The sequence below is a fragment of the Devosia sp. Soil_C_22 genome (assembly GCF_057657195.1).
Genome location: NZ_JBDGIY010000001.1, coordinates 2,501,303 through 2,554,902, shown reverse-complemented (window position 1 = coordinate 2,554,902; position 53,600 = coordinate 2,501,303). Strand labels below are relative to the sequence as shown.

Genomic DNA, 53,600 nt, shown 5'->3' with positions numbered 1-53,600 from the left:
CGACTTCGGCGTTCCAGATCACCTCGACCTTGGGGTTCTTGAACAGGCGCTCCTGCAGGATGCGCTCGGCCCGGAACTCGCCACGACGGTGAACCACCGTGACCTTACTGGCGAAGTTGGTGAGGAACAGCGCTTCCTCGACGGCGGTATTGCCGCCCCCGACCACGACCACTTCCTTGCCACGGTAGAAGAAGCCGTCGCACGTGGCGCAGGCGGAAACGCCGAAGCCCTGGAACTTTTCCTCACTATCGAGCCCAAGCCACTTGGCCTGGGCGCCGGTGGCGATGATGACGCTGTCGGCGGTGTAGCGGGTGCCACTGTCGCCGACCAGTACAAAGGGGCGCTTGTCGAAATCGACCTCGACGATGATATCGTTGATCATCCTGGTGCCGACATGCTCGGCCTGCGCCTTCATCTGCTCCATGAGCCAGGGGCCCTGGATGACGTCGGCGAAGCCAGGATAATTCTCGACATCGGTGGTGATGGTGAGTTGGCCGCCCGGCTGCAGGCCGGCGATCATCACCGGCTCGAGCATGGCGCGAGCTGCGTAAATGGCGGCCGTATAGCCGGCCGGACCGGATCCGATGATGACGACCTTAGCGTGCATCTTGCGCTCCAATGCGCTGAAACTACAGCATTCTGACCCGGCGCACGATGCCCTCACGCGCGCTTCCTAAAATAGGAGGTTCGGCACGCGCGTTTCAAGGTCGCGCCATCGTTGATCGACGATGGAGCAGGCCGGTGCGGCGAGAAGTCCACAGCTAACGCGCCGGACACCCCCCGGGCGCGCCCGGTCAGACGAACTTCACTTCGAGAATTTCGTACGTCTTGGCCCCGCCCGGGGCGGTGACCTCGACCGAATCGCCCGGCTCCTTGCCGATCATGGCGCGGGCGATGGGCGAGGAGATCGAGATGCGGCCCTGGCTCAGATCGGCCTCGGCGTCGCCGACGATCTGGTAGGATTTTTCGGCTTCTGTATCCTCGTCGACGAGCTTCACGGTGGCGCCGAACTTGATGGTCGAGCCGGTGAGCTTGGTGACGTCGATGATCTCGGCGAGGGCGAGCAGCGCCTCGAGTTCCTTGATGCGGCCTTCGTTGAGGCTCTGCTGTTCCTTGGCCGCATGATACTCGGCATTTTCCGACAGGTCGCCATGGGCGCGCGCCTCGGAAATGTCGGCGATGATCTTCGGCCGGTCCTCGGCCGTGCGGCGGCGGTATTCCTCCGACAGGGTCTTGTGCCCCTCAGGTGTCATCGGAATCTTGTCCATGGCCGTCTCCAAGTCACAGAATGGCTCCACCCTGCCAAAGTCTCTCGGCGTCGTTCATGCCTGACTTGAGGGGGGAAGCGTAGGGGTAAACTGCCTTCGACGAAGGCTTCGGTCAAGCGCGGCTAAAGAGCGCTCGCGCGGTAGTGGATATTGTAGGGATCGGCCGATTGGTCAAGGGCTGGGTGGAGGGCGCCGGCGAGTCCAATGCCGATGACAGCGGTGCGCAGATGACGAAGGCGCGGCCGGTGGCCGCGCCTCCGCATCATCACGATGAAAGATGGTCAGGAAGCCGGGGTCAGGTTGTCGGCCGCGTTCTTGCCGGTCCGCTTGTCCTTGACGATCTCGTAGCTGACCTTCTGCCCCTCATCGAGGCCGGACAACCCGGACCGCTGAACCGCGGAGATATGCACGAACACATCAGCCCCACCCTCGTCGGGCTGAATGAAGCCGTAGCCTTTCTGGCCGTTGAACCATTTCACAGTGCCGGTAGCCATTAGTAGTCCCTTTCGCAGTCTGCCGTGGCGGTTCCCACCCCAATAGGAACCTCAGCCAATCGAATTCTTGGAATGAACCTCAGCAGGCGCGTAACGCCAGGCACGAAGTGTAGGCCGCAGTATTCGACTATTAACTTCTAGCCGGAAATTTTCCGCCTATCAATACGGAGACGCGCAAGCGAATACGCCCGGCGTGCTGCTGCACGTCGGGGGGACAGTCGATCCGGCGAAGTAATCCTCGCGCACCGGGAGTGGGGCACGCCGAGGCAGCGGAATCAGGCGGTTTGACGCCCTAGAGTGATGGTCACGTACGGCCACCACACTTAGCGCAGTCTATGCTTCTCCAATGTGACAGCAAAGTGGTCTTTGTGCCGCGTACCCCCCTTTTCGCAGTCGAGCCGATGCTGTAGATGCCGCGCCGTTCCAGTCCTGGTGCAGCTTGCTTCAAATCCAGTATTCGTCCGGCAATCTGGTTGCCGACCGCCGCGCGTCCTACGCGGCGGCGCTAGCCGATGAACGCGCTCATGCCGATGCAGCCGAGCTGATGCAACAGGCGCTTGAGCTGGTGCCGGAATGGGCCGCCGGCTGGAGCCTGCTGGGCGATTACCGGCAGAAGGCCGGCGACACCGGCGGCGCGATCGCGGCGTGGCGCGAGCTGCTCACCCGGGACCTGAGCGGGATCTTCGGAGCCCGGCTGAAGCTGGCGGCGCACGGGGTGATCCCCGACCTGAGGCCGGCGCCGGAATATGTCGAGGCGCTGTTCGACGACTATGCGCCGCGCTTCGAAACGGCGCTGGTCAAGAAGCTCGGCTATCGCACGCCCGGGCGCATCGCCGCCGCGATCAGTACGGTGATGGCGGCGCGCGGCATCGAGCGCTTCGTGCGGACGATCGACCTCGGGTGCGGCACCGGGTTGATGGGCGAGGAAATCCGGGGCCGGACGGACCGGCTGGACGGGATCGACCTGTCGGGGCGGATGCTGGCCGAGGCGCGGCGCAAGAAGGTCTATGACCGGCTCATCCGGGCCGACCTGATCGCCTTCCTCGGCGCCGAGCAGGAGAGCGCCGACCTCGTCGTCGCGGCCGACGTATTCAACTATGTCGGCGATCTCGAGCCGCCGCTGTCGGGGGCGCGTAAGGTGCTCGGACCCGGCGGACTGGTGGCGTTCTCGCTGGAGACGCATGGCGGGCACGACGCGGTGAAGCTCGCCCAATCGCTGCGCTTCCAGCATTCCGGGCAGCGGGCGCTGGAACTGTGCGCGGCGATGGGGCTGGCCGTGCTGCATGCCGAGGAGATGGTGATCCGGCAGGATCGCGGGCAGGACGTGGCGGGGCTGATCGTGGTGGCGTCGGCCTAGGACGCGGCGATCTCGGCGAGGCGGGCGGCGACCAGCCGCGGGATCAGCTCGAGAGGCAGCGGCTGGTTGTGGAGAAATTTCAGCGTGCCCCTGGCCTCGCGGAAGGGCTCGACCGCCTTGGCGAGCGCGGCGTCTCCGGTCGGGACCGGGTAGATCGAGACATGCTTCTTCCAGCCGGCGAAATAGAGCAGGTAGGTGCCCGACTGGCGGAACGTCGGGATGTTGTAGCTGATCGTCTCCTCGGCCTCGGTCGCGGCGAGGTGGATGGCAGTGCGAAGCTGCTGCAGCCGTTCCTGCACGCCGGGCGGGAAGGTCTCGATATAGGCGTCGATCGAGGTGAAGTGCTGGGTCACGGCTAGCCTGCGGTCCGGGCGCGGCGGCGTTCCGCGCCCTTGAGGGCAATGGCGACGCCGCCGAGGATGCCGACGGAAGCGATGACGAGGCGGGGCGTGAGCGCCTCGCCGATCAGCAGCACGCCGCCGAGCGCGGCGATAGCAGGGACGCTGAGCTGGACGATGGCGGCGGTGGTGCGCTGCAGGCTCGGCAGCGCCGCATACCAGATAGCATAGCCGAGGCCGGAGGCGATGGCGCCAGAGAGCATCGCATAGCCGGCGGCGAGCGGATCGATCCTCGTGGTGGCGAGCGCGGCGATCAGCAGCACGGCGCTGACCGGCAGCAGGCGGACGAAATTGCCCGCCGTATCGACGAGCGGGGCGTGCGAGCCGCGGCCGAGCAGGGTGTAGGCGGCCCAGCACAGGCCGGCGACGACCATCAGCAGCGTGCCGACGGGATGCGGCGCGACGAGCCCGGGCGAGACGAGGAAGGCGAAGGCGACGAGCGCCACGAGCAGGCCGGTCCACTCGAAGGCATCGGGCCGGTCGCCCTTGAAGATGGCCCAGCCGATCATGCCGATCTGCACCGAGGCGAACAGGATCAGCGCGCCAGTGCCGGCGCCGAGGAGGATGTAGGCCACCGAGAAGGCAAAGGCGTAGCCGAACAGGGCGCCAGCCGCGCGCCAGCTGCCGCCGACCGGACTGGTCCGGCCGGTGCGCGCGAGGCCGATGGCGGCGAGGGCGAGGGCGCCGGAGGCGAGCCGGATGCCGGTATAGGACAGGGGCTCCGCGGTGGCGGTGGCAAAGGCCAGGCGGGCGAGGACCGAGTTCGCCGCAAACGCGAACATCGCCAAGGCGGTGATTATGGCGATCCGCACGTCAGTCCCCCCTCCGGTGCTTCGCGGCCAGATTGGACCCAAAGGGGGCGGCGGTCGAGGGGCTCAGTATTGCCCGAGGCGGCGGGGCGCGCGGGGGTCGACGAGGTTGAAGTTGGAGGGGGCGAGGGCGTCGGCTTCGAGCTGGGTGGCAAGGTCGAGGACGGCGGTGGCGTAGGTTTTTTCGGCGTCGGTGCCCTGGCGGAGGACGATGGCGGCGTGCTCGCGGGCCTGCGTGGTATCGCCGGCGCGCGCGAAGTATTCGCCGAGCAGGGCGTGTGCTTCGAGCTTGCCGGCGGTGGCGGCGCGCTGGAGCCAGGCCACGGCCTCGGTAGTGTCGTCGAGGTCGGTCGGCTCGACCAGCAGCTGGCGGCCGAGGAGAAACATGGCGTCGGGGTTGAACTGGGCCGCGGCCTTGCCCAGCCACTCGCGGGCGAGCGGCTTGTTCTCGGCGATGCCGCCGCGGCCGGAGGCGTAGAAGAGGCCGAGCTGGGTCTGGGCCACGGCGTTGCCGGCTTCGGCGGCCTCGCGGTACCAGCGGAAGGCGACGACCGGGTCGGCGGGAACGCCGAGGCCGAGCTCGTAGGCGCGGCCGACATTGGCGATGGCGGCGACGTTGCCGGTGGCCGCGGCCTTTTCGTACCACTCGAGCGCCGCGACGGCATCGGCGCCACTGGAGCCGCGCCGCTCGTAGGCGACGGCGAGGCCGAACATGGCGGGCTTGTAGCCGGCATCGACGGCGGCGCTGTAGAGCGCGATGGCGCGGGCAAGATCGGGTTTGGCGCCGAGGCCGACCAGCAGCATGGTGGCGAGGTTGTTCTGGCCGATCGGATGGCCACCGGCCGCGGCTTTTTCGAGCCAGTAGAGGGCGGTGGGATAATCGGGATCGACGCCCTCGGCCTTCACATAGGCGGTGCCGTAGGCGGTCTCGGCAGGCGGGTAGCCGGCGGCGACGGCCTCGAACATGAGCGGCAGGGCCTCGTCATAGAGCTGATCCTGCATCAGGGTGCGGGCGAGGCGGAATTTTACCTCCGGCGCTTCGGGGGTGGCGGCGAGGGCGGCGCGGCAGGCTGCGATGGCGGGGGCGATGGCGACTTTTCCCCATTCGACGCCGGCGCCGTTGTGGCCCGGCTCCCAGGGGTGGCCGGCATAGTTGTTGCAGAGCTCAGCCGGGCTCGACTGGGCCTGCGCGCCGGACAGCAATGTCAGGGCCAGCAATGGCGCGAAGAACAGCCTAAGCATCGGCAAGCAACCCGGGTCGAGAGGCTGCAAATATCGCAGGCTGAAGTTTCGGTGGCGTTTAAGCCCGCCGGTGGCATTTTACCGTATGGCCGCGGCGGACCGGGCGATCCGCCGCGGCTGCGGTTCAGCCGAGATTGCGCCAGTAGGCGTGGAGGGCGTCGATGTCGGCGCTGCAGAGCAGCGGCATGGCCGCCTTCAGTACGTCGTCGGTCCAGTCCCACCAGGCCACTTCGAGCAGTTGTTCGATCTGAGTGTCGGTGTAGCGCTGGCGGATCGGCTTGGCCGGATTGCCGCCGACGATTGTGTAGGGCTCGACATTCTTCGTCACGAGGGCGCGGGTGCCGATGATGGCGCCGTGGCCGATGGTGACGCCGGGCATGATGATGGCTTCCGAGCCGATCCAGACGTCGTTGCCGATCACCGTGTCGCCGGCCGGGGCATACCCATTGATGGCGCCGGCTTCCGCGTAGTCGGGCGAGAACAGCGCGAACGGAAAGGTGCTGATCCAATCGTGCCGATGACCCTGGTTGCCGGCCATGATGAAGGCGGCGCCCGAGCCGATGGAGCAGAAGCTGCCGACGATCAGGCGATCGACGTCGGTGCGGTTCGGCATCAGGTAGCGGGCGCAGTCATCGAAGCTGTGGCCGTGATAATAGCCGGAATAGTAGCTGTTCCGGCCGACCTGGATGTTGGGATTGGTGACCTGCTGGTCGAGCGGAATGCCCCGGAAAGGGGAGGCGAAATAGTTGGTCATGAAAGCTCTCGCATAGGCGTGCGGCGCCATCTGGGGCGCGAGGCACGGCGATTTCAGGAATGCGCGACTGCGCGCGGCGACCGCTGGGGCGCCGGGTTGAACGTCCTCGCGTCAGGCGCGGGACGGGATGCAGGTGGTTCGGTCTGCCAGCTTCATGATGGCCGCCGTTTAGGTGGCCGGAGCGTCGCTGTCAAACTGTTGCGGGACGGAGCGTGGGGCTCCCCCTCCACCAGCCCTTGGCTGGTCCCCCTCCCCCGCAAGCGGGAGAGGAGAGGTGGTGCGCCATCGCGATGTCAGGCGAAGTAGGCCTGCAACGGTTTCACCTGCAGGGCGCCTTCGCGGTAGGCGATGATGCCGGCGACCGCGGCGCTCGCGCCCGGGATGGTGGTGTAGTAGGGGATCTTGCCCATCAGCGCGGTGCGGCGGATGTCGCGGCTGTCGGAAATCGACTTGGCGCCGTCGGTGGTGTTGATCACCAGCTGCACGCCGCCATTCTTCATCGAATCCACGATATGCGGGCGGCCCTCGAGCACCTTGTTGACCTTGGTGGCAGGAATGCCGTTCTCGGTCAGGTACTTATGGGTGCCGGAAGTGGCGACGATCTTGAAGCCGGCTTCCGCGAGGTGGCGGGAGAAATCGAGGATCAGCGGCTTGTCGTCGTCGCGCACCGAAATGAAGGCCGTGCCCTCGCGCGGGACCTTGCTGCCGGCGCCGAGCTGGGACTTGGCGAAGGCGGTGGCGAAGTTGTGGTTGAGGCCCATGACCTCGCCGGTCGACTTCATCTCGGGGCCGAGGACGGTGTCGACGCCGGGGAAGCGGTTGAACGGGAAAACGGCTTCCTTGACGGCGATGTGGCCGAGTTTCTTCTCGGTGAGGTTGAAGCTCGCGAGGCTCTCGCCGGCCATGATGCGGCTGGCGATCTTGGCGATAGGCTGGCCGATGACCTTGGCGACGAAGGGGACCGTGCGCGAGGCGCGGGGGTTCACTTCGAGGATGTAGATGGTGCCGTCCTTGAGCGCGTATTGCACGTTCATCAGGCCGCCGACCTTCAAAGACAGCGCGATCTCCGTCGTTTGCCTGCGAAGTTCTGCCAGGACATCGTCGGACAGGTGCACCGGCGGGAGCGAGCAGGCGCTGTCGCCAGAGTGAATGCCGGCTTCCTCGATGTGCTCCATGATGCCGCAGACGAACACGTCCTTGCCGTCCGAGAGGCAATCGACGTCGATCTCGATGGCGCGCTGCAGATAGCCGTCGAACAGCAGCGGGTTGTCGGAGAGGACCGAGTTGATCTGGCCGGTCTTGTCGTTGGGGTAGCGGATCAGGATGTCGGGCGGGACGAGGCCGGTGAGGGTGTCCTGGACATAGCGCTCGAAATCGTTGGGCGAGTGGACGATGGCCATGGCGCGGCCGCCCAGCACGTAGGACGGGCGGATGACCAGCGGGTAGCCGAGACGCTCGGCGACGAGACGGGCCTGCTCGAGCGAGTAGGCGATGCCGTTCTTGGGCTGGGTCAGCTCGAGGCGGCCGATGAGCTTTGAGAACAGGTCGCGGTCTTCGGCGAGGTCGATCGACTCGGGCTGGGTGCCGAGGATGCGGACGCCGGCCTTTTCGACGGCATCGGCGAGGTTCAGCGGGGTCTGGCCGCCGAACTGGACGATGACGCCGTGCAGGGTGCCCTTGGACTTCTCGGTCTCCAGGATCTCGATGACGTCCTCCTCGGTGAGCGGCTCGAAATAGAGGCGATCGGAGGTGTCGTAGTCGGTCGAGACGGTCTCGGGATTGCAGTTGACCATGATAGTCTCATAGCCGGCATCGCGCAGGGCGAAGCTGGCATGGCAGCAGCAATAGTCGAACTCGATGCCCTGGCCGATGCGGTTGGGGCCGCCGCCGAGGATCACGACCTTCTTGCGGTCGGAGGGGCGGGCCTCGTCCTCCGGCTCGCCGGAATAGGGAGCCTCGTAGGTCGAATACATGTAGGCGGTGGGCGAGGCGAACTCGGCGGCGCTGGTGTCGATGCGCTTATAGACCGGGCGGATGCCGAGCGACTTGCGCAGGGCGCGGACATCCTTGGCCTGCTTGCCGGTCAACTCGGCGAGGCGGCGGTCGGAAAAGCCCATGGCCTTGAGGTTGCGCAGGGTGCGTGCGTCCTCTGGCAGGCCGAACTCGCGAACCTGCTTTTCGGTGTCGATGATGCCCTTGATCTGCTCGAGGAACCACGGGTCGATCTTGCTCGCGTCGTGGATGTCCTCGAGCGAGTAGCCCAGCCGCATGGCTTCGGCGACGTGCAGCAGGCGCTGGTCGGTGGGGGTGGAGATAGCGGCAAAGACGGCGTTCTCGTTGTCGTCCTCGGGGGCGCCGGTGACGAAGTCGGGGATGCCGATCTCGTTCAAACCGGTGAGGCCGGTTTCGAGCGAGCGGAGCGCCTTCTGCAGCGATTCCTGGAAGGTGCGGCCGATGGCCATGGCCTCGCCCACCGACTTCATCGAGGTGGTGAGGCGCTTGTCGGAACCCGGGAATTTCTCGAAGGCGAAGCGCGGGATCTTGGTGACGACGTAGTCGATGGTCGGCTCGAACGAGGCCGGGGTGGCGCCGCCGGTGATGTCGTTCTCGAGCTCGTCGAGGGTGTAGCCGACGGCGAGGCGGGCGGCGACCTTGGCGATGGGGAAGCCGGTGGCCTTGGAGGCAAGGGCGGACGAGCGCGAGACGCGCGGGTTCATCTCGATGACGATCATGCGGCCATCGGCCGGGTTGATGGCGAACTGGACGTTCGAACCGCCGGTCTCGACGCCGATCTCGCGGAGCACCGCGATCGAGGCGTCGCGCATGATCTGGTATTCCTTGTCGGTCAGCGTCAGCGCCGGGGCGACGGTGATCGAGTCGCCGGTGTGGACGCCCATCGGATCGACGTTCTCGATCGAGCAGACGATGATGCAGTTGTCGTTGCGATCGCGCACGACCTCCATCTCGTACTCTTTCCAGCCGAGCACGGATTCCTCGATCAGCACCTCGTCGGTGGGCGAGGCGTCGATGCCGCTCTCGACGATGGTGAGGTATTCTTCCTTGTTGTAGGCGATGCCGCCGCCGGTGCCGCCGAGCGTGAACGAGGGGCGGATGATGCAGGGGAGGCCGATGACCTCGAGGGCCTGGAGCGCCTCGATGGTGTTGTGGGCGAGCATGGAGCGCGGGGTTTCGAGCCCGATCTTCTTCATGGCGTCGCGGAACAGCTCGCGATCCTCGGCCTTGTCGATGGCCTCGCTGTCGGCGCCGATCATCTCGACGCCGAACTGATCGAGCACGCCCATCTTCTTGAGGCTGAGGGCACAGTTGAGCGCGGTCTGGCCGCCCATGGTGGGCAGCAGCGCGTCCGGGCGCTCCTTCTCGATGATCTTGGCGACGATGTCGGGAGTGATCGGCTCGATATAGGTGGCGTCGGCGAGATCGGGATCGGTCATGATCGTCGCCGGGTTCGAGTTGACGAGGATGATCCGGTAACCCTCGTCCTTGAGCGCCTTGCACGCCTGGGTGCCGGAGTAATCGAATTCGCAGGCCTGTCCGATGATGATCGGCCCCGCACCGATGATGAGGATCGACTTGATATCGGTGCGTTTGGGCATCGCTGGCTCGTGCGGTTAGTGGACGCGCGCGGAAAGACCCGCGGTTGCGGGCTAGTGGCGTCGGATTCTATGGGCTAGGCGCGTCCTGTAACCGAAGCGGGATGGGAAGGGAACCCCCTGCACGGCGATGCGCATAGGTTGTGACGATCAGATTTGCGCGCGATACCGAACAACCCGCGATGTGGGGCGGCGGGCCGGCCTGATCAACCGGCCCGCGCCGGATCAGCGGGCATCGATGGCGTCGCGGACGGCTTCCACGGTGATGCCGAGGTCGTCGAGACGGTGGGGCTCGAGATCCATCAGGCTGAGCATCGCGATACGGCGGGCGCGCTGGGCGCGCCACGCGGCAAAGCCGCGGGCGAGGGCGCGGACCGAGACCGCGACCGGGTTCGGGCGGCGGAGTTGGGCTTCGTGATCGGCGAACAGCAGGGTCATTTCTTCCTCCATTGCGAAGCGCCGTCATGGGGCTTCGACATCGCGACGAGCGAGGGAGGGATGGATCGACACGCGATCGCAAAATTCTTTGCGGCGGTTGAAGACAGCGCTCGCGGGTGCCAAGTTTCGGGCAACGGAAGGAGCCCGCCATGTGCCGCAACATCAAGCCGCTGTTCAACTTCGAGCCGCCGGCCTCCAAGAATGAGATGCGGGATGCCGCGCTGCAGTTCGTGCGCAAGATTTCGGGCTATACGCACCCGTCCAAGGCCAACGAGACCGCGTTCTATGCGGCGGTGGACGACATCGAGAAGGTGGTGAAGCGGCTGCTCAAGGAACTCGAAACGGACGCGCCGAAGCGCGACCGCGAGGTGTTCATCGCCCGCGCCAGGGAGCGGGCGAAGCTGAGATATGCGAAGGCAGAGGCGTAGCCGAGGCTACTTGCGCTTCTGCAGGGTGATGGACGAGGCGGTGGTCTCGCCGTCGTCGACGAGCTTGAACGCCATCTTGATCGCGTTGCCGCCCAGCGTGAGTGTCGAGGACACCGTGCCGTAGCGGGTTTCCATGCCTTCGGAGGCAAACACGATCGAGTTTCCCGAGCGGCGGCCGACGCTGGTCATCGAGGCGCCCTGGGCGGACGAGGCGGCTTCGAAGCGTTTGGCGGCATCGTTGTAGGCGACGGCGCCGCGGAAGCTCGCAGCGCCCTGACCGCTGTAGGAGCAGCGGCCCGAATAGGTGAGGCGGCCGGACTCGGTGGCGCGGAAGGTGATGCGGCAGACGACCGTGCCCGGATCGGGGCCGGTGACCTGGCCGCTGCCACGCCATTCTCCGGCATACCTGGCCAGCAGTTCATTCTCGGCAGGGCCAGCCGTTGCCGCGGCGGTCGCGGGCAGGACGAGCAGGGCGGCGAAGGCGAGGGCCTTTAGGTTGAGCATGTTTTTCTCCAGCTGGCGGACGCAACGGTAGCGCGGCGCGTGGGGTTCCGGGGAGGGGCTCGCGCAGATTTGCCAACGAAAAACTGAAGCCAGGCTGAACGGCCAGATGCGAGGCGCTTCAAGCGGTTGCCAGGAACCGCCGGTGCGTGAGCGCCGTTAGGACAGCGAAACAGCCGGAGAGCTGCATATGCTGAACCTGCTCATCATCCTCATCGTCATCGCGCTGATCGCCGGCGCGCTCGGGTTTACCGGGATCGCGGCGGGCGCCGCGACGCTGGCCAAGATCGTGTTCGCCATCATGCTGGTGGGCATCGTGCTGATGCTGATCTTCCTCGCGATGGGCATATCGTTCATCGCGTAGCCGGGCAGTTACTCTTCCGGCTCGGTGGTGAACATCAGCGGGTAGCCTTCATTGCGGGCCATCTCGGTGGCTCGCGTCGCCTTCGTTTCGGCGACCTCCCTGGTGAAGACAGCCACCACGCAGGCGCCCTTGGTGTGGGCGGTGATCATGATGTGGTGGGCCTGGTCGTCCGTGGTGCGAAACTCGGCCTTGAGCACGCGCACGACGAAATCGCGCGGCGTGAAATCGTCGTTGAGCAGGATGACCTTGTGCAGCGGCGGCCGGGCCACTTTGGGCCTGGTGCGCGTGCGGGGCTTGGTAACACTGTCCGCCATAGCTGCAGTATAGCGCTTCGCCGACGACGATGCCACGACGAGCGCGCAAGCATGGCGACTTCGGGCAGACGATCGTGTTGCTGTCGACGCCCGGGGGCTAGGTATTGGGCAAACCGAGCCGCGCGACCAGCGCCTCGAAGCGCGGGTCGCCGCGCAGACTGCGGAACTCGGGTTCGATGAGAAAGCCGAGGGTCTCCTGGCGCTCGATCGAGGTTGCGATGTAGGTGAGCGCGAGGTCTGTCTGGCCGAGGAGATTGGCCGTCGCGGCGACCTTGTAGGCAAGCTCCGCACCGGCCTCGAACTGGCGCAGCTGCTCGGCCAGCATAGCCTCGAGCATGGCGCGGCTGCCTTGGGGCAGGGCCTCGCGGGCGGCGCGGGCGACGGCGAGACGGCCGGCGCGGCCCTCGATGCGGGCGGCGGTCTCGTAGCTACGGATGAAATCGGCGTAGCGGTGCTGGTCGAGATACATGGTGGCGAGATAGGCCGGCACGGCGAGATAGTCGGGGTTCGCCTGGCGCATCTGCTCGAGCGCTGAAATGGCCTGCTCGGTATCGCCGGCATAGTAGTGGATGAGCGCGGCATTGGCCCGCACCGAGCGCGCTTCGGGATTGAGGGCGAGGGCGCGATCGATCAGCTCGCGTGGGCGCTCGAGCTTGCCGGTCTGCATGGAGGTGAGGGCGTACCAGTGCAGGGCCTGCGGGCGGTCCGGCGCCAGCGACAGGGATTTCTCGAACAGGTCGAAGGCGCGCTGGAACTCGCGGCTGCCGTAGAAGGCGTTGAAGGCGAGGGCGGCGTAGGCTTCCGCCGAGTTGGGATCGAGCGCGATGGCGCGCTCGGCTTCGCGCTTGCCGTTGGCGTAAGCCTCGGCGGGGGGCGTCGGCGTGTACTGGCTGACGAGATTGTAGACATTGGCGAGGCCGGCATGGGCCGGCGCGAAATCGGGGGCAATGGCAATGACCGCCTCGAACTTCTCGATGGCGTTCCGGAAGCCCTCGGCGGTACGGTCCGACCAGGCGATCACCGCCTGATCGTAGAGCGCCTGGGCCTCGGCCGGAATCGATACAGCCGAGGCGGGCGCAGGGAAACGGCCGCTCACATAACCCAAGGCAGCGGCGCCGATGGCGGCCGCGACAACGGCCGCGGCAAGAAAGCGCCAACTGGATCGCGCTGCCGGAGCAGGCGGCGTTGCGGGATCGATGGCGTTGGCGACCGGTTGGCGCGGGGCGCTCAGCCAGGCATCGAGCTCGCCGGCATAGGCAAAGACGGATGTGCGGGTGCCGCCGGGAACGCGACGCACGGGCAGGCCGCGCGCGACTTCCCAGCGCTTTACGGTGCGCTCGTCCTTGCCGAAATAGGCGGCGATCTCTTTCCAGCTATTGAGGCGATGCCCCATGCCGTCGGTCGGCTGGCTCAGCATTGCGGTGCGGCCCCCAAGTCCGGCGCATACTGCATTCCACTTACATAAATTTCGATTGATGGTGGGGGCGTGTCAACCGGTCGTTCGATGATCGTGGGCGTGCGACGGATAGCCGATGTATCGTCTATTGACGATGCAGCCTCGGGTCTGCACGATAGCGCCGTACCTCCCCTTCGCGGCGCGTCGAGGCGCCGCACGAACCTCACACTTCCGCCGGCCTCCGCATCACGCCGATGCCGGCGCTCTGCTTTTCTTGCAAGGAGTCAGCACATGGCGACGGTCCCAACGATCAAACTGCGCGACGGCAATTCCATCCCGCAGCTCGGGCTCGGGGTGTGGCAGGTCGATCCCGCGATCACCGCGCGCGTCGTGTCGGATGCGATATCGGTCGGTTACCGATCGATCGATACGGCCGAGGGCTATCGCAACGAGGAAGGCGTCGGCGAGGCGATCAAGCAGGCCGAGGTGCCGCGCAGCGAGCTGTTCATCACGTCCAAGCTGCGCAATGGCGGGCATGCGCGCGACCTGGCGCTTTCGAGCTTCGATGCGACGATGAAGGCGCTGGGGCTCGAGCAGCTCGACCTGTTCCTGATCCACTGGCCGATCCCCAGCCAGGACAAGTATGTCGAGGCGTGGAAGACGCTGGTGGAACTGAAGACGCAGGGGCGGATCCGCTCGATCGGCGTGTCGAACTTCAACCAGGATCACCTCGAGCGCATCATCGGGGAGACCGGCGAGACGCCGGTGGTGAACCAGATCGAACTGCATCCGCGCATGCAGCAGCGCGACAAGCGCGACTTTCACCGCCAGCACGGCATCGTCATCGAAAGCTGGAGCCCGCTCGGCTCAGGCCGCATGCTCGACGACAAGGTGGTGGGCGAGATCGCCAAGAAGCACGGCAAATCGATCGCTCAGGTGATCATCCGCTGGCACCTGCAGGAGGGGCTGATCGTGATCCCCAAGACCACGCACAAGGAGCGCATGGCCGAGAACTTTGCCGTGTTCGACTTCGAACTGGACGCCGAGGACCGCGACCGGATCCTGCGGCTGGACCAGGGGGCCGGCGGCCGCGTCGGGGCCGATCCGGCGACGGCGGCGTTCCTGTTCTAGGCAATGGCGGCCATCACCCTCACGATCGAGGGCGGCAACATCCACGACATCCCGTCCTTCTATGACGAGATCAACCGGGTGTTCATGGCAGGTGAAGGCTGGACGCTCGGGCAAAGCCTCGATGCGTTCAGCGACCTGCTCTACGGCGGGTTCGGTGCGATAAAGGGTAACGATCCGGTTACGCTGATCTGGAGGCAGTTCGAGAAGAACCGGGCGGATCTAGGTCACGAGCTGACGCGGGAGTTCCTGCGCAACAAGCTGGACCAGCCGGACCGCTACGACGTGGCTCGGATCGGGCGTGAACTGGAAGACCTCGAGGCCGGCTGCGGGCCGACCTATTTCGAGATGTTGCTGCAGATCATCGGCGAGCACGCCAATATCGAGCTGGTGCCGGGCTAGGCGAGCAAAACTATGCGGCCGGCCGAGGCCACGGCGTCTCGGTCGGATTTGGCGAGGCGCCCGATCCTGGTCGCGATCTGCCCGTTGACCAGGGTGAACAGCTTCCACCTGACAACGGAGGGGTGTCGCAGGCCAGCTGAAGGCAGATCGCCGATGGCAACATCCGTTGGCCAGTTGGATCCTGCGCCAGTCGTCACCATTGCGAAGATCGTTTGGCCGTGTTGGGTGCTGAATGCTTCTGACGACAAGGCAACCGCCGGTCGCGGCTTGGCGACATTGAGGTCGGTGAACGGGAACAGGACGACTACGACATCACCGAACTGGCAGATCACGATAGGCCGCCTCGTCCTCGGGTGAGTCCCATTCCGACAGCGTCGATTCCACCATCGCCAGGTAACTGTCCGCCGTCCTTACCTCGCGAATGTCAACGACGCGGCCCGTCTCGCGCCGGAGGCGCGCCCATACATCGCGCATCGCCTCGATCGGCTTTATGCCTGATGTCGGCCGGCCATCCCGCCCGTCGCGCATCTTCTGCCAGCGGCCGACGATGCCGTCGATCTCAAGATCGATAATCTGTCCTGCTGGCAGTTTTGCGATGCGGTCGCCCAGGCGCTGATCGCCCTCGATGTGCTTCACCCAGATGGCGTCGTCCTGAATCCTGACCTTGGCCATGGATCACCTCCGTACAGCGCTATATGGGGGTGGGGTGGGGGTGGGGTCAAGGTGCCATGTTGCGACGGAAGAGCAGGTCCTTTGCCGCGACGACCGCGCCGGCGGTGATCAGCAGGCAGGCGATGAGGATCGCGTGGCTGTACTGGGCGTAGCCGGTGAGGATGAGGATCAGGGTCGAGAGCAGGGGGGCGGAATAGGAGGCGGCGCCGAGGACCTGGATGTCGCCGCGCTTCACCCCGATGTCCCAGACGTAGAAGGCGAGCCCGACCGGGCCGAGGCCCAGGCCGATTACGGCGGCCCATTGCCAGGGGTTGGCCGGCCAGACGGTCTGCTCGAGCAGCAGGTGGCAGATGGCGGCGAGGATGGCCGTGGCGAGGCAGAAGCCGGCGATGGCGTCGCTGGGCACATGGGCGAAGCGCCGCGACAGTACGGAATAGCTGGACCAGGCCAGAGCGGCGACGAGTGCGGCGCTGTAGCCGAGGGTGAACTGCGGATCGAAGCCGAAGCCCTCGCCACGCGTGACGACGAGGACGGCGCCGGTGAGCGCCAGGGCGCAGCCGGCAATGTGCTGCCACTTGAGTTTTTCGCCGGGCAGCAGGGCGGAGAAGACGACGATCAGCAGCGGCCAGAGATAGTTGATGAGGCCGGCTTCGACGGGTGGGGCGTTCCTGAGCGCGAAGAAGTAGCAGAAGTGATAGCCGAAGAGGCCGCCGACGCCGAGCAGCCAGACCGGTAGCGGCTGGCGCATGGCTTTGAGCGCGCCGGGGCGGATGATCAGCAGTGACAGGCCGCCGATGGCGAAGGTGACGGCGGTGAGCTGGAAGGCCGGCATGGTGCCGCTCGCGGCGGTGAAAACGGCGAGGAGCGACCAGAGCAGCACGGCGATGAAGCCGACGAACGTGGCGGCGGAGCGGGACAGGGGACGCGTCATGGCGTTGCTTCTATCGGTCGCGCATCCTGCCGGGAAGGGTGGGTTGATCGGCGCGGGCGGGTTGATTTAGCTTTCGCGCATGGCTCTCACTGCTCTCGATATTGCCGAACTGCGCCAGCGCCTCACGAGCGGGTTCGGGCCGCTCGAAACCGAGGTGATGAGCGAGAAGGCGAGCTCGCTCGGCCATCACGGTCGGCAGGTCGAGGCGGCCATGGCGGCGCTGCGGGCGTTCGAGGGGCCGGCCGAGGAACGCGTGGTGGTGCTCAAGGCCGCGGCGCGGGCGGTGTGGAAGTATTTCGTGCAGCGCGAGGCCTGTGGGATGCGCAACCACAAGGACGCGATCGCGCTATATGGGATTCCCGGCGAGGTGCTGGTGCGGTTGGGGGCGGTGGAGTAGGGCAATTTCTCGCGCCCTTGCCATCTTGGTGCGTGTGGCTCCACCCCCTCCGAGCTGCGCTAGTTCGCTAAGGCTCACAAGCTTCGCTTGCCTCCCCCATCAAGGGGGAGGTGGGGCCGGTGTTTGGGGCAAAGTCCGTGCCACAGGCACACTTCACCTCCCCCTTGATGGGGGAGGCCGGGAGGGGGTGGAGCCACGAGCCCCGGATCAGAGCGCCAGCTTGAAGCCCTCGTGGCTCTTCGAAAAACCCAGGCGCTCGTAGAAGCGGTGGGCGTCGAGGCGCTTCTTGTTGGAGGTGAGCTGTACGATACCGCAACCCTTCTCGCGCGCCTCTGCGATGGCCCAGCGGATCATTTCGCTGCCCAGCCCCAGATTGCGATGGGTGGGGGCGATGTGGACGGCTTCGATCAGGCAGCGGAACTCGCCGAGGCGGTTGATGCCGGGGATGAAGGTCAGTTGCAGAGTGCCGACGGACTGGCCGTCGCGCTCGGCGATGAGGAGGCGCTGGTTGGGGTCGGCGTCGATGGCGGCGAGCGCGGCGAGATAGCGCGGGTGGTGCGGCTCGTCGGGGCGGTCGTCGGTGGCGACGACATTGTCGTCGACGATGAGGCGGACGATGAAGCCGAGATCGTCGGCAGTGGCGTCGCGATAGGTCAGTGTCACTCGGTTTCCTCGATCAGTCCCGGCACGGCGAGGTGACGGGTACTGCCGATGATCGAGTCGAGGAAGCCGGGAAAGCGGGCGTCGAGATCGGTGCGACGCAGGGTGACGCGGCGGCGGGTGCCTTCGGGCGTGACGTTGACGACGCCGGCCTCGCGGAGTTTTGCGACGTGGTAGCTGATCGCGGTCTTACCGGCGAGGTCGGTGAACTGGCCGCAGAGGAGGCCCGTGGTCTCGCAGCGGGCGAGCGTGCCGATGATGGCGAGGCGGGTCTGGTCACCCAGGGTCGCCAGCACATTGGGCAGGCTGATCTGGTCGGCGTCGGGATGGGGTAGCGGGTTGGAGTGGATGGGCTGGGTCATGCGCAACAGATATGCCAGCTCATCCATAAGTTCAACGATCATTGAACTAGGGGTTGACGTCGCCCACTCCGAGGTTCATTTGTTCAACAATCATTGAACTAAGGATCACGACATGGACAGGCGGCTCATCTGGCTCGCCCTCGGCACATTCGCCGTGGGCGTCGAGGGTTTCGTCATCGCCACGCTCCTGCCGGCCATCGCGGCCGATAGCGGCGTGACGATCACGCAGGCCGGTTATCTGGTTTTCGCCTATGCCATCGCCTACGCGATCGGCGCGCCGCTGCTGTCGGCACTGACGGGGAAGTTCGACCGCCGGCCGCTGCTGGCAGTGGTGGCGCTGGTGTTCGCAGTGGGCGCACTGCTGGCGGCGACCGCACAGGGTTATGCCATGCTGCTGGTGGCGCGGTTGATCATCGCGGCCTCGGCGGGGCTCTACGCGGCGACGGCGCAGGCGGCGGCGGTGACGCTGGCGCCGGCCGAGCGGCGGGCGCGGGCGGTCTCGACCGTGGTGGCCGGAACGACCATGGCGGTGGCGCTGGGGGCGCCGATCGGGGCGTTCCTGTCGGGCCTTGCCGGGTGGCGCGGCACGTATTTCGCCATCGCGGGGGTCGGCGTGCTTACGGCGGCGGCGATCTGGTTCATGCTGCCGAGCGGCATTGCCGGCGACCGGCGCGGCATTACCGAGCGGCTGGGCGTGCTGAAGGTGCCCGGCCTCGTGCCGGCGCTGCTGACGATCCTGCTCTACATGGCCGGGCCATTCGCGGCGTTCATCTACCTTGGACCGGTGACGACGCAGCTGATGGGGCTGGATGCGGGGCTGCTGCCCTTCGTGATGCTGGCCTATGGGCTTGGCGCGGCGTTGGGCAATCCGCTGGGCGGGCAGCTTTCGGACCGGGCCGGGCCGCAGGCCACGGTCACGCTGGCGACGGTGCTGAACGTCATGTTCCTCGTGCTGCTCGGGGCGCTTCCGTTGCTGCCGCAGGCGGTGATCGTGCCGGGCTATTTCGCCTTCATGGTGGCGTGGGGCATCGTGGGCTGGATGTTCGTGCCGGCACAGGTCAGCCGGATCGTGGCGCTGTCACCGAGTTCGGCGCCGCTGGCGCTGTCGCTCAACGCCTCGTTCCTCTATCTCGGCACGGCGCTGGGCGCGCTGGTCGGCGGCTATGTGCTCGAGCACCTGCCGATCGGCGAACTGGGGTTGGTGGCTGCCGCATTCCCGGCGCTGGCCTTCGTCCTGATCCGGCTGACGCGGCCGCGGCCGGTGCTGATGCCGAGGCTCGGCTAAAGACCTAGCGCCCGGCCGCTTGACGGTGGCCGGGCCCCCTCCTAACCATCTGGTACGAGGGGAAAAATTTCCGATGGACACGAGGCTGCTGTGGTTGGCGCTGGGGGCATTTGCCGGCAGCGTCGAGAGTTCCCTCGTGGTCATCGCCATGCCCGATATCGCCGCCGAGATGGGCGTGACGCTGGGCGAGGCCGGATGGCTGATTTTTGCCTATTCGATCGCCTACGGGGTCGGCACCCCGGTGCTGGCGACGCTGCTCGGCCACGTCGACCGGCGCAGTGTGGTGGCGGGAGCCGAGCTGTTGTTCGGCATCATGGCGGTGCTGTTCGGACTGGTGCCGCTGTTCGTGATGTTGCTGGGGGCGCGGACAGTGCTGGCGCTGGGGGCTGGTGGATTCACCTCGACCGCGCAATCGACGGCAGTGGCGCTGGCAGCGCCGGGCAAGCGCGGCAGCGCGATCTCGACGGTGTTGCTTGGCGGCACCATCGCGCTGCTCGGCGGCGTGCCGCTGGCGGCGCTGGTGGCCAACATGTTCGGCTGGCGCGTCGCCTATCTCGGGGTGGGCGTTGCCGGCATCCTCGCGGCGCTCATCATGTGGTGGCGCCTGCCCGGCGATATCCACGGCGACCGGCGCAGTTTTCGCGAGCGGTTGAGCGTGCTGGGCGTGAGGGGCGTGCCGACCTTGCTGGTAGCCAACGGGCTGTGCGTGCTCGGGGCCTTCACCTTCTTCAACTACCTGGCGGTGGTGGTGGCCGAGCTGATCGGGCTCGACCGGGCACTGATGCCGGTGGTGATGCTGATGTTCGGGCTCGGGGCGCTGCTGGGAACGCAGGTCACGGGGCGGCTGTCCGATCGCTACGGCGCCCGGTCGACGGCGCTGATCATCGTCGGGAGCGGGGTGGTCTTGCTGGCGGGGCTGCCAATGCTGGCGCTGCTGCCCGAGGCCGTCCGGGTCTACGCGTTCCTCGCCTACATGGTGTGCTACGGCGTCATCACCTGGGGCCTGGCGCCGGCCCAACTGCATCTGCTGGCGACGCTGGCGCCGCAATCCATGCAGCTCAGCGCTGCGTTGAACCTGACGTTCGGCAACATGGGCGTGGCGGGTTCCGCGCTGGTCGGCGGCATCGTGCTCGAGCGGCTGGGTGTGGCCTGGCTCGGGCCAGTCGGTGCGCTGGCGGCGGTGGCTGGGCTGGTCGGCTACTGGCTGGCGCCGAAAAGCGAACGCTAGACCACGCGCTTGCCTTTCGGGCTCATGGCCCAGGCGATGACCAGCACGATGATGGCGATGGCGGCCGGGACAACGGCAACCAGTTGGTTACCGGCGACGAGCACGGCGGTGCCGGCCCACATGATCGAGCTCAGGGCTTCCGAGATGGTGGCGGTGCGCGAGGCGACTTGCCTACGGCGGAACATGGCGCGGCGCATGGGGACGCGGAACCAGAGCTGGATGGCGGTGGCCGAGCCGGTCGACAGCACGATGAAGGCGGCGGTGACGGCGGCAAGCTGGACCGAGGCGATGCCGAGCAGCGCGAGGACCGGCGCGAAGATCAGGGCGATGACGGTGAGCACGGCCTCGATCTTGGCGGTGAGCACGGCACGCGGATGGATCGGGGCGGTAACGACGAGATCGTGCGCGTCCTCGCCGGAAATGGCGAGCCAGGCGAGGCCGCCCGCGAGCTGGCCGGCCGCCATGACGATGACCGGGATCACGACGACATAGGTACCGGCCGACTGGCCGTAGCTGACCCAGAGGAAGAGCGCCGGCGGAAACAGATAGAGGATCTGCATCAGTGTCTGGCTGAGCAGCCAGGGGTCGCGGCGGAGCAGCTTCCATTCCTTGAGGCGCAGGGCCTGGCGGGCGCTGGTGGTGCGGAAAGGGCGGGTGGTGGCGCTTTGCTGCACGCGGGTGGCGGCGACGCCGGCGGCGGCGATGGCGTGCTGGGCAAAGCTCGCCGAGGTGAGCCGGATGACCAGCGCGAGGCTGCCGAGGCCGAGGGCGAGGACGAGCAGCGCATCGGGAACATCGCCCATGGCGGCGCGGGCCGGCAGCCACATCAGGCTGGTGGGATCGGGCATGGCGGCGACGAACTGGGGCGACTGCAGCAGGGCGTAGCGGTCGAGGCTGCCGAGGCCGAGGATGGCGGCGGCCTGGATGCCGATGACGAAGCCGGCACCGACAATGCCGGCAATGATCTGGGCGACGAGCCGGGTGCGGGCGGGCCCGATGGCGCGGAAGAGGCCGATGGTGACGGCGACCGCGATGGCAGCGGCAAGTGCGCCGAGGCCCATCAGTACGGCATAGGCGGAGAGCCAGCGCGGACCATCGTGCATGGTCAGCACGTTGACGATGGGGCTGGCGAGGAGGCAGGCAAGCAGCACGGTGCCGAACGCGGTGGCGCCGGTGCGCACGGCGAAGACGCGGGCCGAGGACGCGGGCGAGGACAGGATCAGGTCGAGGTCGGAGCGCGTGTAGTAGGCGCGGGTGACCGATTCCAGCGCCTGGCTGAGCATCACGGTCCAGAACAGCAGGCCCATGCCGGTGACGACCACGAGGGTCGACTTGTCCGGGTTGATGCCGGCGGCGGCCCAGGGGGCGACGAGCGCGCCGGCAAGGGCGTGGAGGCCGAGATAGAACAGGCCGAGCACGACGAAGAGGATGATGCCGCGGACTTTTTTGCCGGCGGTCATCATGGCGAGCCAGTCGCGCCAGGCGAGGCGGAGCTCGTGCACGGCGAACCAGGGCAGGGTGGCGGGCGCGAAACTCATGCCGCGGCTTCCGTCGCCGCGTCGGCTTCCTTCTGGGCCACGAGATCGAGGAAGATCTCCTCGAGCGTGGTCTCGCGGCCGATACGGGCGCGCAGTTCGGCGAGCGTGCCTTCGGCGGCGAGGCGACCGTGATTGATGACGCCGATCCGCTCGGCCATGCGCTCGGCGACTTCGAGGATGTGGGTGGTCATGATGACGGTGACGCCGGACGCCACCTTCTGCTTCAGCACGTCCTTGACCTGGCGGGCCGAGCCGGCGTCGAGGCCGGTGAGCGGCTCGTCGAGGATGATGAGTTTTGGGTCGTGCACGAGCGCGCCGGCGAGGGCGACCTTCTGCAGCATGCCCTTGGAGAAGCCGCCGCAGCGCTCGTTGGCGTGGGGGCGGAGGCCGAGCCAGTCGATCAGCTCGTTGGAGCGGGTTTCGGCGGCGCGGGGTTCGATGCGCCAGAGGCCGGCGACGAACTCGAGATATTCAAGGGGAGTGAGCCGGTCGTAGACCATGGGCTCGTCGGAGACCCAGGCGACGACCTGCTTGGCGGCGACAGGGTTTCCCGCCGTGTCGATGCCGCAGACAGAGATGCTGCCGGCATCGGGCTTGAGCAGGCCCGCGACCATGCGGAGGATGGTGGTCTTGCCGGCGCCGTTGGGGCCGAGCAGGGCGTAGAACTCGCCGGAGCGAACCTGCAGCTCGAGGTCGATGACCACCGGGCGGTCAAAGCTCTTCCTCAGACCGGTGATGTCGAGGGCGAATTCGGGAGAAGGCATGGAGGGCTCCGCGGGATTGCGGCGGAGCCTAGCGGGCGGCGATTGAGGCGGCCTGAACGCGACCGGTAAACAGATTGCTACTGGAACCCCACGGCGTCGACGAGGCCGGAGCGGCAGCCGCCGGAGGTGGGTCGGGCGGCGTTGAGCAGGGTCTTCAGATCGGGGTCGCGACCGATGCTGCCCCAGAGCCCGAGGGTGAGCTCGGTGACGAGGGTGCGGTTGCCATCGTCTTCGCAGGCGACGCGGACGCGTTCGCCGGCGGCGCGACCGAAACCGTCATCGAAGGCTGACCGGATCTGGGCCTGGGTGAGGCGCTTGCCGATATTGTCGGCGAAGAGCTCGCGGACGGGTGACGCGTTGAGGTCGGCGAGGAGGGTCAACGCCGCGGCATAGTAGGTCTCGGCGTCGCCGTCGAAGCAGGTGCCGTGCTTGATCCACTCGTGGCGCTCGAGCTGGGAGGCGGTGCCGGGCATGGCGGTTTCCAGTTCGCGGCGCAGGTCCGCCGAGATGTCGACGGCGGGGAGGGCGGACCAGTGGCCATCGCGGTCGGCGTCCTCGAGGGCGGCCGGGACGCCGCAGTATTCGCCCTGGGGCCAGAGGCCGTGGAGGGTGAAGTGGCTGGCGTCGAACCGGCCGGCGGACTGGCTGCGGCATTCGGGCTTGCCGGGCGCGGTTTCGCAGAAGGCCGGCTGCCAGCTGACGGCGAGGATGAAGTAGGCGTCGTCCGGCTGTCGCGGTGGCGTCGTCTCGGGGGCAGATGTCGGAGCGGTCGGGGCCGGAAGAGGCGGAGGTTGGGATGGCGCGGGTTGCAGCCAGAGATAGAGCCCGGCGCCGACGAGGACGGCGAGGATCAACAGGCCAAGGAAGCGTGAACTCACGGGAGGGACACGATCTCCACCCAGTTAGGATTGCGGCCGACCGGGGTGGCCGCGAGGCGAGTCAGCTCGCCGGTTGCACCGATGGCGTAGGTGGTCATGCTGTCGGAGAGCTGGCCGACGGCGAGGAGGTAGCGGCTCGCAGGATCGATGGCGAAGGCGCGGGGCTGGGTTTCCGTCGGGGTCGAGTCGACGGCAGTGAGGCGGCCGGTCGCGGCATCGACGCGATAGCCGGCGAGGGTGCTGGTGGTGCGCTCGGAGGCGTAGAGGAACTTGCCATCGGGCGTGATGTGGATGTCGGCGCCCCAGGGCTTGCCGTCGAAGCCCGGGGGCAGGGCGGTGATGGACTGGAGCTCGGCGCCGAGCGTGCCGGTGGCGGGGTGCCAGGGGAGGACGTGCACGGTGCCGTCGAGCTCGTTGAGCAGGTAGACGAAGCGCGTATCCGGCGAGAACACGAAATGGCGGGGGCCGCCCTTGGGTTCGATAGGGGCGGCTGGCGGGTCGTTCGGCGTCAGCGTCCCGGCTGCGTCGAAGCGGTATTGCAGCACGACATCGCCGCCGAGGCTCGCAACGAGGGCATAATGGTTGGTTGGATCGACGAGGATGGAGTGGGCCTTGGGCTCGGTCGGCAGGACCTGCTGGTGCGGGGCGACGATGCCGTCGGCGCCGATCGGGTTCACGCTGACCTTGCTGCCGCCGTATGAAGCGCTGAGCAGGAACTTGCCGGTGCGATCGACGGAGATGTAGGCCATCGTGTCGGCAAGGGGGCCGTAGCCGATGTGGTCCAGTTTGCCGGTGATCGGATCGATGGCAAAACTCACGACGGAATAGGGCTCGTTGCGCAGGCCGGCGTAGAGGCGCTTTTTGTCGGGGCTGATGGCGAGCGGCAGCGAGCCGCCGGGCGTCGTGGGGCCCGGGACGGGCGTGGTTTCGACGAGGATAAGAGCGCCCTCCGGGCTGAGCCGGAAGACGCTGATGTCCTGGCTGTCGGAGTTGCCGACATAGACGATGGTGGTCATCGATGGCCCTTAGCGCTGGGTGACGTAGCCGTCAGGCACGCCGCGGGTGGAGAGGACGAACTGCCAGACTTGCAGGATCTTGGCGCGGAAGCCGCCGGCGCAGCACAGCAGGTAGTATTTCCACAGCCGGTAGAAGCGCTCTTCCTCGGGGGTGCGGTCCTTCTTCCAGTTGCGGTCGAAGTTCTCGTACCAGGCGACGAGCGTCTTGTCGTAGTGCGGACCAATATTGTGGATGTCGATGACCGTGAACAGGCCATCGATGGCCTTGCCGATCTGGGCGATGGAGGGAATGACGCCGCCGGGGAAGATGTATTTTTCTAGCCAGGCCTCGATGGTCTCGGTCGACCACTGGCTGCCGATGGTGTGCATCATGAACAGGCCATCGTCCTTGATGACCGAGCGGGCCTTCTCGAAATAGGTGCGGTAGTTCTTGTGGCCGACGTGCTCGAACATGCCCATCGAGACGACATGGTCGGTCTTGCCCTCGAACTGGCGATAGTCCTGGACGCGGAACTCGATCGGCAGGTCCTTGTAGCGCTCGCGGCCATAGGCGGCCTGGTCGGGCGAGACGGTGACGCCGACGCAGCGGGCGCCATATTTTTCGGCCGCGAAGCCCATAAAGGCGCCCCAGCCGCAGCCGATGTCCCAGACGAGCTGGCCGGGCTGCACGCCGATCTTCCTACAGACCATGTCGAGCTTGGCTTCCTGGGCCTCGTCGACATTGGTGACGCCTTCGGGCCAGTAGCCGCACGAGCCGGTCATGCGCTTGTCGAGAGAGGCTTTGTAGGCCTCGGTCTCGGAGTAGTGCATGTTCGCGACGCGCCTCGAACGGCCGATATTCTGCATGTTGAGGAGGCGCGCCTGGACCATCTGCCAGACCAGGTTAGTGGTAAGGCGGACGCCCTCGGGGACCTTGGAGGTGAGGACCTTGTTGAAGAACTCGGCCATGTCCTCGACGTCCCACAGGCCGTCCATGTAGGCCTCGCCGAGCCCGAGCGTGCCCTGGCCGTAGAGGCGGGTCCAGAACTCGGGTGAGTGGATCTGCGGGTCCCACGGGCGCGACCCGTTCAGGGTGATATCGGCCTCCTTGAGGAGGACTTCCATTTGCTGCGTCGGTCCCGCCATCGAATCCCCGCCAAAATGAACGGGGACAAACGAATGCCGGTGGAGTGGGTTAGTCAAGGGCGAGAGAGCAGGGCCACGGCCTGTCCGGGAGGCAGTGCGCGGGGTTCAAGGCTTGCAGGATATACAGCATTGCTGTAATTTGCGTGAATGATGGAAAATGCAGGATTGGCAGATGGCTGAGAAGAGCTATTCGACCTCCGACCTGTCACGCAAGTCGGGTGACATCATTGCAGAGGCGTTGCGCCGGCCGGTGACGATCACCCAGCGCAACAAGCCGCGGCTGGTGATCATGAATGCCGATGACTATGCCGAGATGCGGCGCCGGGCGGACCCGCGGCGGGCGATCAGCATCGGGCAACTGGGGGACTACGTCACCGCTGAGGAACTGGAGGCGGCAATCGACGCCTACGCCAAAGGTGCCGATCAGGAATGATCGCGCTCGTTCCCGGTTCGGTCGTCCGCTATCCCTATTTGTGGCAGCGCCAGGCCGAGGCGGGCGAGATCGAGGGAAGGAAGTCACGACCCACCGCGGTGGCGTTCCGGCTTCAGCGCGAGCGCGGCGATGTCCTGCTGCTGTTTCCGATCACCACTTCCGAACCGACAGCCGATCGGCGGTTCGTGGAGGTCCCGGAGATTGAACGGCATCGCGCCGGCCTGGACCGCGATCGGCGGCAGTGGATCATCCTCGACGAGTTGAATGTCGATGTTGCCGGTGGCTCCTATTATCTGGAGCCGGATGCCATCATCGGGCAATTCTCACTGCGGTTCTTCGAGCCGATCATGCGCGACATCGCGGCGCGACTGGGCGAGATCGAGAAGGTCTCTCGCCGCTGATCTTCAGCCGCGCTGCTCACGCTCTAGATCGGCCAGCTTTTCGACGCGGCGGCGGAAGTGTTCTTCGGTCGAGAATTCTGCCGCGAGGAAGGCTCGGACCACGTCGGAAGCGACTTGCGGGCCGACGATCCAGGCGCCGATGCAGAGCACGTTGACGTCGTCGTGGATGACGCATTGGCGCGCCACATAGGTGTCGGTGGCGACGGCCGCGCGGATGCCGTTGACCTTGTTGGCGGCGATGCAGGCCCCGGCGCCTGTGCCGCAGACGAGGACGACGCGCTCGGCGCGGCCATCGCGGATGAGCTGGACGGCCTTGCGGGTGACGTCGGGGAAATCGACCGGTTCGGTGGATTCGGCGCCGAGGCTGATCACTTCGTCGGCGTGCTCGGCGAGCAGGTCGCGGATGAAGCCCTTCATCGGGAAGCCGGCATGGTCGGACGCGATGCCGAGGGCGCGGCGGCGCGGGATGACGAGGCCGTCGGCGTGGCGGGCTTCAGTGTGCAGCATGGTGTTGGCGCCTCCTCCGCGCTTGTTGGCGCGAAGGAGAGGGGAGTTGGCGGCGCACCGCAAGGTGGCAATTTGACCGACGGGGGTGGGGGTGGGCTCAGTGTTTGTGGCCGCCCCCTCCACCAGCTTCGCTGGTCCCCCTCCCCCGTTGCACGGGGGAGGATCAGGAGAGGGTGGTGCGTGTGGCACTGGATTCCCGCCTTCGCGGGGATGACGCCGGTGCGGTGGGGAGGTGGGCGGCATGCGCCGCCCGCCTGCGCCGCGATCACAGCGTGATGCGGTAGATGCCGAAGCCGGTTTCGCTGGTGTCGCCGGTGGCTTCGATCTTGACGGCGGTGACGTCCTCGAGGTGCTCGGCGCCCTTGGGGCCGGTTTCGAACAGGACGGTGGCGCCGATCGGGGCGAGGGACCAGTTGCTGTCGGCCTTGGGCTGGATGGTGCCGTTCTCGACGATGTAGCGCACGATGAGGTCGCGGTTGGTGTCGGGACCGATGAACACGATCTTGTCCGGGCCGATACCGGGGAAGGTGCCGCCGCCGCCGGCGCGGTAGTTGTTGGTGGCGACGACGAATTTCTGGGCCGGGTCGATCGGCTTGCCGTCATACATCAGGTCGACGATACGGCTCTCGGTGACGCCGAGATCCTCGCCCTTGGGGCCGTACTTGGAGGGCTTGGTGATGTCGATCCTGTAGGTGACGCCGTCGATGACGTCGAAATTGTAGGACGGGAAGTCGAGGTTGATCAGCGGGGCGTCGGTGGCGCCGGCCTCGACCTGGTTGAAGATGCCGGCCGAGCGATCGAGCCAGTTCTGCACGTCCTGGCCGGTGATGACCACGGCCTGGATGGTGTTGGGGTAGAGGTAGAGGTCGGCGACGTTCTTGATGGCGACCGGGCCGACCGGGACGTCGGTGTAGTAGTCGGGGCCGCCGCGGCCGCCGGACTTGAACGGGGCGGCGGCGCTGAGGATGGGCAGACCCTCCCACTCGGTGCCGGCCTGCATCTGCTCAAGGTACCATTTCTGGGCGATGTTCACGATCTGCACCGACGGATCGTCGGCGACGAGCGCGAAGTAGGAGTGCAGCGGGGCGGCAGTCTCGCCGACGGCGCGGCGGACATAGGCGAGGGTCTCGTCGTGGTCGTCCTGCGCGGCGGCTTCGACGGTGGCGACGCTTTCGACCAGCGGGGCCACCTTGCCCTCGACGCGCTCGAAGATCGGGCGGGCTTCGGAGGTGTGCGAGACGATGGACCAGGTACCGTCGTCGGCCTTTTCGAGCAGCAGGTCGATCAGGCCCATGTGCGAGCCCCAGAAGCCGGCCATGACGGCGGGCTTCCCGGCGAGCGTGCCCTTCTCGAGGTCGGCTCCCTCGACGCCTTCGAAGTCCTTGGAGTTCGGGAAGACAAGGTGCTGGTGGCCGGTGAGGATGACGTCGATGCCCTCGACGGCGGCAAGCTGCAGCGAGGCATTCTCGCCGATGCCGATTTCGGGGGCGATGCCGGAGTGTGAGAGGGCGATGATGAGCTCGGCGCCTTCTTCGCGCATCTTCGGTACGTAGGCTTCGGCGGCCTCGACGATCTGGCGGGTATTGACCTTGCCGGAAAGGTGGGTGTTGTCCCAGGTCATGATCTGGGGCGGCACGAAGCCGATGAAGCCGAGCTTGATGGTGTGCTTGGCGCCGGTGCCGTCGGTCAGCTCTTTTTCGACGATCTGGTAGGGCGGGATGTAGGTGGTGTCGGAGAGGACGTCGGCGGCCAGTTCGCCCTTCACCAGGTTCGACGAAACGATCGGGAAGTTGGCCGCGGCAATGGCGGCGTCGAGGAATTCGAGGCCGTAGTTGAACTCGTGGTTGCCCAGCGTGCCGGCTTCGTAGCCGAGCGTGTTCATGGCGGCGATGATCGGGTGGGGCTCGTTGGTGAGGCCTTTTTCGTAGGCGATGTAATCGCCCATCGGGTTGCCCTGGATGACGTCGCCATTGTCGACGAGGATCGAGTTGCCGGCCTCGGCGCGGATGGCCTCGATCAGCGCGGCCGTGCGCGACAGGCCGAGCGTGTCGTTGGGGGCGTCGGCGTAATAGTCGTAGGGGAAGACCGCGACATGGAGGTCGGTGGTTTCCATGATGCGCAGATGGGCCTGGCCGGCGGCGGCCTGCACCGCGAAGGGATGGAGCGCGACCGCGGCGCCAAGCGTCGCGGTGCCGGCGAGGAAGGCACGGCGGGAAATGCCATTGTGATAATTCATGATGAGTCTCCCTGAGCTGATCGTGGCCTAAGAGACGGCCGCAACTGCCGTCCGCCGCACGCGAGATCGGATGCGGCTTGGTGCCTCGTCACAGTGACGCTGCGATGACGGCGCTATGGCATCTGAGGCTGTTTTGACCGATTGGTCAAGAAACGCGAATGTACCGACTGGAACCGGTTTGCCGGGCATCGGCTTATTGATAGACTTGAATGCAGAGCGTCAGTGAGGAATTCCAAATGAAGTGGCAGGGCCGGGAGCGTAGCTCGAATGTCGAGGATCGGCGCGGTCAGGGCGGCGGCCTTGGACGTAGCGGCGGTGGCTTCAGCATGCCGGGTGGCGGGATGCGCATTCCCACCGGCCGCGCCGGCGGGGGCGGACTGGGATTGCTCGGCATTATCGTGGTGCTGGGAATCATCTGGTTCGCGACGGGGCAGAACCCGCTCGACATGCTGACCGGAGGCAACAGCACCGGCACGACCACGGGCCAGCAATACACGCCGCCGTCCGCCAATGCGGGGGAGGACGAGTTGTCCAGCTTCGTCGGGGTGGTGGTGAAGGATACGGAGAACCTGTGGACCGAGGTGTTCGCGCAGAACAACCTCACCTACCAGCCGCCGACCGTGGTGCTGTTCACCGACGCGACGCAGTCGGGATGCGGCGTGGCGCAGTCGGCCTCGGGGCCGTTCTACTGCCCCAACGACAAGAAGGTGTATATCGACCTCGCCTTCTACGACCAGTTGCGCCAGCAGTTCGGAGCGCCCGGCGATTTCGCCCAGGCCTATGTGATCGCGCATGAAATCGGCCATGCCGTGCAGGACCAGACCGGCGTGCTGCCGCAGTTCAACCGCGCACGCGCGTCGATGAGCCAGGACGAGCAGAACGCCTATTCGGTGCGCGTGGAACTGCAGGCCGACTGCTACGCCGGCGTGTGGGCCAATTACGTGAAGCAGCAGAACTATCTCGAGTCGGGCGACACCGAGGAGGCGATCACCGCGGCCAATGCGATCGGTGACGACACGCTGACGCGGGGACAGGTCAGCGAGCGCAACTTCACGCACGGCACTTCCGCGCAGCGCATGGCATGGCTGAAGCGCGGCATGCAGACCGGCGACGTGGGCCAGTGCGACACGTTCAACGCGAGCATCTAGGCGACGAGCGATGGCTGGCCGTATCGATGGGCTAAAGCTCGAGCAGTTCGAGGATGACGGGACTTTTCCGAACAGCCGGCTGCCGCTGCTGCTCTATGTCGAGGCGGTGCCGCGGGCGGAGGCCAGCCCGGAGCGGATGGAGGCGTTGTTCGAGGACGGTGGCTGGCCGCCGGCATGGCGGGCCTCGGTGTTCACCTACCATCACTATCATTCGACGGCGCATGAGGCGCTGGGCTGCGCACGGGGCTGGGCCCGGCTGATGCTGGGTGGACCGAAGGGGCGGGAGTTCGAGGTGCGGGCGGGTGACGTGATCGTCATTCCTGCCGGTGTCGCGCATCGGCGTCTCGATTCGGGCGACGGCTTCATGATGGTCGGGGCCTATCCGCCGGGGCAGGACTGGGACTTGCTGCGCGGCGCGCCGGGCGACCGCCCGGCAGCAGACCGGAACATCGCGGCGGTGCCGATGCCGAAAAGCGATCCGGTAGCTGGAGAGGATGGTCCGTTGGTGCGGTACTGGCGCTAGGCAAACAGGCAGGAACGCCTCGATCGGCATTCGGTTCCCTGTTCGAATCCTGTTCTCGCTGCGCCAGAAATCACCGGGAAATGATCCCGAGCCGGCCCCGATCCGGCCGGTTTGCGAGCACAATCCTCCCTAGTCTTGCCTCCCGTAGCCGGCGCTGAAGCCGCCACCGGAGTTGGGCCACCGGCTCCGCAAAACCCTCACATGGAAGGACCAAAGTCCATGAAGAAGATCCTGATCACCGTTGCCGCCATCGGCCTGTCGACCGCCGCGTTCGCGCAGGCGGCTGCCCCGACCTTCGCCACGGCGGATGCCGACACCAGCGGCGGCGTTTCGCTCGCCGAGGCGCAGACGGTGTGGCCCGATCTGACCCAGGAGGCCTTTACCGCGGCGGACACCAACGCGGACGGTCAGCTCGACCAGGCCGAGTTCGATGCCCATGTGGCGACGCTTCCCGCGGCGCCCTGATCGTCCGGCCAGCCATGGCCAAGCGGAGGGTCGCCCGGCACCGGGCGGCCCTTTTTCATGGGCGATGAAGCAGGCGCTGGTAGTTCTGGGCTTGCCCGAAGATGCGGCGGATGCGGACGGAACTTGGGCCGACATGGAACGCGATGACTACGCCCTCGAACGGCAGCGTTCGCACGCCGGGACCGAATGCACTGCGGTCCGTGCCGATAAACGGGGTATCTCCCAACCGCTCACAACGAGCAGTAATACGGTCGACATAGTCGTGCGCCGTTCGGGGCAGAGCCTGATTCTTGATAATGTAGGCCAGAAGTCGCTCGAGGTCGCGCCTTGCGGCCTTGTGGAAGATGACGCTACGCCTTGCCATCGCGCCGCGCGACCAGCAAGTCGATGTATTGATGCAGGTGGGCGCGAAGTTCCTCGCCAGTCATCTCATCGCTGTGGTCGTCGGCGTCGTCTTCTTCAAGAAGCTGCCGAAGTACGTCATCGGGAATGTCCACATCCGGCGGCGCAAGCACGCTCGACACCGCCGCATGCGCAAGCTCTGCCGCTGAAGCAAACTCGCCTGCGGCGACGCGCTCGTCGATGCGGCGGGCTTCCTCGTCTGTCACGGTGATGGTGATCTCGCGTTCCATGGGCGCGAGACTACCATTTGACCGGCTTACTCGCCAGCTTTGACCTGCTCGGGTGCGAGAGGAAGACCCTTCTGGGCGCGGACGAGGTTGAGGAAGCGGGTGAAGAGATAGTGGCTGTCGTGCGGGCCGGGGCTCGCCTCGGGATGGTACTGCACCGAGAAGATCGGCTTGCCGTCAACCTCGAGGCCGGCATTGGAGCCGTCGAACAGCGAGATATGGGTCTGCTTGACGCTGTCGGGCAGGCTTTCGGTGTCGACGGCGAAGCCGTGGTTCATCGAGGTGATCTCGACCTTGCCGGTCGTGAGGTCCTTGACCGGATGGTTCGCGCCATGGTGGCCCTGGTGCATCTTCTGGGTCTTGCCGCCGACGGCGAGGCCGAGCAACTGGTGGCCGAGGCAGATGCCGAACATAGGCTTGCCGGTTTCCATCAGCGCCTTGATCGTCGGCACGGCATAGGTGCCGGTGGCGGCCGGGTCGCCGGGGCCGTTGGAGAGGAAGATGGCGTCGGGGTTGTGCGAGAGCACATCCTTGGCGGTGGCGGTCGCCGGAACGACGGTGACCTTCGCGCCCTGGTCGGCGAGCTGGCGCAGGATGTTCCGCTTGGCGCCGTAGTCGATGGCGACGACGTGGAACTGCGGATCGGTGAGCTCGCCATAGCCCTCGGTACGGGTCCAGGAGGTCTGGTCCCAGTGGTAGGTCTGGGCGGTGGTGACTTCCTTGGCGAGGTCGAGGCCCTCGAGGCCCGGGAAGGCCTTGAGCTCGGCGAGCATGGACGGCTCGTGGAAGAAGCCATCGGGCGAATGGGCGATGACGCCGTTGGGCATGCCCTTCTCGCGGATGCGGGCGGTGAGCGCGCGGGTATCGACGCCGGCGATGCCGATGATGTTGCGCTTCTTCAGCCACGCATCGAGCTTTTCGGCGGCGCGGTAGTTTGACGGGTTGGTGATGTCGGCGCGCAGCACGCAGCCACGGATGCCCGACAGCGCCGCCATGTTCACCGTCTCGATGTCCTCGTCGTTGGCGCCGACATTGCCGATATGCGGGAAGGTGAAGGTGATGATCTGGCCGGCATAGGAGGGATCGGTGAGGATCTCCTGGTAGCCGGTCATGGCGGTGTTGAAGCACACCTCGCCGGCGGCGTGGCCGATGGCGCCGATGCCGTGGCCTTCGAGGCGCGTGCCGTCGTCCAGGATCAGGAGGGCGGTCGCGGGCTTTTGCTGCCAGCCGGTCATGACGGGGCTCCAAAGGTTTAGCGGTCGCGCGGTTGATCCGGAAAAGTCTCGCAACTTTTCCTGCCACGCTCCGGTTCGTGTCGGTTGAGGGCTCTCCTTAGAAGGGGCCCGCACGGAGCGCAAGTGGCGCGCCGCTGTTATTGAGCTATATGGGGTGCCGAAAAGGCGAGAAAAGTACCAGTGGAGAACTCCCATGCGCCAGGCAATCGATGAGCAGTACAAGACGGCCCTGAAGGCCGGGGACAAGCGGCGTACGGCGACGCTGCGGGCGATCAATGCGGCGATCAAGGACAAGGACATCGATGCCCGCGGCCACGGCAAGGGACCGCTCGACGACACCGAACTGCTGGCGCTGCTGCAGAAGATGGTGAAGCAGCGCGAGGAGTCGCTGGGCATCTACGAGAAAGCCGGGCGCGACGACCTGGCGGTGGTCGAGCGCGAGGAGATCGCCATCCTCAACGAGTTCCTGCCGCAGGGGCTGAGCGAGGCCGAGGTGGAAGCGGCGATCATCGACACGATCGCCAAGGTCGGGGCCAAGGATGCCAAGGACATGGGCAAGGTGGTGGCGGCGCTGAAGGCCGAGTATCCGGGGCGGATCGACTTCGGCAAGGCTTCCGCGAAGATCCGGACGGCGCTGGGGGCCTAGGTTCGGTCGCAGCGAAGCCAGCGGGCAGGCCGAACGATCTCAGGATGGGCCCCGGCCTTCGCCGGGGTGACACCATGGTTGGGCGAAAACTTTGAGCTTACGCTACCAAGCGTGGCTCGGGGCCGTGGACGCGGTTTCGGCCGGCGTCCTTGGCGCGGTAGAGCTGTTCGTCGGCAGCGCGCAGCAGATCGTCGAAGCTTTCGCCGGTCTGCGAGGCGATGGCAATGCCGGCGCTGACGGTGGGCGGACCGTAGCCGGCGGGGAGGGGCTCGGTGGATTCGAGCTCGCGGCGAATCCCCTCGGCGAGCGAGTGGGCGGCCGAGGCCTCGGTGTCCGACAGCATCAGGCAGAATTCCTCGCCGCCGAGACGCGCCGCGACATCTTCCGGGCCGAGGGCACGGGAGAGGATGGCGGCGAAGCGGACCAGGACCTCGTCGCCGACGGCGTGGCCGAAGCGATCGTTGATGGTCTTGAAGTCGTCGAGATCGAGCATGATGACCGCGGTAGCGGGCGGCACCGGCGCATTGCCGATCAGGCTGAAAAGGGCGCGGCGGTTGAGCAGGCCCGTCAGGGCATCGGTCATGGCGAGGCGCCGGTGGGACTCGGTGATGCGGAACTGGTGCAGCGCCATGGTGACGGCGCCGGCTGCGGCGAGAGCGGCGAGCAGGGCAATGGAGTTGAGATCCTCGGCCCAGTTCTGCGGGCGGGCGGTCAGGACCCACTGGCTGTTGGTGATCAGCACTGCGGCGCACAACGCGAAGGTGACAGCGGTCGCGCCGTAGAGGACGGACTTGCCGAGCATGGCAAGCGGGATCTTTCGGCGCGCCAGCCAGTGTTCGCGGCCGGCGGCGAGGAAGTAGAGCGCAGCGGCGACATTGAGCACGATGGTGCCTACGCCGGTGAGGCCGGTGGCAAACAGGACCGCCATGATGGTGCAACTGCCGAGCCAGCCGACGAGGGCGCGGCGCCAGGGCGTGCGGCCGGACGAGAATTGCGCGGCGCCGACATAGATGAAGGCGAAGCCCGCGAGCAGCAGCGAGAAGGCAAGGCACTGCACGGCCGGCACATAGGCCTCGAGCCAGCCATAGAGGATGGAGCCGGGCGCGACGAAGCCGAGGCCGAGGCCCCAGCTCAGCAGGTACATGTCACGCCTGGTGCCCAGCCAGGTGATGATGAGGGTCAGCGCCAGCGCCATGGCGGAAAAGCCGATGGCGATGAGCAGTGAGGTCTGGTCGAGCACGCGCGGTCGTCTAGTCGGAGGATTCGGGTGCCGGATCGTACCAAAACCATACCAACGGCGGGTAAACGCGGCCGCTGATGGTAAAGAATTTCCTGCGGATCACGGTTGAGTTGGCACCAATCGCCCGTGCCGCTCGAGTTGCCAGGAAATCGCCGCCGTCGTGGCTGCACCGAGGCTGGCGACGACGCCGACCGCCGGCAGGTTGGCGTAGCTCACGCCGGACTCGATCAGCCTGGCGCCGATGAAGGCGCCGGCGGCGATGCCGATGTTGAAGGCCGTGGAAATCAGCGCCGAGGCGAGGTTGGGCGCCTTGTGGGCCGCGGTGATGACGCGGGCCTGAAGCGGCGTGGAGAAGGCAAAGCCGAGGATGGAGGAGGCGAGGAGATTGACGGTCATCCAGACCTTGTCGTGCACCGCGAACAGCATGGTGAAATAGAGCAGCGCCTGCAGCAGCAGGGCGGTGAGCAGGGTCGGCATCGGCCTCCAATCGGTGCCGCGGCCGCCCAGGTAGATGCCGAGCACCGAGCCGAGACCGCCGATCAGCAGGTAGATCGGCACGATATCGGCCGAGAGGCCGGTGACGTTGAGCATGATCGGCACCTGATAGGTACCGAAGGCGAGGGCGCCGACCATGACGAGGGCGATGGTCAGGTAGCTGAGCCAGACCTCATGATGGCGCAGTTCGCGCAACTGCTCGACCAGCGTGGCGCTGCGGCCCTCGACGGCCCTTGTTCGGGGCAAGCGGGCGATCAGCACCAGCGTGGCGAGGACGCCGAGGGCGGCGACGACGAGGAAAGTGACGCGCCAGCCAAAGTGCAGGCCGATGGCGCTGCCACCAGGCAGGCCGAGCAGGTTGGCGACGGTGATGCCGGAGATGAACAGTGAGAAGGCGGCGCCGCGCCGTTCGGGGGGAACGAGCGTGGCGACGACGACATTGCCGGCGCCGAAGAAGGCGCCATGGGCGCAGGAGGAGAGCAGGCGCGCCGCCATCAGCAGCCCGTAGTCCGGGGCGAGCGCGCAGAGGACCTGCGAGATGGTGAAGAGGATCATCAACGCGATGATCACGGCGCGCTGCGACCAGCGCGAGGTGGCGATGGTGATGACCGGGCCGCCAATGGCGACGCCGATGGCATAGGCGGAAACGAGGAGGCCCGCAGTCGGGATGGAGACGCCGAGATCGGTGGCAAGCGGCGGCAGGATGCCGGAAATGACGAACTCGGCCGAGCCGATGGCGAAGGCGGCAAGCGCCAGGGCATAGATGGCTATCGGCATGGCGTCCTCCGGAGGGAGGCGGAAAGGATCATGGCGCATCAGACGATGCAAGTGCGGTGCAAGAGTTTCCGATGCTACTTTGGCCGATCGCACGAATGGGCTAAGCTTCCGCGATATCAGGGCATTGGAGGCGGACCGATGGCGATTTCGAGTGATACCAGGAAGCGGTGGGCGTGGATTACCGGCCTGCGCGGAGTGTTGATGCTGCTGGCCGGCATCTATGCGGTGATCTTTCCGGCACAGGCATTGTTCGTGCTGGTGATCTTCGGCGGCGCATTGTTGCTGATCGACGGCTTGCTGGGGCTGTGGAGCCTGACTTTCGGCGGCGCCAAGACGGGCAATTTCTGGTTCGACGTGATCCGCAACGTGCTGGCGATCATCACGGGCGTGCTGATCCTGATTTCGCCGGTGCTGGCCACGCTGCTGACCACCACCTTCCTCATCTACCTCGTTGCCTTCCAGGCGATCTTCGTGGGGGTGATGGAAATCTGGGTGATCGTGCGGGAACGCGAGAGCTACGCCCGCATCTGGCCAGTCGTGCTGTCGGGCCTGCTCTACGTGCTGTTCGGCATTGCGCTGCTGTTCGCACCGATGCTGGGGGCACTGGTGATGGTGATCTTCGGCGGGGTGCTGGCGATCATCTTCGCCATCGCGCTGCTGGGGCTGGCCTGGCGGATGTACCAGTCGGCCAAGGGCGGCGCTGCCGCCTAGCCGCCGGGGCCCGTATCGGCGCGCTCGATCTCGGTGTTGAAGGCGGCACCGAGAACGAGGATTTGCGCCGAGTTGTAGAGCCAGAGCAGCAGCACGACGGCGGCTGAGACGGAGCCGAAGGTGGCTTCGTAGTTGCCCCAGTTCTCGACGTAGATCGAGAACACCGCGCCGGCGAGCAGCCAGAGCAGCGAGGCGAGGATGGCGCCCGGCCAGATGTAGCGGAATTTTCGCGGATGGCGGTCGGGGCCCCAGCGATAGAGCACGGCGAGTATGCCGACGGTGAGGATGAGCAGGATCGGCCAGCGCAGCAGCAGGACGAGCAGTTCGTCGCCCGACGGCCAGGGGATCAGCGCGGGCAGGCCGGCGACGGTCAGCAGGGCGATGACGAGGAAGATCGCGCCGACAATGCTGAGGCCGACGGCGTAGAGCACCGACGTGATGACGTTGCGCTTCTCCTTTTCGCCGCGAACGCGGGACATGGCGAAAAGCAGGGCATCGACGCCGCGCGAGCCGCTCCACAACGCCAGCGGGACGGAGATGAGCAGGCCGATGCCGAGGGCAGCCGGGGGCTGGGACGCGAGCATCGCCAGCTGCTCGGCGACGATGCCGCGGGCCATGTCGGGCAGGACGTAGTCGGCCGCCTCCACAGTCTCGGCCACAAGCTGGCGGTTGGCGACGATGCCGTAAATCAGCGCGATGGTGGCGATGGCAGGGAAGAAGGAGAGGAAGCCGAAGAAGGCGACGGCGGCGCAGCGGGGCGAATTGTCCGGATCGAGGAAGTAGGATTTCAGGGTTTCGACCGCGATGTGGCGCCAGCGGGCGAGGCCGTGCAGGCGAGGATGATGGGCTGTGGCGTCCATGATCGGGCGATCCGGTAGGGCTATCGCGTTGCAACGGAGATGTGGCGCAACGGTTGCGAGGTGCGAAAACGCCCGATTGGCTCGCGCCATCGGGTTTGCTCTATCTTGCCGTGTCCGAGGATACGGCGTGGGCGGGCCCTTTGTCCCTGCGGCGGCGTAGCGCGAAATCGGTTGGCATCAGGCGTCAGCAAGAACGGACTTTAAGCGATCGTCGGCATTTTCGGCTTCTTTGCCGCATGTGCCGATCCTGCGAGGCGCCCGTAGCCTCCAGGCGGGCCTTCTCACCAGTCAGGCAAACGGATACAGGTGCCGCTCCGAGCTCTGGGGGGGAACTAAACAAATGAACGGGCTTAGGCCACTGGCGGCGAAAGCGGCGCTCGCGATCCCCTCAATCAGACGCTTGTGGAACGAGCGCAACGAGCTCGCGCGACAGCCGGCGCCTAGCCCTTTTTGGCACTACCAAAGCAGTTTCGATCCGCAGGAGGTCATCCGGCGCTACAGCGCGATGGCCACCCCAACGCCGCACGAGGATTTCGCGACCAACTTTCTCGGCGTCCGTATCGATCCCGCAGTCTTTCCCACCGCCCTTGAGGCGCAGCGAGGTGTGGTAGAGCACGTGCCCATACCTGCCAATTGGCATGCGGACATTGCCGAGTGGGGCGCTGCATTGCGGGCCGTCGATCTCGCGAATGGCACCTTTCGGGCTGTGGAACTTGGGTGCGGCTGGGCCTGCTGGCTGACCAACACCGGCATTGCCGCGCGGATACGCGGTCTTACAGTGGACTTGATCGGTATCGAGGGCGATCATGGGCATGTTGCCATGGCCGAAGCTAGTCTGACCGGCAACGGTTTTAGAGCGAATGACTATCGGATCATCCACGGCGTGGCAGCCCGTACCACTGGCGCGGCCCTGTTTCCCGTTGTGGCAGATCCTTCGGCCTCCTGGGGCTCAGAACCGCTATTTCACCCCAGCGAAGCACAGATGGCCGAAGCGGAGCGCACTGGCGGTTATGACTTGCTGGCCGCCACGACAATTGCGGAGTTGAGCCGCGGCCGCAGGGTTGACCTGCTGCATGTCGACATCCAGGGCGGAGAAGTGGCGTTGCTGGGCGATGGCGCGGTCGATCTGATGGACGCCGTTGCCTATGTCGTCATTGGCACCCATTCGAGAACCATCGACGGTATGCTGTTGGAGGCGATGTCGTCGAAGGGATGGATACTGGAGATTGAGCGCCCCTGCATCTTCACCGTCGACGGTGTCGGCAACACCGTCACGTCCGTCGATGGTGTGCAGGGCTGGCGCAACCCCAATCTCTAGCGGACCTCCCCACGGTGCCATTGCGAGCGGGCGGCAACTGTACCTCGTTCGCCATCGTGCGATCGGGGTAGATCCCTGCCTCCGAGGCGATACCCAGTGGTTTGGCTGTCACGTCGCCACGACCGCCGTCATGCCCAGGCTTAACCCCGGCGCCCGTGACTAGCCGCGGCGATCTATGGGTCCGCGGGTAAAGCCCGCGGATGACGAACGTATGGGGCTTGTGGTCGCCTCATCGGGGGGCTGGCGCTTGCTGCAGTGCACTGCCGGCAGATCGGCGATGACACGGGACGCGTGCGCGCTTACTTATCAGCCATGCGCTTTTCCGACGGCTTCCTCGACGAGATCCGGCAGCGGCTTCCCATCTCGCAGGTGGTGGGTGAGCATGTGCTGTGGGACAAGCGCAAGAGCCAGCCGAACCGCGGCGACTACTGGGCGTGCTGCCCGTTTCACGGCGAGAAAAGCCCGAGCTTCCATGCCGATGACCGGCGCGGCATCTATCACTGCTTCGGCTGCGGGGTGACCGGCGACCATTTCCGCTTTTTGACCGAGAAGGCGGGGATGAGCTTTCCCGAGGCGGTGGAGAAGCTGGCCGGCATGGCCGGGGTGCCGATGCCGGCGCGTGACGAGCGCGAGGAGAAGCGGCAGGAAGCGCGCCGCTCGCTGTTCGACGTGATGGAAATCGCGACCCAGTATTTTCAGGCGGCCCTAGGCCATAATATCGGGGCGCGGGCGCGCGGCTACCTGCATGAGCGCGGGGTGAGCGCCACGGCGCAGACGCGGTTCCGGATCGGCTACGCGCCGGACAGCAGCAACGGGCTGAAGGAGCATCTGGCGGCGAACGGCGTGTCGGCGCAGGAGATGGTCGATACCGGGCTGGTGGTGGTGCGCGAGGAAAGCCCGCTGCCGTACGACCGGTTCCGCAACCGGGTGATGTTCCCGATCACCGACTATCGCGGACGGGTGATTGCGTTTGGCGGGCGGGCGCTGTCGCCGGACGTGCCGGCAAAATATCTCAACTCGCCGGAGACGGAGCTCTTCAAGAAGCGGCTCAACCTCTACAACGGGCAGACGGCCAAGGAGGCGGCGCGTGGCGGGCAGCGGGTGATCGTGGTCGAGGGTTATCTCGACGTGATCGCGGCGGTGATGGCGGGGTTCGAGGGTACGGTGGCTCCGATGGGTACGGCGATGACCGAGGAGCATCTGCAGCTCTTATGGCGGATGAGCGACGAGCCGATCCTGTGCTTTGACGGCGATGCAGCCGGGCAGCGCGCGGTGGCGCGCGTCACCGAGCTGGTACTGCCGCAGCTGCAGCCGGGGCGGACGGTGAAGATCGCGACGCTGCCGGAGGGGCAGGATCCGGACGACCTGATCAAGGCGGAGGGGCGCGGGGCGTTCGCCGACGTGATCGACCGGGCGCGCTCGCTGTCGGACGTGATCTGGAGCATCGAAACCGAAGGTGGGATGGTGCCGGAGACGCCGGAGGCGCGGGCGGCGCTCGAGGCGCGGCTGAGGGCGCGAGCCAACGCCATCGGCGAAGCCTCGGTGAAGCGGCACTACATGCAGGCGTTCGACGAGAAGCTCTCGGCGTTCTTTGCGCCGGTGCGGGCGCCGCGCTGGGACGAGCGGCAGGGGCGCGGTGGCGGCCGGCAGGGTGGGCGGCCGTGGAATGGGGCGCGCGGCGGGCCTTATGCTGCGACCGGCAGCCGGGGCGGTCCGCGTGCGGTGGTGTCGGACACGTTGCGCAACTCGCGACTGCTGAAACCGGGCCGGGGCGTGGATGCGACGCCGCGCGAGGCGACGATCCTGATGTCGCTGATCAACCATCCGGCGCTTGCGGACAGCCGGCTCGAATCACTGGCAGAGCTGGAACTCGCGTCGCCGACCTCGCGGGGGCTGCTCAGCGCGCTGCTCGACCTCGTGACGCGCGACCACGACATTTCGGCCGAGGCGTTGCGCGCGGCTCTCGGCGCCCGGGGTTTTGGCGAATCCATTGAAAAAATGGAGCTTCTGCTGGCGCGGCAGGGGGTGTGGCAGTGCGGGGCGGAGGTGGCTGATCCGGATACGGAAATCGGCTTAAGGCACGCGCTGGCCTTGCATTCGAAATCTGTTGAGCTAAATAAGGCCCTGAAAGCAGCCGAAGTGGCGCTGGGCGACGACCCGAGCGAAGAAACCTTTGAACGGCTGCGGGACATCCAGAACCAAATCACCACTGTGGATGGCACAGAGGCATTGATTGAAGGGTTTGGTTCGTTATCGGGACGCGCGACACGCAGCTTTTGAGGAAGCGGCGGGTACGCGCGAATTCGTTTATCAGCGAATCACCCGTTGACGGACATGTGACGACAGAAGCGAAACTGTCGCGCAATACGTTCCCTTTACGATGTTTCAAGCCGCGACCACGTAACGACTATCGGCGCCCTCCCGACCGGACGCCCGGAGCAGCAAGCTAGATGGCCACCAAGGCAGCGACCAAGCAGAAATCCGAAGACGTAGAAAAGCCGGAAGTGGCGCAGGGCGCCGGCGGCGAGGCTCCAGATGGGCCGCTGCTCGACCTATCCGATGCGGCCGTAAAGAAGCTGATCAAGACCGCCAAGAAGCGCGGTTATGTCACCTATGAAGAGCTGAACGCCGTGCTGCCCTCGGAGGAGGTCACCTCCGAGCAGATCGAGGACATCATGGCGATGTTCTCGGACATGGGCATCAACGTCGTCGACGAGGACGAGGTCGAAGAGGCCGAGCCCGACAACGCCGAGGAAGATTCGACCGAGGTCGCCGAGCGCACCGGCACGGCGGTCGCCTCCAAGTCCAACACCCGCGAAGGCAGCGACCGGACCGATGATCCGGTGCGCATGTACCTGCGCGAAATGGGCTCGGTGGAACTGCTCAGCCGCGAGGGCGAAATCGCCATCGCCAAGCGCATCGAGGCCGGCCGCGAAACGATGATCGAGGGCCTGTGCGAGAGCCCGCTGACCTTCCAGGCCATCATCATCTGGCGCGACCAGCTGGCGAACGCCGAAATCCTGCTGCGCGACATCATCGATCTCGAGGCCACCTATGCCGGTCCCGACGCCAAGCAGGCGGCGCCGGTGATCCATTCCGAGATTCAGCGTCCGCCCGAAAAGAAGGAAGAGCCCAAGGCTGCGGCCAAGCCCGCGCCCAAGCGCGCTTCGAGCGGCGACGACGATGACGACTACGTGCCCGAGGAGCCCGAGGCCCCGCAGGATCCGGTCGAGGAAGAGGACGACGATTTCGAAAACTCGCTGTCGCTTTCGGCCATGGAAGCCGAGCTGAAGCCGCAGGTGGTGGCGACGTTCGACCGCATCGCCGATGCCTACGGCAAGATGCGCAAGCTGCAGGACCAGCACGCCGAGGACCGGCTTGCGGGCGCGGCTCCGGCGAGCGCGGCCGATCTCAAGAAGCTCGAAGGCCTGCGGGCCGAAGTGATCACCGACGTGAAGTCGCTGAGCCTCAACCAAGGCCGTATCGAGAGCCTGGTCGAACAGCTCTACGACATCAACAAGCGCCTGGTGCGCTTCGAGGGCCGGCTGCTGCGTCTCGCCGAGAGCTATGGGGTCAAGCGCGAGGACTTCCTCAAGGCGCATTATGGCAGCGAGCTGGATCAGGACTGGGTCGGCACGATCTCCGGTCTCGACGGCAAGGGCTGGGTCGAGTTCGCCAAGCGCGAAGTCGACACGATCAACGAGATCCGCAGCGAGATCACCACGCTTGCCACCGAAACCGGCCTCGATATCGCCGAGTATCGCCGTATCGTCCACAAGGTGCAGAAGGGCGAGCGCGAAGCCGCGATCGCCAAGAAGGAGATGGTGGAAGCCAACCTCCGCCTCGTGATCTCGATCGCTAAGAAGTACACGAACCGCGGCCTGCAGTTCCTTGATCTCATTCAGGAAGGCAACATTGGCCTGATGAAGGCGGTGGACAAGTTCGAGTACCGCCGCGGCTACAAGTTCTCGACCTATGCCACGTGGTGGATCCGGCAGGCGATCACCCGCTCGATCGCCGACCAGGCGCGCACCATCCGTATCCCGGTGCACATGATCGAGACGATCAACAAGATCGTCCGCACGTCGCGCCAGATGCTGCACGAGATCGGCCGCGAGCCGACGCCCGAGGAGCTCAGCGAGAAGCTGCAGATGCCCCTCGACAAGGTGCGCAAGGTGCTCAAGATCGCCAAGGAGCCGATCAGCCTCGAGACGCCGATCGGCGACGAGGAGGATAGCAACCTGGGCGATTTCATCCCGGACGTGAACGCGATCCAGCCGATCGACGCGGCGATCCAGTCCAACCTGCGCGAGACCACGACGCGCGTGCTGGCGTCGCTGACGCCGCGCGAGGAACGCGTGCTGCGCATGCGCTTCGGCATCGGCATGAATACCGACCACACGCTCGAAGAGGTGGGTCAGCAGTTCTCCGTGACGCGCGAGCGTATCCGGCAGATCGAGGCCAAGGCGCTGCGCAAGCTCAAGCACCCGAGCCGCAGCCGGAAGCTCCGCAGCTTCCTCGACAACTGATCGAGAGGACCGCGTGAGCGGCCCTTTCGTTTTGGAACACGGTCCGGCCGTCAGCCGTTGCTCAAGCAAGGAGGACGGTCATGGACAAGCGGGTCGAGGCGCTCTTTGCTGAGTATGGCAAGTCGTTCAGCGCGCTGGCGCTGCAGGACACGGCGCAGCTCTATGCCGACGATTTCATCGCGGCGGGGCCCAAGGGAGTCATCTCGCAGAAGCGCGAGGCGTTCCTGAAGAATGCCGGCAAGGCGGCGGAGTTCTATCGCAGCGTCGGGCAGAAATCGGCCGAGGCGCTGTCGATGAAGGAAACGTGGTTCGGCAAGGACTACGTGATGGTGACGATCCACTGGGGCGTGACGTTCGAGACGCTGAACAAGCCGGTGGAGTTCGACGTGAGCTACCTGGTGCAACTCACCGGCGAGACGCCGAAAATCATCCTGTTCATCAGCCACGAGGACGAGCAGGAGACGATGCAGAAGCTGGGCTTGCTGCGGCAGCCGGTCGAGCGGGGCTAGGGGCGGTGGACAAAGCCGGCCGCGCAGCCTAAAGCCTATCCGCAGCAGACGGGGAGCACGACATGTCGTTCTGGAAGACTCTATTCGGCGGTGGCGGCAACTCGGCCCCCAAGTCGATCGAACCCGCCGTCGTCGGCGAGGAGAGCTACAAGGGCTATACCGTCAAGGCGATCACCATGATGGTGGGCAGCGAGTACCAGCTGGCCGGAACCATCGAAAAGGCGTTCGACGACGAGACCAAGAGCTACCAGTTCGTGCGCGCCGACCGCTTCTCCTCCAAGGAGGACGTGGTGACCTTCGCGCTGGCCAAGGGCCGCCAGATCATCGACGAGCAGGGCGACGCGATCTTCCGCGCGACCTGAATATACACACAGACGCCGAAGCCGGGCCGCGGATAGCGCGGCCGAGGCCCTTCGGCCGGAGATTTTCGACATGGCCAAGAAACCCAGCCCGCGGGCGGAATTCGTGTTGTTCGACATCGTCTACGAGGATGGCAGCCAGCGCTCAAACCGCAAGGTGCCGGCGGACATGCTGGGCGGGCTGGACGGCGACGAGCCGGCCAAGACCTTCATCATGGACCAGGACCAGGCCATCTCGGAAAAATCCGGCGTGCCGCCGATGGCGATCAAGAGTATCAAGCGTAGCGGGAAGTAGGGTGGGGTAGGGCTTGGAGACGTATTTTGAGATAGGGGATGGCGATGGCCGATGAGATACACGTCGCCTTTGCGGTCGACCGTGGATACCTTCGGCAGGTCGCAGTTGTGATCGCCTCTATCTTAGCCAATGCAGCACGGCCGGAATCCGTGCGTTTCTATATTCTGCACGCGCAGGATGACGATATCGTCGACAAAGAGGTTGCGAGTTGGCGCCAAACGAACGTTGTGACGCTGAAGGTCGACAATCCATTCTCTGCGCTGACGAAGGCGGGGCATGTCAGCGTTGCTTCACTGCTGCGTACCCTGTTGCCCACCGTACTTCCACATCTGTCGCGGCTTATCTACCTCGACGCCGACCTAATAGTCGTTCGAGATATTGAGGAGCTCTGGAATACGGACCTTGGTGATGCCGCCATGGCGGCGGCGGTGGACATCGGCATCTATCAAAAGCTCGTCAGGAAGGAGCTGAGAGGTAGGCACGCGTTCAGGGATCACCTGCTGTCGCTGGGCATGGACCTGGGAAAGCCGCAGTACGTCAATACTGGGTTGCTCCTTATGGACCTCGACAGGCTAAGGGACATGGATTTTGCCGCTAAAGCGGCGCACATGCACCAGGAGCGAGACGAGCACTGGATGTATGTCGACCAGAGTATCATCAACGCCCTCATGATCGGGCGTATGCGCTTCCTCGACACCCGCTGGAACGTTCATAGCTGGACACATTCGCGTCCTCAGTATCGATGGCGGCACTTGGTACCGTTGGCACTGCGTGATGAGTTGGCCAAGCAGCGCGCAGAGCAATGGGTGGTTCACTACACTGGGGCTAACAAGCCCTGGAAAAGCCAAGGCGTGTGGAAGGGGGAAGAGTGGTGGCGCTATGCGAAGATGACGGGACTGGTATGGCCTGACGTCGCGCCGGTGCCGGCAAATGCCGCCGCAGAAGCCTGGCTCGACGCCAAGGCCATGATCTCTGCAGTAATCACGAGCCTTCGTAGGCCGAAGTACTTGTGAGTGAACTGCGTCATATGAAAGCCCGCTATCATCGCCATGAGTAGAGGCTTACGTCCTCCGCGCAAGTCGCGGTACAGGCTCTGGTGGGAGAAGCTCCGTCGCTCGATCCATTCGCGCGTCAAAGCAGCAAAGCTTACGCGGAATCCTCCCACGCCGGCGTTAGCTCGGCATGGTTTGAGCGATCAGCTCGTGATCTCCCTAACGTCTTATCCGCCGCGCTTTAGGACGCTCTCGCTGACGGTCAAAAGTTTGCTGAGCCAGTCGATAGGTGCCGACCGCATCGTCTTATGGCTCACATTTGGTGACATCGAGAGGCTTCCCGCCGATGTCCTTGCGCTTCGAGACAACGGGCTGGAAATCCGCGAGTGCGAAGACCTCAAGCCTTACAAGAAAATCATCCCTGCGCTCGAGGCCTTTCCGGAGGCCTTTATCGTTACCGCCGATGACGATCGATACTATCCACGGGAGTGGCTGGCCGAGCTTGTGGGGGGTGCGTTGCGGGCTCCTGGAACCATCGTATGTCACCGCGCGCGAGTAATGCAGTTTGGCGAAGACGGTATGCCGCAGCCTTATCGGTCCTGGTACAATGCCTCTTCGCCCCTAGACGGGCCATTGATGCCGACCGGATATGGTGGCGTGTTGTATCCGCCGCGTAGTTTGCCGCCGCAGGTGACCGAGCGCGACCTGTTCCTGACGTTGTCTCCGACGGCAGACGATCTATGGCTTAAATGGATGTCAGCCGAGGTGGGCACGCCGGTAACGCTGGTGACGAGAAACGGACCGCCTTATGACTGGCCGGGATCGCAGAGGGTCGGGCTTATCCACTCCAACATCCGCCAGGGAGGAAACGATCGGCAGGCTCGAGCACTTGCGGAACGCTTTGGCACTGCCAGCGTAGCCGCGACCTAGGACGACATGTAATGAAGATCATGCACTTTGAAATGGGCCGCACGCTCGTGGGAGGGCCTCAGCAGGTCATCTACATCGTCAAGGGGCTTGCACAGCGCGGGGTCGATTGCGTCGTCGCCGGGGAACCAAACACGCCGCTGAGCGAGAATTTCGCCGGCGAAGGTATCCGGATGCGCGACATTTCGTATGGCGGGGACTGGGACTTCGGGTTGGCCCGGCGAATGCGCGACCTGATCAAGGATGAAGCGCCGGACATTGTGCATTTGCACAGCCGGCGCGGTGCAGTTCTCGGCTCAGTTGCGGCAAGGTGGGCAGCGGTGCCGAGCGTGATGTCACGACGGGTCGACGACGTGCCGAAAGGCAAGCTCAGCCCGTGGGCCTATGGTGCGCTCAACGAGCGGGTGATCTGCATTTCCGAGGCCATTCACGAGGTGATGCTTGCGGCCGGCGTTCGGAAGGATCGGCTGGTCACCATCCGGTCGGCGGTCGAGACAGCGCCCTGGCATCACCCGGCGTCACGCGCGGAGTTCCGGCAAGAGTTCGGACTGCCGCCGGATGCCTTGACGATTGGCGTCGTCGCTCAGCTGATTCAGCGCAAGGGGCACAGGTTCCTGTTCGAGGCGCTTAAGGGAGACATCCCGCAGAACCTGCGCGTCATCGTGTTCGGCGAGGGCAAGGACCGAGCCCAGGTGGAGGCGGCGCTAGCTGCATCAGGCGTCGGCCACATCGTGCAACTCGTTGGCCATCGCTACGACATGCCGAAATGGATGGGCAACCTGGACCTTGTCGCGCATCCTGCGATGCTGGAGGGGCTGGGGGTTGCGCTGCTGCAGGCGTCGTCGGCCGGCGTGCCGATCGTCGCCTCCGCGGCGGGAGGTATCACCGAGGCGGTGCGCGATGGCGTCAACGGTGTGCTGGTACCGCCAGGCGACGTGCCGGCGCTGCGGGCGGCGATTTTGGCGCTGCTCGCCGACGGGCCGCGTCGGCGCCAGCTAGGCGAAGCCGGCCGGGAGTTGATGGAAGGGGAGTTCAGCACCGACGTGATGGTAGAGCGGCACATTGCGCTCTACGAAGAACTGTTGGCACAGCGAACCTAGCTGACGCCCAGCGCCTTGTTCACCGCCGGTTTCACCACGGTGCCAAACAGTTCGATGGCCTTCATGACCCTGGCGTGGGGGAGGGTGCCGACGCTGAGTTGCAGGCCGAAGCGGTTGTGCTGGAACCACTCGTGCTGCATCAGGATCTTGTCGATCACCTGTTGTGGCGAACCCATGAAATAAGCGCCGGAGGGGCTGGCGCCGGCTTCGAACTGGGCGCGGGTGGTCGGTGGCCAGCCGCGCTCGCGGCCGATGCGGCTCATGGCTTCGTGGTGGGCCGGGAAGGCGGTATCGAGCGCGTCCTGCGAGTTCTCGGCGATGAAGCCGTGCGAGGAGATACCGATGGGGAGCTTCTCCGCGTCATGGCCGGCTTTCTCGGCGGTCATGCGGTAGAGCTGGGTGAACTGGCGGAAGGCCTCGGGGTTGCCGCCGATGATGGCGAGCATCAGCGGCAGGCCGTAATAGGCGGCCCGGGCGACCGAGTTGGGCGTGCCGCCGACCGCGATCCAGAGCGGCAGCGGGTCCTGGATCGGCTTTGGATAGATGGCGATGCCGGGGATGGGCCTGGTGTGCTCTGAGCCGGCCCATTCGACCTTGCCGCCTTCGCGGATCTTCAGCAGCTCGGCGAGCTTTTCCTCGAACAGGGTGTCGTAGTCGTCGAGCTCGTAGCCGAAGAGGGGGAAGCTCTCGATGAAGGAGCCGCGGCCGGCCATGATTTCGGCGCGGCCGTTGGAGATGAGGTCGAGGGTCGAGAACTGTTGCCAGATGCGGATCGGATCGTCCGAGCTCAGCACGGTGACGGCGGTGGAGAGCCGGATGCGCCTGGTGACGGCCGCGGCGGCGGCGAGGATGGTCACCGGCGCAGAGGCGACGAAATCGGGGCGGTGGTGCTCGCCCAGGCCGTAGAAATCGAGGTCGACCTCGTCGGCGAGCCTGATCTCCTCCAGGAGGTCGCGGAGGCGCTCGGCGGGGGATTGCAGGTGGCCGCCATTCAGCGGGTCGGGAGTGTTCTCGGCGAAGGAGTAGAGACCGATTTCCATGGCGGGCACCTCAGCAGTTGGAGCGCCCTAAATGGCTGTGCGCTCATGCGGGCACAAGAACGCACAGCCGTGTAACCTCAGACGCTGCTGGCGGGAACGTAGGCGTCGGCGCCGGTGGTCGTCGAGGGGGCCGGCGGCTGATGGCCGGCCTGGCGGTGGATTTCCTCGACGAGGCCGGCGGGCAGCTTCAGCTTGAAGGCGAGGGCTTCGAGATAGGTGCGTTCGGCCGCCGTGTCGGGGACCATGGCGACGAGCGAGGCAGCGTAGATCTCGGCGGCGTGCTCGGGCGTGTCAGCGCGCGCGACGATGGCTTCCATGTCGAGCGGGCTCGACAGCTCGTCGAAGACGAAGGCCTTCTCCTCGGCCGAAAGCGGCATGGCTTCGAGGCGCTTGAAGATTCGCTCCTTCTCCTCGCCGTCGATCTGGCCATCGGCCTTGGCAGCGGAGATCATGGCGCGGACGAGGCTCTTGCCGAGTTCCTCGGTCTGGTGGCCGGCCTGCGGCGGGGGCACGAAGGCATCCTCGCGCGGGGCGGGGCCGGCGTCGGCGCCTGACTGCTGCTGGTTCTGCTGGTATTTTTGCCAGGCGGTGTAGGCGAGACCGCCGACAGCGGCGACGGCGCCGAGCTTGGCGGCGTTGCCGACGAGCTTGCCGAGCCCTCCGCCGGAAAGCAGCATGCCTGCGGCCAGCCCCGCGGCGCCGGTCATCGCCGTCCTCTGGACGTTCTGGTCGGTCTGCAGGGCCTTCATGATGCCGTCGATGTTGAACATGGCGCTCTCCCTTTTCTGGTGGTGGTTGCGCAGTTAGGTAGCGCACAGGCGTGGTGCAAGGATGACAGAAACGCGCAGCTTCGTGCGGTCGCCTGTTGCCCCACGAAAAACGCCCCGGCTGGGACAAGCCGGGGCGCTGGAGGTGCTTCGGAGGGAGGGGCCGAAGCAGGAGTTGATTTATTATTCTTGTCGTCGACTGCCCGTTACGGAGTAGCCGGGGCCGCCGGAGCCGGGGTCTCGGTCGCCGGAGCGGCGTCAGCCGGGGCGGCAGGAGCCGCATCAGCCGGGGCCGGAGTCTCGGTCGCCGGGGCGGCAGGCTCAGCCGGAGCCATCGGGGTCGTATCGGTCGCCGGAGCCATCGGAGTGGTACCAGTCGCCGGAGCCTCAATGGCCGGGGTGTTGTTGACGGTCGTCGAAGAAGTCGACGGACCAGAATTGGCCGAGAAGACCAGATAGCCGATGGCCAGCAGGGCCAGGGCTACGACGATGCCGACGAACCAGCCGGTCGCGCTGGATTCACGCGTGTAAACGGTCCGGTTGGCGTCATCGGTCGAATAGACGGTATCGCGATCGGGTGCAGCCATGATCAAGCTCCTTTGTTTGAGTACCGTATGGCCTGAAGAACGCGGGTTCGGGGCGGATCGTTCCCGAGTTTGTGTTCAATTGCGGGAAAGATTCCGCAGCCAACGGTAACTTATTGGGGGAGCTTGTTATTTTTGCCCTTGTCGACCCTATGTTTCGGTCGGCTCGATCGCCTTCGCCTCGGCTTTTTGCCCCTTGGCGATGCCTTTTGTCTGCGCCGAGACGCGGTCGATGAAGGCGAGGAACAGGGCCGACACGACGAAGGCGATGTGGATCGCCGTGTACCACATCAGGTGCTCGGAACTGTGCTGGCCGACGTTGAGGAAGATCTGCAGCAGGTGGATCGAGGAGATGGCGACGATGGTCGAGGCCACCTTGATCTTGAGCGAGCCGGCGTCGATCTCGCCGAGCCAGTGGACGGCGCCCTCGTTGTCGAAGCGCGACACGTAGTTCTCGTATCCCGAGATGATGACCATGACGACGAGACTGGCGACGAGCGCCGCGTCGATGAGGCCGAGCATCTTGAGGATGGCCTCGGCATCGGTGATGTCGAAGGCATGGCTGACGAAATCGATCAGCTTGCCGCCGAACACCACGGCGTAGACAGCGAGCGCGATGGCGAGGCCGAGGTAGAACAGCACGAGCAGCCAGCGTGACGCGAGGATCACCGCTTCGATGACGAGTTCGAGACGCTTGGGCATAGGGGCTCCGTCGACTGGTGGGCGCAGAGGGTTAGAGCAATCGGCGGCCGAGGCAAAGCGGCAAGACTGTCGCAGAGGGGGAAGGAGGAAGCGGGGCACGACCGAAACGGAGATCCCCACTTTCGTGGGGATGACCCCCGCGGGGCGGTGAACACGGTGGGGCGGAAACGCTGAGTAGAAAAGAAGCGGGCCGGGAAATCCCCGGCCCGCCTGTCTCGATGGTGTCGAACGCTTACTCGCGGCCGGCGACGGTGATCAGCGGCGTGATGCGCTTGACCGCGACGCGGCGGTTGAGCGGCTCGTTGCCGTCGGTCTTCACCTTCAGGTAGCGCTCGCCATAGCCCTGGGTGACCAGGTTCTCGGGCGGGACGTCGTAGAAGTCGGTGAGGATGCGGGCGACGGTGGCGGCGCGGGCATCGGAGAGGATCAGGTTGGCCTGGTCCGAACCGACGGCGTCGGTGTGGCCCTCGATGAGGAACACTTCACCCGGATTGTCCTCGAGCAGGCTCAGCATGGCGTTGGCCACCTTGCTGAGGGCGCCGACCTGGGTGCGCGAGATGGTGGCCGCGCCGCTGTCGAAGGTGAGGCTACCCACTTCGATACGACGGACCGAGTCACGCAGACGGGCCGAACGCTTGACGTCCTCGACGGTGTAGATCTTGCGGACCTGCTCCACCGGGGGCTCGCGGAAGAAATCCTCGACCTCATCCTCGTCGGCATAGTCGGCGTCGATGATGTAGTCGCGGACCGGGATGGTGAGACGCAGGGGAGGCAGGTCCTCGCCGGGGTCGCGCCAGTTGTTGAAGTAGTCCTCGTCCTCGTAGTCGTCCTCGTCGTAGTAGGCGAGCACGTACTCACGGCCGTCGGGCATGATGCGCGAGCGCTTGAGCACGTTGCCCCACCGATCGCGGATGGTGACGATTTCGACGCCGTTCGGGCGCTCAATGGTCTCCTTCACACGACCGCCGGGCAGGCGCTCGTAATAGACGTCGTCGTCATCCTCGCGGATGCGGTCGAAGTCCTGGGCCGGGTTCGAGATCACCAGATTGACGCCAATCTGGAAGATGAAGCCGGAGTTCGTGTAGTTGTTGCCACCACCGCCGGGGCGGCCGTCGCCAGGACGTCCATCGCCGGGGCGACCATCACCCGGGCGACCATCGCCGGGCCGGCCCGGACGACCATCACCGGGACGATCACCGCCCGGCCGGCCACCATTGTTGATGGTGGTGTCGTTGTTGGTCGTGGTGGTGTTGTTGATCACCGTGTTGTTGTTGGTGACGTTGGTCACGTTGTTGATGATGGTGACGTTCTGCGGCACCTCCACCGGCGGGAGCGCGTCGAGCGTGATCTGCTCGCCGGTCACATCCCGGAGCGAACGGACCTCGACCGGGGCGATCTCGGCCTGAGCCGCACGATCATCGGTCGGCGGCGGGGGCGGAGGCTCGGTCGGTTCGGGCGCGGGCTCGGGAGCCGGCTGGCCGGCATCGACGGCGATCAGGAAGTCCTTGGCGCTATCGAGCACCGGCGCAGCGGTCTCGGGGGCCACGGCTTCGGGCAGGACCTCGATGGCCTGCGGCGTCACCTCGACATTGGCGCCCGGCAGATCGGCGATCGGCGGCGGGGCCGGCTCGGCCGGAGCGGCAAGCTCGGGCACGGGCGGCAGGGTGATGCCATATTGGGTGAGACAGGCAGCGACGTCGGCACTGCCGAGCGCGGCGCAGATATCGGCGAACTGGCGGTTGGCCGCCTCGATCGTCGACTGGCCGGCGGCATCGCCGGCTTCGAGCTGGCCGACACCGACATTATAGAGCTCGACCGCGACGCCGAGCTGGTCCTGCGCGGCCGCAACCGGATCCGTCACGCCGGCATCGGCGGGCTGGTCGGTCGGGCCGGCTTCGCCCTGCGGCGCGGTCGGCTGTTCCGCGGGCTGCTCGGCCGGCTGTTCAGCCGGAGCCTGATCGGCGGCCGGCTGCTCGGGAGCAGGCTGCTCGGCGGGCTGTTCAGCGGCAGGTTCCTGAGCGGGCTGATCGGCCGGGGGCTCGGGCAGCGGCGGCAGTTCCTGGCCGATGCACGAGGCGATATCAGGGTAGCCGTTGGCCTTGCAGAGCTCGAGGATGCGCGACTCGGCGGCCTGGGCGGCGGGCACAGCGCCGGCATAGTCGCCGGACGCGGCCTGGTTGAGGGCAGCCTGATACTCGTCGAGCGCGGCCTGCAGGTCGGCGACGAACTGGGCCTGCTGCTCGTCGGCAGACGGACCGGCGGGCTGTTCGGCCGGGGCGGGTTCCTCGGCAGCGGGAGCTTCTGCGGGAGCGGGCTCCTCGGCAGGCGCCGGCTGTTCGGCGGGGGCGGGTTCCTGGGCCTGCGCTGCAGCAGCCGCGGCGGCAGCCTCGGCTTCGGCCTTTGCAGCGGCCC

General features: G+C 66.0%; 59 protein-coding genes (1 of these 59 cut by a window edge). 24 read left to right on the top strand and 35 right to left on the bottom strand.

All coding sequences use genetic code 11. The features are described from left to right. The 3 genes from trxB to AC3A6I_RS12385 all read right to left on the bottom strand — a co-directional run. Positions 1-607 carry the 5' portion of a thioredoxin-disulfide reductase gene (gene trxB, locus AC3A6I_RS12395; protein ID WP_487544023.1) on the bottom strand. The gene continues 344 nt to the left of window position 1, outside the view, so only the first 607 of its 951 coding nucleotides appear in the window; it begins with the start codon at positions 605-607; the stop codon falls past the left edge of the window. Between the two features lie 187 nt (positions 608-794). Continuing rightward, entirely contained in the window at positions 795-1,268 is a 474-nt protein-coding gene (greA, locus tag AC3A6I_RS12390; RefSeq protein WP_487544022.1) for a transcription elongation factor GreA, read from the bottom strand. Positions 1,269-1,549: 281 nt separating this feature from the next. After that, positions 1,550-1,762, bottom strand: a complete 213-nt coding sequence (locus tag AC3A6I_RS12385) for a cold-shock protein (RefSeq protein WP_487544021.1) — start codon at positions 1,760-1,762, stop codon at positions 1,550-1,552. Positions 1,763-2,201: 439 nt separating this feature from the next. Here AC3A6I_RS12385 and AC3A6I_RS12380 point away from each other — a divergent pair, with 439 nt between their 5' ends. After that, positions 2,202-3,119, top strand: a complete 918-nt coding sequence (locus AC3A6I_RS12380) for a class I SAM-dependent DNA methyltransferase (protein ID WP_487544020.1) — start codon at positions 2,202-2,204, stop codon at positions 3,117-3,119. On the opposite strand, the gene AC3A6I_RS12375 is transcribed toward AC3A6I_RS12380, so the two are convergent. From AC3A6I_RS12375 to AC3A6I_RS12350, 6 genes are all read right to left on the bottom strand, one after another. Further along, positions 3,116-3,472, bottom strand: coding sequence for an iron chaperone (locus AC3A6I_RS12375; protein WP_487544019.1), 357 nt, complete (start codon positions 3,470-3,472; stop codon positions 3,116-3,118). The two genes, AC3A6I_RS12380 and AC3A6I_RS12375, sit on opposite strands and share 4 nt — an antisense overlap. Before the next feature lie 2 nt (positions 3,473-3,474). Then, complete coding sequence (locus AC3A6I_RS12370) at positions 3,475-4,329, bottom strand: DMT family transporter (protein ID WP_487544018.1); 855 nt, start codon at positions 4,327-4,329, stop codon at positions 3,475-3,477. 63 nt (positions 4,330-4,392) lie between these two features. Continuing rightward, positions 4,393-5,568 carry a tetratricopeptide repeat protein gene (locus AC3A6I_RS12365; protein ID WP_487544017.1) on the bottom strand — a complete coding sequence of 392 codons (1,176 nt, stop codon included), beginning with the start codon at positions 5,566-5,568 and terminating at the stop codon, positions 4,393-4,395. A gap of 124 nt (positions 5,569-5,692) precedes the next feature. Further along, the gene (catB, locus tag AC3A6I_RS12360; protein ID WP_487544016.1) at positions 5,693-6,322 is read right to left on the bottom strand and encodes a type B chloramphenicol O-acetyltransferase; all 630 of its coding nucleotides are present in this window, start codon (positions 6,320-6,322) and stop codon (positions 5,693-5,695) included. 293 nt (positions 6,323-6,615) lie between these two features. Next, positions 6,616-9,936 carry a carbamoyl-phosphate synthase large subunit gene (gene carB, locus AC3A6I_RS12355; protein WP_487544015.1) on the bottom strand — a complete coding sequence of 1,107 codons (3,321 nt, stop codon included), beginning with the start codon at positions 9,934-9,936 and terminating at the stop codon, positions 6,616-6,618. A gap of 222 nt (positions 9,937-10,158) precedes the next feature. Next, positions 10,159-10,371, bottom strand: coding sequence for a YjiS-like domain-containing protein (locus AC3A6I_RS12350; RefSeq protein WP_487544014.1), 213 nt, complete (start codon positions 10,369-10,371; stop codon positions 10,159-10,161). A 149-nt stretch (positions 10,372-10,520) separates the two neighbouring features. On the opposite strand from AC3A6I_RS12350, the gene AC3A6I_RS12345 reads away from it, so the two are divergent. After that, complete coding sequence (locus tag AC3A6I_RS12345; protein ID WP_487544013.1) at positions 10,521-10,799, top strand: DUF2277 domain-containing protein; 279 nt, start codon at positions 10,521-10,523, stop codon at positions 10,797-10,799. A gap of 6 nt (positions 10,800-10,805) precedes the next feature. Here the strand turns inward: AC3A6I_RS12345 and AC3A6I_RS12340 are convergent, their stop codons facing one another. Beyond that, positions 10,806-11,303: a hypothetical protein gene (locus tag AC3A6I_RS12340; protein WP_487544012.1), complete on the bottom strand. Its 498-nt coding sequence runs from the start codon at positions 11,301-11,303 to the stop codon at positions 10,806-10,808. A 187-nt stretch (positions 11,304-11,490) separates the two neighbouring features. Here AC3A6I_RS12340 and AC3A6I_RS12335 point away from each other — a divergent pair, with 187 nt between their 5' ends. Continuing rightward, positions 11,491-11,664, top strand: a complete 174-nt coding sequence (locus AC3A6I_RS12335) for a DUF1328 family protein (RefSeq protein WP_487544011.1) — start codon at positions 11,491-11,493, stop codon at positions 11,662-11,664. A gap of 8 nt (positions 11,665-11,672) precedes the next feature. Here the strand turns inward: AC3A6I_RS12335 and clpS are convergent, their stop codons facing one another. Next, positions 11,673-11,978, bottom strand: a complete 306-nt coding sequence (gene clpS / locus AC3A6I_RS12330; RefSeq protein WP_487544010.1) for an ATP-dependent Clp protease adapter ClpS — start codon at positions 11,976-11,978, stop codon at positions 11,673-11,675. 97 nt (positions 11,979-12,075) lie between these two features. Then, complete coding sequence (locus tag AC3A6I_RS12325) at positions 12,076-13,395, bottom strand: tetratricopeptide repeat protein (protein ID WP_487544009.1); 1,320 nt, start codon at positions 13,393-13,395, stop codon at positions 12,076-12,078. A gap of 270 nt (positions 13,396-13,665) precedes the next feature. Here AC3A6I_RS12325 and AC3A6I_RS12320 point away from each other — a divergent pair, with 270 nt between their 5' ends. Together AC3A6I_RS12320 and AC3A6I_RS12315 are read left to right on the top strand one after the other, a co-directional pair. Continuing rightward, a complete protein-coding gene (locus tag AC3A6I_RS12320) occupies positions 13,666-14,505 on the top strand; it encodes an aldo/keto reductase (RefSeq protein ID WP_487544008.1) in 840 nt (279 codons plus the stop codon). Positions 14,506-14,508: 3 nt separating this feature from the next. Further along, on the top strand, positions 14,509-14,904 hold the full coding sequence (locus tag AC3A6I_RS12315) for a barstar family protein (RefSeq protein WP_487544007.1): 396 nt from the start codon (positions 14,509-14,511) through the stop codon (positions 14,902-14,904). On the opposite strand, the gene AC3A6I_RS12310 is transcribed toward AC3A6I_RS12315, so the two are convergent. The 3 genes from AC3A6I_RS12310 to yddG are packed head-to-tail and all read right to left on the bottom strand — an operon-like array spanning position 14,901 to position 16,507. Beyond that, positions 14,901-15,236: a type II toxin-antitoxin system PemK/MazF family toxin gene (locus tag AC3A6I_RS12310; protein WP_487544006.1), complete on the bottom strand. Its 336-nt coding sequence runs from the start codon at positions 15,234-15,236 to the stop codon at positions 14,901-14,903. The two genes, AC3A6I_RS12315 and AC3A6I_RS12310, sit on opposite strands and share 4 nt — an antisense overlap. After that, the gene (locus AC3A6I_RS12305) at positions 15,217-15,576 is read right to left on the bottom strand and encodes a hypothetical protein (RefSeq protein ID WP_487544005.1); all 360 of its coding nucleotides are present in this window, start codon (positions 15,574-15,576) and stop codon (positions 15,217-15,219) included. The genes AC3A6I_RS12310 and AC3A6I_RS12305 overlap by 20 nt, the downstream gene beginning before the upstream one ends. Positions 15,577-15,622: 46 nt before the next feature. Then, entirely contained in the window at positions 15,623-16,507 is an 885-nt protein-coding gene (gene yddG / locus AC3A6I_RS12300; protein ID WP_487544004.1) for an aromatic amino acid exporter YddG, read from the bottom strand. Between the two features lie 79 nt (positions 16,508-16,586). On the opposite strand from yddG, the gene AC3A6I_RS12295 reads away from it, so the two are divergent. Further along, positions 16,587-16,904, top strand: a complete 318-nt coding sequence (locus tag AC3A6I_RS12295; RefSeq protein WP_487544003.1) for a DUF6665 family protein — start codon at positions 16,587-16,589, stop codon at positions 16,902-16,904. A gap of 207 nt (positions 16,905-17,111) precedes the next feature. Here AC3A6I_RS12295 and AC3A6I_RS12290 read toward each other — a convergent pair whose 3' ends face one another. Further along, complete coding sequence (locus AC3A6I_RS12290; RefSeq protein WP_487544002.1) at positions 17,112-17,567, bottom strand: GNAT family N-acetyltransferase; 456 nt, start codon at positions 17,565-17,567, stop codon at positions 17,112-17,114. Continuing rightward, a complete protein-coding gene (locus tag AC3A6I_RS12285) occupies positions 17,564-17,953 on the bottom strand; it encodes an ArsR/SmtB family transcription factor (RefSeq protein ID WP_487544001.1) in 390 nt (129 codons plus the stop codon). Before AC3A6I_RS12285 ends, AC3A6I_RS12290 begins: the two co-directional genes overlap by 4 nt. An 85-nt stretch (positions 17,954-18,038) precedes the next feature. Between AC3A6I_RS12285 and AC3A6I_RS12280 the strand changes: the two genes are divergently transcribed. Then, the gene (locus AC3A6I_RS12280; protein ID WP_487544000.1) at positions 18,039-19,211 is read left to right on the top strand and encodes an MFS transporter; all 1,173 of its coding nucleotides are present in this window, start codon (positions 18,039-18,041) and stop codon (positions 19,209-19,211) included. A 73-nt stretch (positions 19,212-19,284) separates the two neighbouring features. After that, complete coding sequence (locus AC3A6I_RS12275; RefSeq protein ID WP_487543999.1) at positions 19,285-20,439, top strand: MFS transporter; 1,155 nt, start codon at positions 19,285-19,287, stop codon at positions 20,437-20,439. Here AC3A6I_RS12275 and AC3A6I_RS12270 read toward each other — a convergent pair. The 5 genes from AC3A6I_RS12270 to cfa form a co-directional block, all read right to left on the bottom strand. Next, positions 20,436-21,977 (bottom strand): permease, encoded by a 1,542-nt coding sequence (locus AC3A6I_RS12270; RefSeq protein WP_487543998.1) that lies wholly within the window; start codon positions 21,975-21,977, stop codon positions 20,436-20,438. The genes AC3A6I_RS12275 and AC3A6I_RS12270 overlap by 4 nt on opposite strands. Continuing rightward, entirely contained in the window at positions 21,974-22,741 is a 768-nt protein-coding gene (locus AC3A6I_RS12265; RefSeq protein ID WP_487543997.1) for an ABC transporter ATP-binding protein, read from the bottom strand. Before AC3A6I_RS12265 ends, AC3A6I_RS12270 begins: the two co-directional genes overlap by 4 nt. 77 nt (positions 22,742-22,818) lie before the next feature. Further along, the gene (locus AC3A6I_RS12260; protein ID WP_487543996.1) at positions 22,819-23,619 is read right to left on the bottom strand and encodes a ribonuclease T2 family protein; all 801 of its coding nucleotides are present in this window, start codon (positions 23,617-23,619) and stop codon (positions 22,819-22,821) included. Then, on the bottom strand, positions 23,616-24,635 hold the full coding sequence (locus AC3A6I_RS12255; protein WP_487543995.1) for a lactonase family protein: 1,020 nt from the start codon (positions 24,633-24,635) through the stop codon (positions 23,616-23,618). Before AC3A6I_RS12255 ends, AC3A6I_RS12260 begins: the two co-directional genes overlap by 4 nt. Before the next feature lie 9 nt (positions 24,636-24,644). Beyond that, positions 24,645-25,739, bottom strand: coding sequence for a cyclopropane fatty acyl phospholipid synthase (gene cfa, locus AC3A6I_RS12250; protein ID WP_487543994.1), 1,095 nt, complete (start codon positions 25,737-25,739; stop codon positions 24,645-24,647). Positions 25,740-25,932: 193 nt separating this feature from the next. Here cfa and AC3A6I_RS12245 point away from each other — a divergent pair, with 193 nt between their 5' ends. Next, on the top strand, positions 25,933-26,193 hold the full coding sequence (locus AC3A6I_RS12245; protein WP_487543993.1) for a type II toxin-antitoxin system prevent-host-death family antitoxin: 261 nt from the start codon (positions 25,933-25,935) through the stop codon (positions 26,191-26,193). After that, entirely contained in the window at positions 26,190-26,594 is a 405-nt protein-coding gene (locus AC3A6I_RS12240; protein ID WP_487543992.1) for a hypothetical protein, read from the top strand. Before AC3A6I_RS12245 ends, AC3A6I_RS12240 begins: the two co-directional genes overlap by 4 nt. A 3-nt stretch (positions 26,595-26,597) precedes the next feature. Here AC3A6I_RS12240 and AC3A6I_RS12235 read toward each other — a convergent pair whose 3' ends face one another. Both AC3A6I_RS12235 and AC3A6I_RS12230 read right to left on the bottom strand, forming a co-directional pair. Beyond that, a complete protein-coding gene (locus AC3A6I_RS12235; protein WP_487543991.1) occupies positions 26,598-27,101 on the bottom strand; it encodes an RpiB/LacA/LacB family sugar-phosphate isomerase in 504 nt (167 codons plus the stop codon). 265 nt (positions 27,102-27,366) lie between these two features. Continuing rightward, positions 27,367-29,337 (bottom strand): bifunctional 2',3'-cyclic-nucleotide 2'-phosphodiesterase/3'-nucleotidase, encoded by a 1,971-nt coding sequence (locus AC3A6I_RS12230; RefSeq protein WP_487543990.1) that lies wholly within the window; start codon positions 29,335-29,337, stop codon positions 27,367-27,369. Between the two features lie 236 nt (positions 29,338-29,573). Between AC3A6I_RS12230 and ypfJ the strand changes: the two genes are divergently transcribed. From ypfJ to AC3A6I_RS12215, 3 genes are all read left to right on the top strand, one after another. After that, a complete protein-coding gene (gene ypfJ / locus AC3A6I_RS12225) occupies positions 29,574-30,485 on the top strand; it encodes a KPN_02809 family neutral zinc metallopeptidase (protein ID WP_487543989.1) in 912 nt (303 codons plus the stop codon). 10 nt (positions 30,486-30,495) lie between these two features. Then, positions 30,496-31,008, top strand: a complete 513-nt coding sequence (locus tag AC3A6I_RS12220; protein WP_487543988.1) for a cupin domain-containing protein — start codon at positions 30,496-30,498, stop codon at positions 31,006-31,008. A gap of 219 nt (positions 31,009-31,227) precedes the next feature. Continuing rightward, positions 31,228-31,473 (top strand): hypothetical protein, encoded by a 246-nt coding sequence (locus AC3A6I_RS12215; RefSeq protein ID WP_487543987.1) that lies wholly within the window; start codon positions 31,228-31,230, stop codon positions 31,471-31,473. Positions 31,474-31,528: 55 nt separating this feature from the next. On the opposite strand, the gene AC3A6I_RS12210 is transcribed toward AC3A6I_RS12215, so the two are convergent. Genes AC3A6I_RS12210 through carA form a run of 3 tightly spaced genes read right to left on the bottom strand, consistent with a single transcriptional unit; the run spans position 31,529 to position 33,337 of the window. Further along, entirely contained in the window at positions 31,529-31,837 is a 309-nt protein-coding gene (locus tag AC3A6I_RS12210; protein ID WP_487543986.1) for a type II toxin-antitoxin system RelE/ParE family toxin, read from the bottom strand. Beyond that, entirely contained in the window at positions 31,824-32,105 is a 282-nt protein-coding gene (locus AC3A6I_RS12205) for a hypothetical protein (RefSeq protein WP_487543985.1), read from the bottom strand. Before AC3A6I_RS12205 ends, AC3A6I_RS12210 begins: the two co-directional genes overlap by 14 nt. Positions 32,106-32,131: 26 nt before the next feature. Next, positions 32,132-33,337 (bottom strand): glutamine-hydrolyzing carbamoyl-phosphate synthase small subunit, encoded by a 1,206-nt coding sequence (carA, locus tag AC3A6I_RS12200; RefSeq protein ID WP_487543984.1) that lies wholly within the window; start codon positions 33,335-33,337, stop codon positions 32,132-32,134. Between the two features lie 193 nt (positions 33,338-33,530). Between carA and AC3A6I_RS12195 the strand changes: the two genes are divergently transcribed. Next, positions 33,531-33,983, top strand: a complete 453-nt coding sequence (locus tag AC3A6I_RS12195; protein ID WP_487543983.1) for a GatB/YqeY domain-containing protein — start codon at positions 33,531-33,533, stop codon at positions 33,981-33,983. A 97-nt stretch (positions 33,984-34,080) separates the two neighbouring features. Here the strand turns inward: AC3A6I_RS12195 and AC3A6I_RS12190 are convergent, their stop codons facing one another. Both AC3A6I_RS12190 and AC3A6I_RS12185 read right to left on the bottom strand, forming a co-directional pair. Beyond that, on the bottom strand, positions 34,081-35,223 hold the full coding sequence (locus tag AC3A6I_RS12190) for a GGDEF domain-containing protein (protein ID WP_487543982.1): 1,143 nt from the start codon (positions 35,221-35,223) through the stop codon (positions 34,081-34,083). A 99-nt stretch (positions 35,224-35,322) separates the two neighbouring features. Continuing rightward, positions 35,323-36,495 (bottom strand): MFS transporter, encoded by a 1,173-nt coding sequence (locus tag AC3A6I_RS12185; protein WP_487543981.1) that lies wholly within the window; start codon positions 36,493-36,495, stop codon positions 35,323-35,325. Positions 36,496-36,633: 138 nt separating this feature from the next. Between AC3A6I_RS12185 and AC3A6I_RS12180 the strand changes: the two genes are divergently transcribed. After that, positions 36,634-37,206: an HdeD family acid-resistance protein gene (locus AC3A6I_RS12180; RefSeq protein ID WP_487543980.1), complete on the top strand. Its 573-nt coding sequence runs from the start codon at positions 36,634-36,636 to the stop codon at positions 37,204-37,206. Here the strand turns inward: AC3A6I_RS12180 and AC3A6I_RS12175 are convergent. Then, positions 37,203-38,066, bottom strand: coding sequence for a YihY/virulence factor BrkB family protein (locus AC3A6I_RS12175; RefSeq protein ID WP_487543979.1), 864 nt, complete (start codon positions 38,064-38,066; stop codon positions 37,203-37,205). The genes AC3A6I_RS12180 and AC3A6I_RS12175 overlap by 4 nt on opposite strands. Positions 38,067-38,406: 340 nt before the next feature. Here AC3A6I_RS12175 and AC3A6I_RS12170 point away from each other — a divergent pair, with 340 nt between their 5' ends. The 9 genes from AC3A6I_RS12170 to AC3A6I_RS12130 all read left to right on the top strand — a co-directional run bounded on the left by AC3A6I_RS12170 (position 38,407) and on the right by AC3A6I_RS12130 (position 48,095). Beyond that, positions 38,407-39,384, top strand: a complete 978-nt coding sequence (locus AC3A6I_RS12170) for a class I SAM-dependent methyltransferase (protein WP_487543978.1) — start codon at positions 38,407-38,409, stop codon at positions 39,382-39,384. A gap of 312 nt (positions 39,385-39,696) precedes the next feature. Continuing rightward, complete coding sequence (gene dnaG / locus AC3A6I_RS12165) at positions 39,697-41,664, top strand: DNA primase (RefSeq protein WP_487543977.1); 1,968 nt, start codon at positions 39,697-39,699, stop codon at positions 41,662-41,664. A 170-nt stretch (positions 41,665-41,834) separates the two neighbouring features. Then, positions 41,835-43,913 carry an RNA polymerase sigma factor RpoD gene (rpoD, locus tag AC3A6I_RS12160; protein ID WP_487543976.1) on the top strand — a complete coding sequence of 693 codons (2,079 nt, stop codon included), beginning with the start codon at positions 41,835-41,837 and terminating at the stop codon, positions 43,911-43,913. Positions 43,914-43,993: 80 nt separating this feature from the next. Next, positions 43,994-44,422 (top strand): DUF6841 family protein, encoded by a 429-nt coding sequence (locus AC3A6I_RS12155; RefSeq protein ID WP_487543975.1) that lies wholly within the window; start codon positions 43,994-43,996, stop codon positions 44,420-44,422. Positions 44,423-44,484: 62 nt separating this feature from the next. Then, positions 44,485-44,784 carry an HlyU family transcriptional regulator gene (locus tag AC3A6I_RS12150; RefSeq protein ID WP_487543974.1) on the top strand — a complete coding sequence of 100 codons (300 nt, stop codon included), beginning with the start codon at positions 44,485-44,487 and terminating at the stop codon, positions 44,782-44,784. Between the two features lie 70 nt (positions 44,785-44,854). After that, positions 44,855-45,076 carry a hypothetical protein gene (locus tag AC3A6I_RS12145; RefSeq protein ID WP_487543973.1) on the top strand — a complete coding sequence of 74 codons (222 nt, stop codon included), beginning with the start codon at positions 44,855-44,857 and terminating at the stop codon, positions 45,074-45,076. A 44-nt stretch (positions 45,077-45,120) separates the two neighbouring features. After that, positions 45,121-46,089 (top strand): glycosyltransferase family 8 protein, encoded by a 969-nt coding sequence (locus AC3A6I_RS12140; RefSeq protein ID WP_487543972.1) that lies wholly within the window; start codon positions 45,121-45,123, stop codon positions 46,087-46,089. A gap of 174 nt (positions 46,090-46,263) precedes the next feature. Then, positions 46,264-46,998 carry a hypothetical protein gene (locus tag AC3A6I_RS12135; RefSeq protein ID WP_487543970.1) on the top strand — a complete coding sequence of 245 codons (735 nt, stop codon included), beginning with the start codon at positions 46,264-46,266 and terminating at the stop codon, positions 46,996-46,998. 11 nt (positions 46,999-47,009) lie between these two features. Continuing rightward, positions 47,010-48,095 (top strand): glycosyltransferase family 4 protein, encoded by a 1,086-nt coding sequence (locus AC3A6I_RS12130; RefSeq protein ID WP_487543969.1) that lies wholly within the window; start codon positions 47,010-47,012, stop codon positions 48,093-48,095. Here the strand turns inward: AC3A6I_RS12130 and AC3A6I_RS12125 are convergent. The 5 genes from AC3A6I_RS12125 to AC3A6I_RS12105 form a co-directional block, all read right to left on the bottom strand. After that, the gene (locus tag AC3A6I_RS12125; protein WP_487543967.1) at positions 48,092-49,135 is read right to left on the bottom strand and encodes an LLM class flavin-dependent oxidoreductase; all 1,044 of its coding nucleotides are present in this window, start codon (positions 49,133-49,135) and stop codon (positions 48,092-48,094) included. The genes AC3A6I_RS12130 and AC3A6I_RS12125 overlap by 4 nt on opposite strands. Before the next feature lie 77 nt (positions 49,136-49,212). Continuing rightward, positions 49,213-49,905 (bottom strand): tellurite resistance TerB family protein, encoded by a 693-nt coding sequence (locus AC3A6I_RS12120; protein ID WP_487543966.1) that lies wholly within the window; start codon positions 49,903-49,905, stop codon positions 49,213-49,215. Positions 49,906-50,108: 203 nt separating this feature from the next. Next, on the bottom strand, positions 50,109-50,489 hold the full coding sequence (locus AC3A6I_RS12115; protein ID WP_487543965.1) for a hypothetical protein: 381 nt from the start codon (positions 50,487-50,489) through the stop codon (positions 50,109-50,111). A 147-nt stretch (positions 50,490-50,636) separates the two neighbouring features. Then, positions 50,637-51,188 carry a TIGR00645 family protein gene (locus AC3A6I_RS12110; protein WP_487543964.1) on the bottom strand — a complete coding sequence of 184 codons (552 nt, stop codon included), beginning with the start codon at positions 51,186-51,188 and terminating at the stop codon, positions 50,637-50,639. Positions 51,189-51,420: 232 nt separating this feature from the next. Further along, the coding region (locus AC3A6I_RS12105; protein WP_487543963.1) for an OmpA family protein at positions 51,421-53,600 on the bottom strand (2,180 nt) is incomplete at its 5' end.

Coding starts and splice junctions, on each gene's coding strand:
- greA (WP_487544022.1), bottom strand. CDS start 1,268: ATGGACAAGATTCCGATGACACCTGAGGGGCACAAGACCCTGTCGGAG.
- AC3A6I_RS12385 (WP_487544021.1), bottom strand. CDS start 1,762: ATGGCTACCGGCACTGTGAAATGGTTCAACGGCCAGAAAGGCTACGGC.
- AC3A6I_RS12365 (WP_487544017.1), bottom strand. CDS start 5,568: ATGCTTAGGCTGTTCTTCGCGCCATTGCTGGCCCTGACATTGCTGTCC.
- catB (WP_487544016.1), bottom strand. CDS start 6,322: ATGACCAACTATTTCGCCTCCCCTTTCCGGGGCATTCCGCTCGACCAG.
- carB (WP_487544015.1), bottom strand. CDS start 9,936: ATGCCCAAACGCACCGATATCAAGTCGATCCTCATCATCGGTGCGGGG.
- AC3A6I_RS12350 (WP_487544014.1), bottom strand. CDS start 10,371: ATGACCCTGCTGTTCGCCGATCACGAAGCCCAACTCCGCCGCCCGAAC.
- AC3A6I_RS12345 (WP_487544013.1), top strand. CDS start 10,521: ATGTGCCGCAACATCAAGCCGCTGTTCAACTTCGAGCCGCCGGCCTCC.
- AC3A6I_RS12340 (WP_487544012.1), bottom strand. CDS start 11,303: ATGCTCAACCTAAAGGCCCTCGCCTTCGCCGCCCTGCTCGTCCTGCCC.
- AC3A6I_RS12335 (WP_487544011.1), top strand. CDS start 11,491: ATGCTGAACCTGCTCATCATCCTCATCGTCATCGCGCTGATCGCCGGC.
- clpS (WP_487544010.1), bottom strand. CDS start 11,978: ATGGCGGACAGTGTTACCAAGCCCCGCACGCGCACCAGGCCCAAAGTG.
- AC3A6I_RS12325 (WP_487544009.1), bottom strand. CDS start 13,395: ATGCTGAGCCAGCCGACCGACGGCATGGGGCATCGCCTCAATAGCTGG.
- AC3A6I_RS12320 (WP_487544008.1), top strand. CDS start 13,666: ATGGCGACGGTCCCAACGATCAAACTGCGCGACGGCAATTCCATCCCG.
- AC3A6I_RS12315 (WP_487544007.1), top strand. CDS start 14,509: ATGGCGGCCATCACCCTCACGATCGAGGGCGGCAACATCCACGACATC.
- AC3A6I_RS12305 (WP_487544005.1), bottom strand. CDS start 15,576: ATGGCCAAGGTCAGGATTCAGGACGACGCCATCTGGGTGAAGCACATC.
- yddG (WP_487544004.1), bottom strand. CDS start 16,507: ATGACGCGTCCCCTGTCCCGCTCCGCCGCCACGTTCGTCGGCTTCATC.
- AC3A6I_RS12295 (WP_487544003.1), top strand. CDS start 16,587: ATGGCTCTCACTGCTCTCGATATTGCCGAACTGCGCCAGCGCCTCACG.
- AC3A6I_RS12285 (WP_487544001.1), bottom strand. CDS start 17,953: ATGGATGAGCTGGCATATCTGTTGCGCATGACCCAGCCCATCCACTCC.
- AC3A6I_RS12280 (WP_487544000.1), top strand. CDS start 18,039: ATGGACAGGCGGCTCATCTGGCTCGCCCTCGGCACATTCGCCGTGGGC.
- AC3A6I_RS12275 (WP_487543999.1), top strand. CDS start 19,285: ATGGACACGAGGCTGCTGTGGTTGGCGCTGGGGGCATTTGCCGGCAGC.
- AC3A6I_RS12270 (WP_487543998.1), bottom strand. CDS start 21,977: ATGAGTTTCGCGCCCGCCACCCTGCCCTGGTTCGCCGTGCACGAGCTC.
- AC3A6I_RS12265 (WP_487543997.1), bottom strand. CDS start 22,741: ATGCCTTCTCCCGAATTCGCCCTCGACATCACCGGTCTGAGGAAGAGC.
- AC3A6I_RS12255 (WP_487543995.1), bottom strand. CDS start 24,635: ATGACCACCATCGTCTATGTCGGCAACTCCGACAGCCAGGACATCAGC.
- cfa (WP_487543994.1), bottom strand. CDS start 25,739: ATGGAAGTCCTCCTCAAGGAGGCCGATATCACCCTGAACGGGTCGCGC.
- AC3A6I_RS12245 (WP_487543993.1), top strand. CDS start 25,933: ATGGCTGAGAAGAGCTATTCGACCTCCGACCTGTCACGCAAGTCGGGT.
- AC3A6I_RS12240 (WP_487543992.1), top strand. CDS start 26,190: ATGATCGCGCTCGTTCCCGGTTCGGTCGTCCGCTATCCCTATTTGTGG.
- AC3A6I_RS12235 (WP_487543991.1), bottom strand. CDS start 27,101: ATGCTGCACACTGAAGCCCGCCACGCCGACGGCCTCGTCATCCCGCGC.
- AC3A6I_RS12230 (WP_487543990.1), bottom strand. CDS start 29,337: ATGAATTATCACAATGGCATTTCCCGCCGTGCCTTCCTCGCCGGCACC.
- ypfJ (WP_487543989.1), top strand. CDS start 29,574: ATGAAGTGGCAGGGCCGGGAGCGTAGCTCGAATGTCGAGGATCGGCGC.
- AC3A6I_RS12220 (WP_487543988.1), top strand. CDS start 30,496: ATGGCTGGCCGTATCGATGGGCTAAAGCTCGAGCAGTTCGAGGATGAC.
- AC3A6I_RS12215 (WP_487543987.1), top strand. CDS start 31,228: ATGAAGAAGATCCTGATCACCGTTGCCGCCATCGGCCTGTCGACCGCC.
- AC3A6I_RS12210 (WP_487543986.1), bottom strand. CDS start 31,837: ATGGCAAGGCGTAGCGTCATCTTCCACAAGGCCGCAAGGCGCGACCTC.
- AC3A6I_RS12205 (WP_487543985.1), bottom strand. CDS start 32,105: ATGGAACGCGAGATCACCATCACCGTGACAGACGAGGAAGCCCGCCGC.
- carA (WP_487543984.1), bottom strand. CDS start 33,337: ATGACCGGCTGGCAGCAAAAGCCCGCGACCGCCCTCCTGATCCTGGAC.
- AC3A6I_RS12195 (WP_487543983.1), top strand. CDS start 33,531: ATGCGCCAGGCAATCGATGAGCAGTACAAGACGGCCCTGAAGGCCGGG.
- AC3A6I_RS12185 (WP_487543981.1), bottom strand. CDS start 36,495: ATGCCGATAGCCATCTATGCCCTGGCGCTTGCCGCCTTCGCCATCGGC.
- AC3A6I_RS12180 (WP_487543980.1), top strand. CDS start 36,634: ATGGCGATTTCGAGTGATACCAGGAAGCGGTGGGCGTGGATTACCGGC.
- AC3A6I_RS12175 (WP_487543979.1), bottom strand. CDS start 38,066: ATGGACGCCACAGCCCATCATCCTCGCCTGCACGGCCTCGCCCGCTGG.
- AC3A6I_RS12170 (WP_487543978.1), top strand. CDS start 38,407: ATGAACGGGCTTAGGCCACTGGCGGCGAAAGCGGCGCTCGCGATCCCC.
- dnaG (WP_487543977.1), top strand. CDS start 39,697: ATGCGCTTTTCCGACGGCTTCCTCGACGAGATCCGGCAGCGGCTTCCC.
- rpoD (WP_487543976.1), top strand. CDS start 41,835: ATGGCCACCAAGGCAGCGACCAAGCAGAAATCCGAAGACGTAGAAAAG.
- AC3A6I_RS12155 (WP_487543975.1), top strand. CDS start 43,994: ATGGACAAGCGGGTCGAGGCGCTCTTTGCTGAGTATGGCAAGTCGTTC.
- AC3A6I_RS12150 (WP_487543974.1), top strand. CDS start 44,485: ATGTCGTTCTGGAAGACTCTATTCGGCGGTGGCGGCAACTCGGCCCCC.
- AC3A6I_RS12145 (WP_487543973.1), top strand. CDS start 44,855: ATGGCCAAGAAACCCAGCCCGCGGGCGGAATTCGTGTTGTTCGACATC.
- AC3A6I_RS12140 (WP_487543972.1), top strand. CDS start 45,121: ATGGCCGATGAGATACACGTCGCCTTTGCGGTCGACCGTGGATACCTT.
- AC3A6I_RS12130 (WP_487543969.1), top strand. CDS start 47,010: ATGAAGATCATGCACTTTGAAATGGGCCGCACGCTCGTGGGAGGGCCT.
- AC3A6I_RS12125 (WP_487543967.1), bottom strand. CDS start 49,135: ATGGAAATCGGTCTCTACTCCTTCGCCGAGAACACTCCCGACCCGCTG.
- AC3A6I_RS12120 (WP_487543966.1), bottom strand. CDS start 49,905: ATGTTCAACATCGACGGCATCATGAAGGCCCTGCAGACCGACCAGAAC.
- AC3A6I_RS12115 (WP_487543965.1), bottom strand. CDS start 50,489: ATGGCTGCACCCGATCGCGATACCGTCTATTCGACCGATGACGCCAAC.
- AC3A6I_RS12110 (WP_487543964.1), bottom strand. CDS start 51,188: ATGCCCAAGCGTCTCGAACTCGTCATCGAAGCGGTGATCCTCGCGTCA.